The sequence below is a fragment of the Paenibacillus sp. FSL F4-0097 genome (assembly GCF_038593125.1).
Classification (GTDB): Bacteria; Bacillota; Bacilli; order Paenibacillales; family Paenibacillaceae; genus Paenibacillus_AQ; species Paenibacillus_AQ odorifer.
In genome coordinates, this window is sequence record NZ_CP151965.1 from 346,029 (window position 1) to 403,699 (window position 57,671).

Here is a 57,671-nt window from a genome sequence, read left to right on the forward strand (position 1 = left end):
TAGCTTTGAGAACGCTGCTGTGCATAATACTCTCCAACAATACTGCTTGGGTACGATTAGTAACGATAACTGTATTCTCCTGAGGAATAATCCCTTTGAAGCGTTCAATCGTATCGTTTAACATAATGTCGTTGCCACTAATGTTCAGCAGCTGCTTTGGGATTTCTTGTCTGGACAGGGGCCAAAACCGTGTTCCGCCCCCGCCGGCTAGGATCGTAGCATATTTATTCATGATGCATCACCAACCGGGCAATTGTGAAGGATATAATGCTCTCCGAGCCTTGATTCAGGTTGAGCCCCGCCGCATGAATACCGTCATAACAAGCACCAGTCTGCGGATCGATTAGGGGGATTCCCAAGGAATTATGCCCTAGATACCAGTTGTAGCATAATTCTGCCTGCGCAAGATAAGAGGGGTCCTCAAGAACAACAGCTGCTTCCCGGCAGGCCAGCAGCATCTCGCAGGCTTCAATGGGCTGTTCATCATAGGGTGCAGCCAGCCCATCGCGCAGCAGCCAGCCATGGCTGCCGATCGGTTTATAGTAGCCTTTGCTGGAGAAGGTGGTGGAAGCTAGGAAATCCAGGCTTTCCTTGGCGGTCTCCCGCAGGTTTTTATTCCCGGAGATTAGGTAGGCCCGAAGCAGAGCCCAGGGCAGCATGGAATTGCCATAAGTGATGCTGTCCTCGAACCAATTCCAGCCGTGCCCCTTATAGCGGGTATATTGATTATGCAGCCGAACCGCAATATTTTCGATAAGACTCTCAATGGTTGCCCTTGGCAGAAAGGCGGCTTCTTCGGTCGTGTTTTCAGTATGCGGGTATGGAAAAGCATAACCTAATGGGCCGGGTGCTTCGGTAAGATAACTTAAGCCGATGATGGCATAGGCTCCGGCCCGAGGTGAGCCCAAGGCTTCCAGATGCGGCAGTGCCTGATTGATCAAATACCGGCAGGTATTCATCAGGTTGTCAGGCAGGGAAGCTGCATGCGACAAGGCGAACCCTAGTGCCCACAAGGTACGTCCCTGGCAATCTTCAGAACCTTTATCCTCTATAAAGGAGCGGTTATAATCCATGAAATTGCGAAAATTGCCGTCCGCTGTCTGGGAATGATAGATAAAAGAGATATACGTATGAATGAGATCGAGTGCCACGGCATCCCGGGAATTCTCGTACATTAAGACCGCAGCAATCAGGGCGCGGGCATTATCATCGGTAGTGTAGCCCTTGGAACGGTCCGGAACCCCAAACTTGGTATGCTGAAAGATTCCTGTATCGTCCGTAATTCTGCGCAGATAGCCTGGTTTAGACTGTACTGTGGTGGAGGTTTCCATTAAATCACGCTCCGATCAGCTGACGCCGAGCTCTGGATATGGCTGTGGAACAAGGCGGCATAGATTTTGGCGATTTCGTTCCAGCGCATAGTGAGCCCGAGCTTCAACGTGCGGTCTTCCATTGTTTGCACCAGAGCAGGGCTGTTCAGCAAGCGCAAAATGCAGGCTTCCAAGGAAGCAGAATCATGAAAATCAGCCAGTAGACCGCGGCCTTCTGCCAGCATTTCCTGGGCGTAGCGGTAAGGGGTCGACACGATGACCCGGCCATAACCGACTCCGTAGGCCAGGGTGCCGCTGACGGCCTGATCCTTACCCAGATAAGGAGTCACATAGATATCTGACATGACCAAGGACTCTATTACTTCTTCTTGGGTCAGCAACTTATCGACGAATTGGACATTGTCCTGCAAGTCAAACATTTCTACGAGGTCCGTCAGTTTCTGGCGGTAAACTTCCCCGGATTCCAGCTTGACGACCGGATGGGTCTTGCCCCAGACAATGTAAAGTGCTTCGGGATGGCGTTTGACCACGCCGCGCATGGCTTCGATGCTGTATTCAATCCCTTTGCCGGGACTGAGGAAGCCGAAGGTGGAGAGGATCTTGCGGTCTGGATAACCGTATTGTGCTTTAAGGCTGGTGCGTGAGGCTGTGCTAACTTGAGGGACACCGTGATGGATGAATGTGATTTTGGAAACTGGGATCTCATAAATAGTAGATAAATCGGTAAGGGTTGATTCTGCCATCGTCACGACCTGCACGCTACGCTCGGCCAGACATCGGATGATCTGATGCTGCTTAGGGGAGGGCTTGGTCAACACTGTGTGAAAAACAACAACATACGGAATGTTCAAACGTTCGACAAAGGGGAGCAAGTATTCACCGCTTTCTCCGCCGTAGATGCCAAATTCATGTTGGATGACCAACAAATCGGTATCAGAATTGTTGAGGAAATCGGCCGTATCTATATAATCTGCGTAATTATGCTGGTCGATCTGCCGTATTACCTGCTGATCGTAAGCGTAGGTTTCATTGTTGTTTATGGCAATAATCCGGGGCGGGTTGAAGCCGGGAAGGTGGATAAGTTCATCTAGCAGATCCTGTGTGAACGTGGCGATACCGCACTCTCGCGGCAGACTGGTTCCCAAGAACACGATGTTGTGATTACGGACTGTATTTTTCATTCAAAGAGCCTCCCTAATGGTCTTGCGATTGGTCTGGATACAAAAAAAGAAAATAAAGAAGACTCTATTTTCTGAATAGGGAAAGGTATTTGGTTTTCTGAAATTAGAAATGTTGCAAATTATTTCCTAATCCCACTGTAACATGACCGTTTTATCTTGTCAATTCGATTGACGCCTTGGGGTTAGTGCGGATATATTATTGGAGGAGGTGTAGGAATGCCAGTCATACGCAGTAAACTGAGTGAGGTCATGGAGAGGCATGATCCGAAATTATCGATCCGCAAGCTTGCTAAAGAGATCAATTACCATTTTGATTCGGTACGCCGAATGTATAAGAATGAGATGGTGCAGTATCCAAGGGATCTGTTGCTAAAATTATGTGTATACTTTAATGTCCAGCCCGGCGAGCTGATTGCCATGGATGCGGAAGACAACGATTGGGTGATCGATCGTTCAAATGATTACGAGGAGGACGGCGATGACAAGGAACCCGGCACGGACAGCCACCTGTAAGCAGCTTCTGGATACATATCATGCCGGACGCGGTACAACTACTGTAAATAAACTGACGTTCACCGGTGTTGGGCACCGGGATGTCTATAATATAACCGCCCCGTTTATGTATAACGGGGAAGAGGTACTAATGGGAAGAGTTGAGGAACGGGACAGTGAGTTCTCTCAAGTCTTCTTTTTTACATGCCATGATGGGGTTTGGAGACCTCGTGCGCATACGCATACGTACAATTTACAGGACCCGTGCTGGACCCGGATCAGGGGGGAACTGATCGTGGGCGGGGTGGAAGTGATTGCGGCAGCGGATGATCCGCACCGGATTGTCTCCTGGGTGACCCAGTTCTACCGGGGGTATCACATCGATTCTTTGACCCACTTTTCTTCAGGTCCCGGCACGATGAAGGATATCCGGCTTATCGAGCTTGATAATGGCAGTGTAGGCGTATTTACCCGGCCACAGGGCGAGCGGGGTGGGCGAGGACAGATTGGGTTCACAGTGATTCCTTCGCTGGACGAACTAAATGAGCAGACCTTCATTGATGCCGAGGTGCTACAGGATCAATTCGTGCCCGAAGAGTGGGGTGGAGCCAATGAAGCTCATCTGTTGCGGGGTGGAATGGTGGGCGTATTGGGCCATATTGCTTGCTTCGATAGTGCCGGAAACAAACACTATTATGCCATGGCTTTTTCGCTGAATCCTGAGACTTATAAGGCAACTCCGGTCAAAATAATAGCAGTCCGCAGTGATTTTCCGGCGGGACCGGGCAAGCGCAAAGAACTGGAGGATGTCATCTTCAGTGGTGGCTTGAAACGTCTTGGAGGAGGCCGGGCGGTATTGTCTGTAGGGGTGAGTGATGCAGAAGCGTATCAGATTGAAATCGCTGACCCATTTGACGAATATGAATCCTAGCGTTCTTTCAGTTGGTTTGACTAGATTATATGGTCATGTTACACTTAGTGTGACAAGAATTTATGGTCAAAGAGAGCGGGAAACCCAATGAATAAGTTTATTCAATTCAACACACGTAAGACTGACACCAAGTCCAACATCAATCAGGCGCGTAAGCAAGGACGTATTCCGGCTGTATTATATGGTATTGGTAAAGAGACTCTGACGTTGGAAGTGAATGAAAAAGAACTTCTGGACATTCTCAAAAAGAATCCGCGCGCAATTCTGCAAGGTAAGGTATCGGAAGATCTAGAGGTTCCGGTCGTGGTTCAGAACATTCAGAAGGATACCCTGTCCGGCAAAATTCTGCATATTGATTTTCAACATGTAAATATGAAAAAGAGCATGGACAGCAAGGTGACTATTCATTTTGCAGGTGAAGCCGTAGGTATTAAAGCAGGCGGTACGCTTCAGGTTGAAATTTATGAAGTGGAAGTTCGCTGTATGCCTGAAGATCTTCCTACCTCCATGGAAGTGGATATTAGCGGATTGGATATTGGCGACCAATTGCTTGTCTCTGACCTGATCTTTAAGGACGGGATTGAAGTGTTGACCGAACCGTCAACCGTAATGATCCAGATCAAGACCGTGCATGAAGAAGAGGAAGAAGAAGCGGTAGTAACTCCAGCCTAAACCTATATTTTTATTAAAAAAGCAAGTTTCCAGGGAAGAGGAAACTTGCTTTTTTTGCGTTGAATCATACAGGAACTTCTCGTTGGTCCTTTGCCATAGGGGAACTACATAACGGGCAGGGCTTTGAGGTTAAATGATCCTCAGCTCCGCCCGCTTTCATGCGTGTCCAGCCAGGACAGGTATTGCTGGTACAATTCCATACCGGAACGACATGAGTTCTTGTCGCAGTTGTGCGACTGGTAGGTAAGGATCTTGTTGTCACTGTTCTGCTCACCGTAGTCGTTGCTGTGGAGGAAACGGCAGAGCGGAAGGCTGATAACATGAAGCGGGAGACCTCTGCTTTTTTGCCTCGATGCCTCGCAGGTGAACTGATAAATAGCTCTTCCCGGGCTCTAGTAACAGCTACGTAAGCCAGTCTTCGCTCCTCTTCCAGTGCAGCCAAGCTTGAACTACCACTATTTGCAGCGGCCAGCTTGCGGTCCTTGAGCCGGTCGCCCTCCAGTGCGGAGCTATGCGGAAGAATTCCTTCAGAGGCTCCAATCAAAAAGACCACAGGAAACTCTAAGCCCTTGGATTTGTGAATGGTCATAAGCGCGATCCGATTCCCTTGTTCTTTGGTGCTTGGCTGACGATTATGTTCATTACGTTCCGTAACATTATCTATGAAATCTAGAAAGGCAGGGATACTATCAAATCGCTCTGCAGACGATTCTAGTTCATCTAGCATTTCTTTTAACGTTTCGCGATGCAAGGTTGCTTGATGCCGCTCATTCGCTTCGATGAAATAATCATAGAATTGCGTGCGGATCTGGCGGATCGCTTGGACTGGGGTTAACTCGCGCATATTGCGAATTAGATCCAGCCGCTCTCTAAGCTTAGTGCCCTTGAAATCCTCCATGCCGGGCATGGACAACAGATGGATTAGTGGGCCTTGCTTTGGTTGTCTAGCTTCCATTTGCCGGATGTGATTCATACCCTTTTCACGGTTCATATATAGAGTAGGCAGGATGTTCTCCATAGCCGCAAAATTCCGCCGATTCACGGAGAGACGCATATGATCCACGACCGGGGAAATTAGCCAGTGTTCGTACAGTAATTGGCCTTCTCCATAATCAATATAGGGAATATCGCGTAAAAGAAGTAATTCCAGAACGGCCCGGTTGCTGCTGGACGCTCTATATAACATGGCGAAGTCGCTATATTCTCTTTTGCCGCTCGAAACCTCGTTTAAAATATGCTCAACCATCTGCTCAGCTTCCTCGTCTGCTGTCTGCGGACGCATATACCGGGGCTGACTCCCGCTGCCTTTGGCAGCTTGCAGGGTTTTGGAACGCCGGCGCGTATTGTGCCGGATAATACCGTTGCCGAGTCCGACTATAGCTGGACCAGAGCGGTAATTAATATCAAGTGTAATAACCCTTGCTCCCGGGTACAGCTTCTCGAATTCCAGAATGAATTCACTGCGTGCCCCGTTGAAGGAATAAATCGTCTGGTCATCGTCGCCAACTACCATCAGATTATGCTGCGGGTGAGCAATCATTTTGACTAACTCGTACTGCAAGGCATTGGTATCCTGAAACTCATCCACCATCACGTATAGATATCTCATCTGCAATTCCTGCAAAAGCGTTGGACGCTCCTTCAGCATCCGATAGGCGATTAAGAGGACATCATCGAAGTCGATTTTGAAATTGTCTAGTTTCCATTGTTCGTAGATTTCCAGAATGGATTTCATTTCTTTTTCAGCGGTGGTTCCTTCAGGCAAGCCTTCTACGGTACCCATGTTCATCTTGCAGGAAGAGAGCAGGGAGAGTAGCGTTTCCGGTGGATAGGCATCTTTAGGTAGCCCGAGCTCACGCATGATTTGTTTCAACAGGATGTGCTGGCGCCGCGTCTCACTGAAAATTTCTTGCTGCAATCCTTGTCTGCGCAAGAAAAATAAGAAAAAGGAATGAAAAGTACGGGCTTGCAGCCGCGCGACGTCCGCTGGGCCTACTCCCGGCAATAGGGCGATCCGTTCGCGCATTTCCGCCGCAGCTTTACTCGAAAAAGTCAGCAATAGCAGCTGACTTGGCGAGACGCCGCGCACGGACAACAAATAACCGGTTCTGCAGATCAGAACCGAGGTTTTGCCCGAGCCTGCGCCGGCCAGTGTTAGAAGCGGCCCTTTATGATGCCGTACCGCAGAAATCTGCGGACGGTTGAGCAGGATGCCGCCTTCTTCCAGCCTGCGGAAATAAGCGGAGTCCTCATCCTCCCGCTTCACCAGTTCTTGGCTTGTCTGCGCTGAGGCCACAGCCGCTTGCGGGATCCGCTCACCAGTAGCTCCCAGCGGGATAGTATGAAATAAAAGCTTATTCAATAGATTCACCTTCATTATTTCTGTATAGAGTAGTGATCTCAACAAACCTAGTTCTATGATGTTTGAGTTCATCTTAAAATGTGCCGAAAATTTAGCCAATCTACAATATACCATCCCAAGCTTTTTGCTGCACAGGAAAAGTGTTGGATATTGAGCCAGTAAAAATCTGGGGATTGGTGTGGGAGTGGGACACAACGGTGGTATAAATCCCGCAGATTAGCTGGATTGTGGCTGCGCGGGCGAAATGTACGGTATAAATCCCGCAGATTAGCTGGATTGTGGCTGCGCGGGCGAAATGTACGGTATAAATCCCGTAGATAGGTAGGATTGTGGCTGCGTGGGCGGAATGTACGGTATAAATCCCGTAGATAGGCTGGAATGTGGCTGCGCGGGCGAAATGTACGGTATAAATCCCGCAGATTAGCTGGATCGTGGCTGCGTGGACGGAATGTGCGGTATAAATCCCGCAGATTAGCTGGATCGTGGCTGCGCGGGCGAAATGTACAGTATAAATCCCGCAGATTAGCTGGATCGTGGCTGCGTGGGCGGAATGTACGGTATAAATCCCGTAGATTGGCTGGAATGTGGCTGCGTGGGCGGAATGTACGGTATAAATCCCGCAGATTAGCTGGATCGTGGCTGCGTGGGCGGAATGTACGGTATAAATCCCGCAGATTAGCTGGAATGTGGCTGCGTGGGCGGAATGTACGGTATAAATCCCGCAGATAGGCAGGAATGTGGCTACGTGGGCGGAATGTACGGTATAAATCCCGCAGATTAGCTGGAATGCGGCTGGGTTGGCGAAATGTACGGTATAAATCCCGTAGATTGGCAGGAATGTGGCAGTGTCGGCGAAATGAGAGGCAAAAATGCCCTAGAAAAGGATGAATCCGCCTCCGTAAGCGAAATGAGAGGCATATTCGCCCTACTAAAGGGCGCTGGGTGCAGGTCTGTTTCTATTTTTATAATATAAAAATTTCCGCCCCGCGCATCGCAGACTTGTCCAGCGCACATTTGCCACTCTCCTGAACAATTCTGTGATGCCCATTCCCTTTTCCTATCATGCTCATATCCTAAAGCAAAAACATGATATGGAGATGACCCTATGCCCTCGCCCAGTAAGGTCCGCATCAGACATGCCGTTACTATAGACGTACTGATTCCCGCGATTGAAAAAGATTTACAGACCCTTCCCCATGTGATTGACGCTGTTAGAAAGCATGTTAAGCATCCCATCGGCCGGATATTAATTGTTGCTCCCAAAAAGAAACGGATGATTGAGTTCTGTCGCACAAAAGGCTGTACCTTTATTGATGAGAATACGGTGCTGCCGATTACGAAAAAAGACATTCATTATCGCTCACGCACCTGGGAACGTTCCGGCTGGCTATTCCAACAGCTGCTGAAGCTGAATGGCGACAAGCTCTGCACGGCGGATTATTTTCTGGTTATTGATGCCGATACCGTTCTGATCACCCCCCACCGTTTTCGGGCGGACGGCAAGACACTCTTTTACAGCCGGAACTGGAGCCAACCACAGTATTTTGTAACCTATAGGAAACTCATGGGCCGCAAGGTGACCGCAAAATCGTCATTTGTGACCCATTATATGCTGTTTGAACGCAGTCAATTGGCTCAAATGAAAAGAGAGATAGAAGCAAAACACCAAATGCCTTGGTATCGAGCTATTTTACACAGTATGAACCGTTCCAAGCAATTTGCCTTTTCTGAATTCGAAACCTATGCCAATTACCTGTATTCGAAGAATCGCGAGGGAATGAAGATTCAAAAAGCGCGTAATAAAGGTCTCCATATGAATGCAGGACAGCTATCCAAGCAGAGAGTGAATCAGCTGGCTGAGAAGTATAGATCATTGTCTTTTCATAAACGAAAGGGGTATGTGAGAACACCAGGGGCTAAATCCAGCGCAGGGGGGCGATAGGATTGCAGATCGTACTCCTTTCAGGGGGATCGGGGAAGCGGTTGTGGCCGCTATCAAATGAGATCAGGTCAAAAGCTTTTTTAAGGCTGCTTCCAACAGAAGCTGGCGGTGTGGAGTCGATGATCGAGCGGGTATGCAGAGGGCTGGAAGAAGTAGGTTTGTTGGATTCAAGCTGCATTGTGACTCATCGCAGTCAGGTGGAGATTACACGCAAATCCGTTGGTGCTCAAGTCCCTTTATTAGCGGAGCCGCAGAAACGGGGGACTTTTACTGCAGTAGCTCTGGCGGCGAGTTATCTGCATTCTGTGAAGGGGATGGACTCAAAAGAGATCGTAGTGGTCATTCCGGTGGATTCGTATGTGGAGACTTCTTTTTTTAAACAGCTTCATAAATTTCCAAGGGTGCTTGCCGAATCACACGCGGACATTGCCTTAATTGGTGTTTTACCTGAATTTCCTTCTACACAGTTCGGTTATATTCTGCCGGGTGAAGGGTCTGGGGTAGGGGGGACGTCTTTTTTAAATGTTAAACAGTTTGCAGAGAAACCGAACGAATCGACAGCCGCCGAGTTCATTTCTCAGGGAGGACTGTGGAATTGCGGCGTGTTTTCCTGCTCATTAGGGTACTTGCTCTCAAGTATGGTGGAACGGGATCTTCCCGTAGATTACATGGAATTTATGGAGCATTATGATCAATTGCCAGAACGAAGCTTTGACTATGAGGTGCTAGAACACACGCGGCGAGCGGTAGTCATCCCCTATATTGGGGTGTGGGCGGATATTGGCAGCTGGGATGCACTTGTTCCCCATTTGCAAGGAAGAGTAATTGGCAGTGGGAGTATTTCTGAGGATTCAAAAGGTACCCATTTGATCAACGAACTCACTTGTCCTGTGCATATCATTGGCGCTCCTGGTTTAATCGTGGCGTCGGGGCCAGATGGCATTTTGGTTGCTGGGATAGAGCAGGCAAAACGAATTAAGCAGAAGCTGGAGGGCCATGCAGCGAAGCCGATGATTGAAGAAAAACGCTGGGGCACCTCACGCATTTTGGACTTCTCTCGCACGGCAGCCGGTATTGAGGTTACGACCTCAAAAATAACCATTTTGGCAGGTGAGCACACCAGCTACCATTTTCATCGGCATACTAAAGAAGTTTGGTCTTTTCTTTCTGGGAATGGAGAATGCCGGATGAATGGCCATCTTCATGCGGTTGCCGCCGGGGACACGGTCACGATTCCTGCTGGTACGAAGCATGGGCTGCGGGCCATTACAGCGCTCGAATTGATTATCATTGAACTGTTGGAATTTCCTGAGGTGGATGACTACGTACGAGTGTCTGCCGAATGGGAGGGGGAGGACAGCTTCCTTGATGATTTGGGATAAATGGAAAGGTAGTTCGCTTTAACCCGGAGGCTGCTATAGATATGGATAGATTGCGTGGCTGAAGTGAAATAGATGTATTCAGTGCAACTATTTCGTGGAGTAGCGAATGTCTTGCGATTTAGATGTAGTTTGTACAGTTAAAAATCGCGAATTTTTGCGTTTTGAATAGATTTGCTGAATATAAGTGTACAGAGTGCAATTAAATCCGAATTAGCGCCTAAAAGAGGGCATTTAACTGTACGAAGTACAACTAATTCTTGAGAGGGACGGGGATGCTATAGGCGTGCCACAACCTAAACCTAAACCTAAAGTGTAAATGAGAGACCCCTGCCTAACAAAAATAAACCCACAAATAGCACCGTGAGCAGAACTGCCCAGGGTGCTATTTGTGCATCCACTGCTTTATACAGGAATTACTCTTTAGAATTTCTATTCAAAAGATGCTCAATTCCTGCCGCGACTCCGTCTTCGTCATTACTGGTGGTAATGAATTCCGCCATTTCCTTAAGGATTGGCGCAGCGTTAGCCATAGCAATCCGGTAGCCGGCCTTCTCGAACATCGGCTGATCGTTATAACTGTCGCCCATGACAGCTACATCCGCTAGCGAGATACCATAATGGTCAGCAAGCATGGTTACACCGGAGCCTTTGTTGGCCTCTTCATGGTTAATCTCGATATTATTCACATGGGAGGCGGTGATAATTAAGCCCGGAATAGCCGCGAAGCGGGTGGAGGCTTCCTTGAGCAGCTCTCGGTTTAGAGAAAAAGCCAATGTTTTATAAATAACATTTTCCTCCTTGCTCCACACCTCTTCCATACTCTCCACATAGGTTACCGCTGCTTGTTGAAACTGTTGATCGATCATTGCTTTCAGCAGCCAGCTGACTTCTTCAGGAACTTCTTCATCGCTTAGTGCAGATAATTTCTCTAACCGTACACGTTTGTTCAGCTCTACATAAACGTTATCCTCAGTGTATACCTCGTAATACAAGTCCGGAATTTCGTTCATCCAGCGCAGAGCGGGAATGATGTCCGCTTTATTCAGCGGCGTGCTTGCCGCGAGGGTGCGATCAGATAATGTGACGACTGCACCATTTAGACTGACTACAGGACATTCCAGATCCGCTAGCCGAAGCTGACGTTCTGCATCCATAAAAGAGCGCCCTGTAGCAATGATAACAATGTGACCTAGTTTCTGAGCTTTTATAATAGCTTCGCGGTTTTTTGGACTGATGTTTCCTTCTTCGTTCAGTAATGTTCCATCCATATCTAAAGCAATCAGCATATTGTATGAGCTCCTTTTCCAGGTAAAGTGGTACTTTTTAAGGGGGATTGAAACGTTACTTGTATCTTATCATTAATATTCTGAAAACCAAAAACCATTTTCATGCAACTGTACAATAATGAACGTCCAACAGGAGATAAAAGGTTTTTACAGTATATTTTTAGAAAATAGTTCAGGCGTGGTACAATAGTTGTCAAACTAACCGACTAGCCGAATCTATCGTCAGCTTATGTTCGAGGAATGTGACCGACGGTATTTTTCCTGCGTAAGGACATCGGCAGCTGCTTATGTAAAGGGGACTATTTATGAGATCCAAAAACTTAGCCACCATGTCACTCGCCTTTATGGCATGTGGGTTTCTGATTACACTGTTTCTACCTGAAAACCTAGCCGTGATTCTACTGAGAGGTGGTTTCGAGGCCGGTTTGGTGGGGGGGATTGCCGACTGGTTCGCGGTAACGGCGCTGTTCCGCCATCCGATGGGGCTGCGTATTCCACATACCTCACTATTGCTCAAGAATCGCGATAAGATCATCCAATCACTAATCACCGCGATGGAGACTGAGCTTCTTAACAAGGAAAGCATTGAGAACAAGCTGCGTAAGTTTGGCTTTATATCAATGGGCTCCAAGCTGCTGACAAAGTTCTTTAGTAAAAAGAAGGCAAGAGTACAAATATTGGAGCAGCTTGGCGAATTCGTGTCTCGTCTTCCGGTAGAGAAGGCCGTACCGTTTCTGCAAAAGGCAGCCTCCGAATATGTTCGTGAAGCTGAGCTTGGCGTTGCGGCTGATAAAATAGTTACTAAGTTAATGAATGACGGTAAAGATGTAGCTGCTCTGGACTATGCGCTGGAAGGGGTATCTAATTGGAGCGGACGTCCTGAAACGAAAGCTATGCTGGGCAAGATCGCCAGCGAGAAATTGGCTGAAGTGAAGCTTGGCGGACTTAAAGGTATGGCTTTTCAGGCTTTTGTCGGGTTTATGGATGCAGATATGCTTGGTGAAATGCTGCAAGGTATGTTGCAGTCCGGTATCCGCGATTTTCGGGAAGAGGATAGCCCATACCGTGAAGAGGTTATCCGTGAGATTCGAGTGGCCCTGTTCCAGATTGTTAATGATGAGGCTAGACTGGCTTCATTAAAAGAATGGGCACTGAATGAGCTTGAAGGCGAAGCAGCAACCGCATTTCTGCATACGCAATTGGAGAACATTCGCAGCAAAGCAATTTCCCTATTGGAGGAAGATCGGGCGGCTGGCGGACGCAAGCTGTTCACGTTATATACCCTGCTTGTACGTCGTATTGGCAAGGAACAAGAATGGATCAGCAGCTGGGAGGAGCGGATTCGCGCTTCATTAATTGCCTTTGTAGAGGCTAACCACTACAGAATAGGTCTTTTGGTAAAAGAGAATCTGGACAGCATGGATGACGCTAGTCTAGTGAATATGCTGGAAGATAAAGTGGGTAAAGATCTGCAATGGATTCGTGTGAACGGAGCTTTATGCGGGTTTGTCGTAGGGCTTGTGCTTACAGTTATTCAATTGATTTGAATGAAACTTACCTATGTAATGTAAAATTCACAAAAAAAGCAGAGCAGCGATTCTCCCGTGTTGGAGGATCGCTGCTTTTTGTTGTTGCTTATGGCCTGTCTGCATCGTGGAGTAATAATCCTTCTCTGAGGCTTACGGACCCATATGACGTTATTTGTTAGTTTTTGGCCTTTGGAACATGTTTACGGACTCCACCGACGTTATTCCTATGGATGCGTTCATATTGGGCATTTTTCATGCCAATAGTGGTTATAGGGTCCTTTAGCATTGCAAATGTGGGATAAAGCTGCGTTTGGGGTCAGCTGTGTCCGATAGCTACCTTTTATACGCATATATGACCTAATTCAATCGGAGATTGGTGTTTGTTTAGCTCAAGCAAACACCAAAAAGAAGGGAACCCAGCAGCCAGTTGATGGCTTATGGGCCCCCCTACTTTTCTTGAGTCTACAATTGCATTCCGCCTGCAAGAGTTCTGTACGCCTGCTGTGGTGATGTAGAAGCTTGGTACAGCTGTTCTAAATGGTTCGCTGTACGCAACCAATTGAAGGCTTCAAGCGCATCTGTTCTCCCTTGTGATCCGATGGTAACTGCCAATTGTGGATTGCGGGCTATCCGCAGCAAATGTCGGGCAAAGGGTAAAGCCTCACGATATCGTTCTACCAGATAACCGTTATGGCCAGAGGCGACAATCTCTCGGATTCCCCCATTATTAGAAGCGATAACAGGTAGACCGGAGGCCATAGCTTCTACATTAACAAGCCCGAAGGATTCATGATTCTGGGAAGGGCATACAAAGCAGTCTGCTGCCTGATAAAGGGTGTGAATATTCTCATGAGCTACATTTCCTAGAAAAGTAACCGACACTCTCAGCCGCCGTGCAAGTAGCTTCAACTGCCGTATGTACGACGGTTTGCCCTTGCCTGCGATGACGAGATGAGCGGGGAGGTGTTTGTTTAAATGCGACATAGCACGTATTAATATAGGCACTCCTTTGCGGGGTATAACTCGACCAACGAACAAAACGGTAAAGGTCTGCGGAAGTCTGTAAAAACTACGAAGCTGTTGTTTTTCAGATGTCTGCACAGGGGTAAACCGATCAAGATCGGCTCCCAATAAGACAATGTGAATCCCTGTGGTCAGTTGAGGGAAGCGGCGATCCAATCTTCGCTGTAAGGAGTGGCTGTTGGCAATGATCAGATCTGCTTTTGCCAAGGCATTTGCCACTTTATCTGTACCCGGTGTGAAGGTAAGAGAGTGCAGGAACAGAAATACCGGGATATGAGGAAGCTGTTTCTTTACAGCAGACATAAGATGGGGGCGATTATCAACCTGAATGATATCAAAGGATTCTTTCTGAATGTATTCTAATACCGAAGTAAGATAATGGGCTGGGGTGCTTGCGGGCAACCGGATAATTCTGACCTGCTCCAATATAGTGGCAGCAGGTAGTCCAGGTAACTTCCGACTTACAATGGTTACCTTATGTCTCTCCGCGAGCCTTCTGGCAATGGCCCAAATGCAGATTTCTACTGAACCGTCTCCCGGAACTGGGAACTGCTCCGGTGCAATGATACAAATGTGCATGGTTCACGCCTCCTTTTATCCGCTAATGGATATCCTCTTCCACCATATGCAACACAGTAAACAGTAGATACATCCGAAAGCGGAGAGGGCGTTTCACTCATGCCATTTGTACAGTTGCAGCATAAAATACTAAGGCTTACTAAGGCCGTGATTATTTTCTGAGGGACAGGGGAGAGGACAGTTGGGAAAGAAGTTAAAGTCTGCATTGACCAGCAAATGGATTAAAACCAAGGTGCTCATGCGAAGCACTGAAATTTCACCGTTGATTCCCGAAACAGTAAAATTCAGTAAAGTCAATCTGAAAGCTATGCTGCTGAAATATGGAATGGTTTATGTCAAACCAGAATACGGTACCTATGGCAATGGTGTGATGAAGGTTGAACAGAGTAGAGAGACTTATGGAACAGAATACAAGTACCAAAGTGGAACAAGACTTAAGACTTTTAGAACCTTCGACGCCTTCCATTTATCCTTAAAGAAAGCGACGCGTGGACGTAGTTACCTGATCCAGAGAGGAATAGTATTGCTAAAGCACGGGAAACACCGCTTTGATATCCGTGTGATGGTCCAGCTCAGCCCGCAGGGCAAATGGGAAACTACCGGTCTGATTGGTCGGGTAGCTGAGAAAGGTAAGATTGTTACCAACTATCATAGCGGCGGCAAACTAACTGCTATGGAAAAGCTGCTGTCTCCTTATCTGAACGAAGCTCAGCAAGCGCAAATGCTTAGGATACTGAGAAAGCTAGGAGAAGATACCGGACGTTTCTACCATAAGAAATATCCTGGGTTTAGACAGATTGGTGTCGATGTAGGATTGGATAGATCCATGACGCCTTGGATTATTGAAGTGAATACTAGTCCGGACCCATATATTTTTAAACATCTTTCTGATAAAAGCATGTACCGCAAAGTAATGGCTTACCGCAGAGCGAATGAGAAGAAAAAAAATACTAAATGATCTGTTTCCTCGTATTAGCAATGACAACAGAAATCTTTTGTTCTAATTCTATGATTTTTTGCTTGTGCGTTGCGATTTGGCGGTAACCCGAGACGAGTGAGGACAGAGACTGAGTGGTTAATGTAAGGTTTTGCTTGCGAATCGCTGCTTTGAAGTCACTCCAATCTGCGGAAATCCGTTTATTCAATGAGGTGACTACGCTTTTGTTAGATTTAATTGAGACTTGTGGGCTATCAATGCCAGACAAGGTTTTGCGGGCATAGATTATCTTTCGGGTACGTGTCTGTTTGGCTGCATTCAACTGATTCTGTTTTTCGCTAATCTCTTTGCGAGCCAACTGAACCAGGACCTTCATAGCATCGCCTTGGGCTTGTAGTACGGTATTCAAAGTCTTATTTTTAAGACCCTTGGCGATCTTGATACGTTTATTAAGCGCATTGTATTGGTCGAATAAGGGCTGATAGTGCTGTTTACAGCTCTTAACGGTGACCTCCAGTTGAGCTACGGCTTCTAAATCAATCTCTTTAATTTGCTTACGTACCGCAATCAGTGTTTGCTCATTGTTATAGTGAAGGGTTCGGATCTGCTCCTCACGGTTATTGTATTGCATCTTTAAAGTAGATAATTCATTGTACAGATTAGTCATCTTCATCCTTGCAGGAGCCTCGGCAGTGGCAGCTGTTAGATCAAAAGCCGCTTGAATTGAGGGCGTTAATTCAGTCGTTGCTGCAGCAAAAGCTCTTGTTGATGTGCTTAACGATAGCAGGATCACCAGTAGTAGTAAGGGGAATGACTTTAGTGCGTTCATTGATTCGCTCCTCCTTTTGTCCGTATTCCTGAAGACAACAAAAAAGCACCCGTAGCAAAGGCAAAAGCCTTTATTACGGGTGCTTCCATCGTAATAGGTCACGAACGATATATTTATTGTTAAATATAAGTTGTTTATTTGCTTACGTCAATAATTTAAATTTAAATATTTCCAATTTAAAATAATGCGCTAGACATTTCTTTCCCCAGTTCTCTTATCGTATACTGACATAAGAAGGTATGAGAGCTTTAGCGCTAGCAACAAAGGAGGTCTGGCTTAAATGGGCAGCTCGGTAGAATTTAACGCAATTCTGGATCATGCATTTATGAGGTCTCCAGAAGGAATGGCCGTACTGTTTTCGAATAACGGCAATTTCAACTGGATAAAAGTCAATCCGGCTTTTTGCAATCTACTTGGCTTTACGGAAGCCGAGTTTCTTGCCGGGGCTCTTTTTACAGAATCGGAAAATAGAGAGGCACATTCAAAAGAGCTCTCCTATAGAGTGGTAATGGATGAGCTTCAGAAATCGCCAGCGGGCAGCTGGAAGAAGGAGCATTGTTTTTTAAACAAAGAAGGTCAACCCGTCTGCCTGTCTCTCATGTTCTCTGGGTTAGGAGCAGAAGAAGGACAAGCCCCTTCGTATATTATAGTATATGCCGAGGATATTACGGAACTAAAGATCGCAGCTCAGGAAACGGTGGATCATCTGGATCAGCAGCAGCAAATGGAAGAACAAATTCGTCAAAGTGAACGCAATTATAGATTAATGTCCGAGAATTCACTGGATTTAATCTCGCGTCATGCGGTCAAAGACAGTATTTTCTTATATTGTTCTTCGGCTAGTCGTACCCTGCTTGGTTATGAACCTGAAGAGATGGTTGGGACAAGCGCCTATAATTATCTCCATCCGGATGATCTAGTTATGATGCAAGGTTTAATGGAGCAGAGCCGCAGCTCTGGCGTTATTCCGGCTGTAGCTTACCGCTACCGCCATAAGAATGGCACCTATGTCTGGTTCGAGTCGAGCAGTCGTTATACCTATGATGATGAGGGGAATGTCATGGAGATTATAGCGATTGGACGTGAAATTACGGAGCGCAAGCAGTTCGAGTTCAAGCTTAAGGAGAGCGAGCAACGGTATAAATCTTTGTTCGAATATAATCCATCTGCCGTGTACTCTATGAATTTGCATGGAGATTATTTGACCGCCAATGCGAATTTGGAGAAGTTGACCGGGTATTCGCTGGATGAACTGATCGGAATGTACTTTGGCCCCATTGTCCATGAGAAGGACATAGAGAAGACGTTGTATCATTTTAACTTAGCCGCCCAAGGTTATCCTCAAAGCTATGATCTAACGCTTATTCATAAAGACGGACACTTTGTAGAGATTAATACTACCAATATTCCGATTATTGTAGATGATCAAGTAGTAGGTGTGTATGGGATTTCCCGTGATATTACAGAGCGCATCCGTTATACAGAACAAATTGAGAAGCTTAGCAATGAGTACACTCTTATTTTAAATGCAGTTTCGGAAGGCATCTTTGGACTCGACATGGAGGAGAAGGTGACGTTCATTAACCCTGCAGGTTTGCAAATGCTGGACTATGAACATGATGAAATTATGGGCCATCCTTATTTGGATCAAATTCAGCAGATAGCACTCGATGGGAGCCATTATCGGCCGCAGGAATCTCCACTAATGAAGGCTATTAAGTCAGGTGTATCTTATCAGAGTAATGATGCGGTCTTGTGGCGTAAGGACGGTTCTAGCTTTCTTGCGGAATATCAGGTAACCCCTCTGTTTGATAAGGGGGAGCCGAAGGGTGTTGTTGTAGTGTTCCGGGACATCACGGATGAGAAGGAAATCATTCGGGCGAAGGAATCTGCGGAAAAAGCAGACCAGGCTAAGTCTGAGTTCTTAGCTATTATGAGCCATGAAATCCGTACTCCGATGAACGGAATTGTAGGGATGACGGATCTCCTGGCGGAGACGGAGCTTGATGAAGAACAGCTTGGATATACTGACATTATTAAGGAGAGCAGCAGCTCGCTCCTATCTATTTTGAATGAAATACTGGATTACAGCAAAATTGAAGCCGGAAAAATGATGATTGTAAATGAGCCCGTGCAGCTTCAAGCCGTATTAGACAGCGTAATCGATCTATTTACAGCGAAGGCTTTGGAGAAAAATATTCAGTTATCATGCAGCATGGCACCTGGAGTGCCGCCACTGATTATGGGCGATGCCGGGCGGTTGCGTCAGGTATTGGTCAATCTGGTCAGCAATGCAATCAAGTTTACAGATCGGGGCAGTATCAGTATTTACGTAGAGCAGAAGCTGTCCGCAGATCAAAAGAAATTAACTTTGAAATTTAATGTTAGGGATACGGGAATCGGCATTCCTCTAGAGAAGCAGCATCGGCTGTTTCAGTCTTTTTATCAGCTGCATTCCTCGTTTAACCGCAAATATGGCGGGACCGGATTGGGGCTGGCGATTTGTAAAAAGCTCGTTGAGCTGATGGGCGGAGCCATTGCTGTAGAGAGCAGTGAAGGAGAGGGCTCTAATTTCTATTTCACGCTGCAGATCAATCCTGATAGTAAAGCTGAGATAGATGTGGAAGATACAGTGCAGACAGAAGAACGGGAGACAACAATGGAAGGGGCAGCAGCTGTAGAAGGAGAATTGGATGCCGGTACAAATGTGATTTTACTTCCGGAGGCGACTCCACATATTACTCCTAAGTCTAGCCCTTTAAGAGGGGATCTATCTGAATGAAGCATAGACAGCCTCGGATTAGCAACAAACTGCCTGCGGAGCCATATACACAGTGGGAGGTTGGGGTCGAATCCCCGTCCTCTGCGTGTGGCCCGGCTACGATGGCAGCGTTAACGGAGTATTGGAACACCCATTTCGGAGCGGACTTTATTCGGGGGAAAGGTCATTTTCCTTCCAAAGCCGCTCATATTAATTACATATACAGCCATCACGGCGGAAGACCTTGGGGGATGAGTGTGCGCTGTTTTACCAAAGAACTGAAGAACTATATCCATTCATCGACTTTACCTAAGGATCAGCAAAAGTTACTCATTACTACGTTTAATGATTTTGAAGTATATAAAACAGAAATTGATGCCGGCCGGCCTGTGGCTGTTAAATTTGATAAGTGGTTTCGTCTGCGGTGGAGAGGCAAGTTTACTTACGATTACCATTGGGTACTAGGTATAGGATATGAGGTATTTGATGACGGAGAGCGTTCTATCCTGATTGTCCACGATAATGGTGTGCGGTACAAGGACGGTAGAGTTACTCTAGGTAAAGAACGGCGTATTCCGTATTTTGCAAATAAAGACATTATTACGATGGTCGGGTTAGATATTGCAGATGCATCGAGGTAGAGGGGTTGTCCTGACAAAATAGCTTGAAAAATTTGAGTCCAAACGTTTGCACTACTTAGACGATCATACTATAATCCAGTTAATAACTGGAAAAGGGGATAGGTGCTTTGTCCGTACAAAGGGAAATGAAGGAACCCATTTATTATGGGGACCCTGCGGCTACTAGAGGGATTTCCGTGTTTGCTCAGGAGTTTGATCAGTTATTCAGCTATGATGGGGACGATCTTGGCCTAACGTACTCACCGGGTAGTTCAGCTTTTTGTTTGTGGGCGCCCACCGCTCAAGAAGCGGAGCTGGTACTTTATAATTCATGGCAGGGAGCAGCCGAGTGTAAGTATTCTATGATCCGTGATATCCGGGGCACGTGGAGAATTACAGTTGACGGTGATTTAGATGGCAAGTTCTATACCTACCGAGTACGTCTTGGAGAACAGTGGAATGAGGCGGTTGATCCTTATGCACGTGCTGTAGGAGTGAACGGTGATAGGGGAGCTATTTTAGATTTACGCAAAACAGATCCTGAGCGGTGGACGGAAGATAAACCACCCCTGGATGATCCTGTAGATGCCATCATTTATGAGCTTCATTTGCGTGACTTATCTATCCATCCAGCAAGTGGTATGACCCATAAAGGACAATATCTTGCTTTGGCGGAAGAAGGGACCCGCGGACCGGAGGGTATTCTCACTGGACTCGATCATATCACGAACCTCGGTGTAACCCATGTGCAGCTATTGCCTGTTTATGATTATTCTACAGAGAGTGTAGATGAGACGAGGCTGGATGAACCGCATTATAACTGGGGTTATGATCCGAAGAATTATAATGTGCCAGAAGGTTCCTATGCTACAGATCCTTATGTGCCTGGAGTGCGTATCCGTGAACTAAAAACAATGATTCAAGCACTTCACGATCGGGGCCTCCGCGTCATTATGGATGTGGTTTACAACCATGTGTACGATGGCTACCGCGTGAATTTTACCAAGCTGGTTCCCGGCTATTATTTGCGTTACAAGCAAGACGGAAGCCTGTCGGATGGCTCTGGCTGCGGGAATGACGTGGCTTCGGAACGATTGATGATGTCCAGCTTCATTGTGGAATCCGTAGTTTATTGGGCCAAAGAATACCATATCGATGGTTTTCGTTTTGATCTGATGGGCTTGATTGATCTCGACACGATGGAGGAAATCCGGCGTCGTCTGGATGGGATTGACCCGTCCATCATGACGATTGGTGAAGGTTGGATGATGGGGACAGAGTTGCCGATGGAGCGGCTTGCCCATCAGAAGAATGCGGCGCTTTTGCCGGGAATCGGACATTTTAATGATGATTTCCGGGATGCAATTAAAGGGAATATCTTTCTGCATGATCAACCGGGCTTCATCAGCGGAATGATGGGTCTGGAGCTTGCGATAAAGGCAGGAGTCGCGGGAGGCATTGCTTTTGCCCCAGGCATTGGACAATTTGCCGTGGAGCCTCAGCAAACCGTTAATTATGTGGAGTGTCATGATAATCATACGTTATGGGATAAAATATTACTGTCCACACAAGGGGAGACGGACAAACAGCGCCAATCTATGCATAGATTAGCTTCTGCGATAGTGTTCATGAGTCAGGGAATCCCCTTTGTCCATGCGGGTCAGGAATTTATGCGCACGAAAAACGGGGTGGAGAACAGCTATAAATCCTCGGTGAAGATCAACCAATTGGATTGGGAACTGTGCGCTGCTCATCAAGACGATGTGGTTTATCTGAAGCAGCTAATTGCCTTGCGAAAAGCGCATCCGGCTTTCCGTATGCGAACGGCAGATGACATTCGGAATTATCTAGTATTTGAAAAAGCACCGGTAAGTTCGGTAGCTTATACGCTGCGTGGCCATGCTGGAGGAGATGCGGCGAAGCATATCTATGTGCTTTTTAATGCTAATGTTGAACAGACGACTTTGGTTCTGCCACAGCTCGGGGCATGGAAAACGGTTTTTGGAGCCGATCTTGTGCAGAATCTGACGGGTAATAAGCTAAATGTAAGTGGGATTGGAATGGTAGTGCTGACGGTGAACTAGATGGTTTGTTATAGATAATTCGTCAAAAGCATACGGAGTATTGTGCTCAATGAGTACAGTGCGCTGTGTGCTTTTTTGCGCGGAACTTTCTTTTGAAAGGATGCTTTTATTTTACATAAAAAGGTGACATTACTCATTTTCGTTAAAGATCTAGAATGCTAATATTAAGGCATTTACTTTGGCGCTTTAGAGTGGCATAACAGCAGAAAGTGACAGAGAGTACTTTTCTTTGGTAGAGAGGATGAAAGAGATGGGGAAAGCAACCGGATTTTTAGAGTTTGAACGACAGACACCCTCCGAGTGTGAGGCATTGGAGCGAATTAAGAATTGGAATGAATTCTCGATTCCTATGGATGAAGAAAAGCTGCGCGAGCAAGGGGCACGTTGTATGGATTGCGGTACGCCATTCTGTCATGTAGGACGTCTGTTGTCTGGTATGGCTTCCGGCTGCCCTTTGCACAACTTGATTCCTGAATGGAACGATATGGTCTATCGTGGAAATTGGGAGATAGCGCTGAAACGTCTGCATAAGACAAACAACTTTCCTGAATTTACAGGCCGTGTCTGTCCCGCTCCTTGTGAAGGCTCTTGTACGGTAGGGATGAACGGCAAACCTGTCACCATTAAATCCATTGAGAAGTCAATTGTAGATAGAGGTTTTGCAGAAGGCTGGATTGTGCCTGAGCCGCCACTTCATCGCACGGGTAAGAAGGTTGCTGTAGTGGGTTCAGGTCCGGCAGGCCTTGCCTGTGCGGCACAGCTTAATAAGGCTGGACATACGGTGACTGTGTATGAACGGGCGGACCGGATTGGCGGTCTGCTTACCTATGGTATTCCCAACATGAAGCTGGATAAAAAGACTGTGCAGCGCCGGGTGGATCTGCTTGCGGCTGAGGGTATTACCTTCGTAACTCGAACAGAGATCGGCCGAGATCTCCCAGCTTCACAGCTCAAGGCAGAGCATGATGCTGTGGTACTGTGTGGTGGATCTACACAGGCACGTGATCTTCCGATAGAAGGACGTGATCTGCGTGGGATTCATCAAGCTATGGAGTTTTTAACGCTGAATACAAAGAGCCTACTGGATTCAGGGCTTGCAGATGGCGAGTATTTATCTGCAGCAGGTAAGGATGTAGTTGTAATCGGCGGTGGGGATACTGGAACAGACTGTGTGGCCACCTCAATCCGCCACGGCTGCCGCAGTGTAACTCAGCTCGAGATTATGCCACAGGCGCCGCTGACTCGTCAGCCTAACAATCCTTGGCCGGAATGGCCAAAGGTGCTTAAAGTGGACTATGGTCAGCAGGAGGCCGCTTCACTGTATAAAGAAGATCCACGCCGTTATCTGGTTTCGACGAAACGGTTTGTCGGCGATGAGGGCGGGCAAGTGCAGGAGCTGCGTACAGTGAGCATTGAATGGACTCGTAATGAACAGGGACGAATGGTACCGGTCGAAGTGCCGGGCAGTGAGGAGACCCTGCAAGCGCAGCTGGTATTGCTGGCTTTGGGATTCACAGGGCCTGAAGAAACTGTACTGGGCGAGCTTGGGGTGGAACGCGATGAGCGGGGGAACGCCAAAGCAGAGTTCGGAGCACAAGTAACCAATGTAGAAGGTGTGTTCACAGCAGGTGATATGCGGCGCGGGCAAAGCCTTGTAGTATGGGCTATTGACGAAGGGCGTCAGACTGCGCGCGAAGTAGACCGCTTTTTGATGGGATCCTCGAATTTGCCGTGAGTGTTAAGATATAGCGAGCAGGGCGTTCCTTTGGGAACGTCTGCTTTGCGTTGTGGTATGTTCAAGGTTAAGATTATTGTCTAAGCACATATTTACTTAAGTTAAGTTGAAAAGGAGAATACATGATGAAGTTAATGTTTATTTCCGACATTCACGGATCTTTATTTTGGCTGGAACGGGCTTTGGAAAAGGTAGAAGAAGAGCAGCCGGACAGTCTTATTATTCTAGGAGACTTCCTATATCATGGTCCAAGAAATCCGCTGCCGAAGGACTATAACCCACAAGAGGTTGCTAATAAGCTTAATGCATATAACAAAAACAAGCCGATAACCGCAGTGCGTGGAAACTGTGACGCCGAGGTAGATCAAATGCTGCTGGAATTCCCGATGATGGGCGATTATGTAATGCTTTTGCACGAAGGCAAACGGATTTACGCTACACATGGTCATGGCTTTAGCATTGAGCATTTGCCGGCGCTTTCCGAGAAGGATATTTTTATTCAGGGACATACCCATATACCAGTTGCCGATGTAAAGGAGGGAGTGTACGTGCTGAACCCCGGCTCCATATCGCTGCCTAAAGAGAATAATCCGAATTCCTATGCTGTTCTAGAGGGCGGGGAATTTATCGTTAAGGATTTTGAAGGCAATGTGGTAAAAAAGATTACCGTATAGTGAGAGGGATCGTTTAAAGGAACTCCTGAAGATTGAGAGATTGAACAAGGGAGACAATGCCAAAGGACAACATTACCAATCCGGATAGTTTGTTGAACATGAGCTGTTTCGAACGTCCTGACATTATGTTGTTTCTGAACAAAGCGGTGCTCCCTGTCAAACCCATCCACCATAATGCGGAACCCAGAAAGACGCCGCTAACTAGAAACGGCATATTGGAGCTGCTATGAGACAGAAGGACGCCAGATGCGCTGAATACGCCAAGGGAAAAAATAATTGTCATGGGATTAGACAACGTCAGCAACAGCGTTACCGTGTATGAATTCAGTGAGCTTTTTGGGGAATTGGGTTCTGTTAGCTTCGTTGTAACGGATGAAACTTAAATTTTTTAACTGTAAAATGGGGGCTGCGAAAAAAAATTCCTTCCAACATTATTAATGTCCCAGGGAATTGAGCACTAGAACATATTATTGTATGATGAGGAAGGAGTTTTAAGGGTAGGAATGGCTCCAAATATATTAGTAAAGGTAGTTAACACATGAATCCTAAAGATTTGAACTATACAATGCCACCGGAATGGGGCAAGCATGAACGTACTTTTATCTCCTGGCCGGTGCAGGAATCTATGTGTTTCCCGGACAACCACGAGTCAGTGTGTCAAGGTTATGCTGACATTATCACAGCCATCGCCGAGTTTGAACCGATCACGGTCATTGTGAACCCGGAGGACGTGGAGCGGGTAGAACATCGGGTCGGCGGACCGAATGTAACGCTGCTGCCTATTGCGCATAGCGATGCTTGGCTGCGTGATAATGGACCTACCTTTATTGTTAATAAAGAAGGACAAATGGCAGGTGTGAACTGGAAGTTTAATGCTTGGGGCGGTAAATATTCACCTTGGGATCTGGATGACGAAGTGGCTCCGCAGATTCTGGAGCATGCACAGATCACCCGTTTTGATGCACCGCTTGTGATGGAGGGTGGCTCGATTCATACGGATGGAGAAGGCACTTTGCTTACTACAGAAGAGTGTCTGCTTAACCTAAACCGCAACCCGGAGCTGAAGCGCGAAGAGATCGAAGAGTACGTGCGGAACTATACAGGTACAGAAGCTATTATCTGGCTGAGACGTGGCCTTAGCGGCGATGAAACCGATGGTCACGTTGATAATATTGCTTGTTTTGCTGCACCAGGCAAAGTTATTATCCAGGTCTGTGAGGACCCGCAGGATGAGAACTATGAGATTACGCAAGAAAATCTGCGTATTCTGGAGAACGCTACAGATGCCAAAGGGCGTAAGCTGGAGATTATCAAGATTCAGCAGCCACCACGGGTCGATCATGACGGCAGTCGTCTGACACTCAGTTATTTGAACTTTTATTTCGTGAACGGCGGAATTATCTTGCCTGTGTTTGGCGGCACCGCGACAGAAACGGATACACTTGCTGAGAAAGTGCTCGCTGATTTGTTCCCGGATCGCAAGATTCGTACAGTTAACGGAATGGCCGTTATCACCGAAGGCGGGAATGTACATTGCACTACGCAGCAAATGCCTGCACAGCAATAATTTGAAGGAAACTAAACGTCCAAAGGGACATTTATATACAAGGAGGACAGATTCTTGAGAAATGTAAAAGTAGCTGCGACACAAATGAGTTGTTCCAGCAATATTGAGGAGAATATCAGCAAAGCCGAGACATTGGTCAGAGAAGCGGCAGCACAGGGTGCGCAAATTATTTTGCTGCAGGAGCTGTTTGAGACTCCGTATTTCTGTCAAAAAGAGAAAGCTGATTATTACGCATATGCAACAGAGCTTGAGCATAACAAGGCGATTAATCATTTCAAAGCAGTAGCCAAGGAGCTGCAAGTGGTACTGCCAATTAGTTTTTATGAGAAAAAGAATTACGCGCGTTACAATTCACTTGCTGTAATCGATGCTGATGGAACGGTGCTTGGCAAATACCGCAAGAGTCATATTCCAGATGGCCCAGGTTATGAAGAGAAGTTCTACTTTAATCCGGGAGATACTGGCTTTAAGGTATGGAACACTCGTTATGCCAAGATTGGCGTAGGTATCTGCTGGGATCAATGGTATCCAGAAGCGGCTAGAGTAATGAGCCTGATGGGAGCAGAAATTCTGTTCTATCCAACGGCTATTGGTTCTGAACCGCAGGATGGATCGATCGATTCCAAGGATCATTGGCAGACCTGTATGCTTGGACATGCAGCTGCTAATCTTATTCCAGTCGTGGCTTCCAACCGTATTGGTGAAGAAATTGATGAGGATTCGAGCATTAATTTCTACGGTTCATCATTCATTGCAGGTCCTCAGGGCAATAAAATCGTTGAGGCTGGACGTGATGAGCAAACCGTGCTGGTAAGCGAATTCGATCTGGATGCTTTGGAAGTTGGACGGATCGAGTGGGGAATCTTCCGTGACCGCCGGCCGGATTTGTATAAATTGATCGGTTCTTATGATGGAGATATCACACTTTAATAGGTTTAAGGTTAAATCTAAAGGCATTGCTAGGGAGAATACAATCTCTGGCAGTGCCTTTTTGTGTTTGATGGTAATTTTTTGAGAGTGATGTACGTATAAAACTTATAAAATAATAATATTATGTTATATAACCTTACATAAAATAGAAAAGTTAATTGTCATGAATCCTTTAATCTGTTAAAATCTCTTTAAGTTATTTCCAAAAATAGGGGGTATGGAGATATGACAATAAAAAGTCGCGCTTTAATGTCAGTTTTTATCGCATTGGTGGTGGTTGGATTGGTAGGTTGTGGAGCAAATAACAGTAAAGCTGGTAACGAATCCCCGGCAGAGAAAATTAAGTTTGCCAGTGATGCCAGCTACGCTCCTATGGAGTACATGGACACGGATAAAATCAAAGGATTCGACATCGATTTTATTAAGGCAGTTATGGAAGAAGCGGGAATAGACTATGACGTAACGAACACAGGCTGGGAAACGATGCTTCAAAGTGTGAAGCAGGGAACGGAGTATCAAGCAGGGCTGTCTTCAGTATCCATTACGGATGAACGTAAAGAAACCTATGACTACTCCATCCCTTATTTCGAATCTACCAATATGATCATGGTTAAAGAAGGCAGCGACATCAAAAATGCACTTGATCTTAAAGATAAAGTAGTTGCAATACAAGGGGCCACAACTGCAGACGACCTGATGAGCGGAATAATGGGCGTCGACAACCCTAACTTGAAACGTTTTGACAGCAATGCGGTGGCATTGATGGAACTGAATGGCGGCGGAGCCGATGCGGTCGTAGCGGATATTGCCATTGTACGTGAATACATGAAAAACAATCCTAAGCAGAAGCTGGTGGGGATTGTAGACACGGAGAACTTCGGAGCGGAATATTACGGCATTCTTTACCCTAAGGGCAGTGAGTTAAAAGCGAAACTGGATCCGGCTATTAAGAAGGTATTGGAAAACGGAAAGTACACGGAAATCTACAAAACTTGGTTCGGCGAAGAACCTAACCTGGATAGCTTATTGAACGCAAAATAAGGAAAGAACCTAATAAGCATGCGTAATGATAGCTATTGCGCATGCTTATTTTTTTAAAGAGAGATGACATAAAGAAGAGAAGGGGAGAGTCCTATGGATTTTAGAATGGACATTATTATTCATTATTTGCCCGTCCTTTTAAAAGGGACATTGCTGACTATCGGTATTTCTGTAGTTTCTATTTTATTTGGTTCTATTTTGGGACTGGGGATCGGATTTGGCAAAATGGCTCCTAAATGGTATTTGCGCTGGCCTTTTCATTCATATATCAACTTTTTTCGGGGAACACCACTGTATGTGCAGATTCTGATTGTTCACTTTGGAGTGATTCCCCCGCTTTACGGCAAAACCAACGCCCTAATCACTGCGTTTGTCGCTCTGTCGCTTAATTCGGCTGCTTATTCGGCTGAGATTTTTCGGGCGGGCATTCAGTCGGTTGATCGTGGGCAACGGGAAGCCGCTATTTCACTGGGGATGACTAATCGGCAAGCGATGAGATTTATTATTTTACCGCAAGCGATCAAACGGATGGTTCCGGCTTTTGGTAACGAGTTTATTGTGCTTGTGAAAGACTCCTCTCTTCTGGCTTTGGTGGCTGCACCGGAAATAATGTATTGGACCAACACGATGAAAGGGCAATATTTGCGGATATGGGAGCCTTATTTGACAGCGGCACTTATTTATTTCATTCTTACCTATTCTCTTAGCAAGCTGCTGAATTACGTTGAACGGAGGCTGAAATAGGATGGAGCCTATGATTTCAGTACGGAACTTACATAAATCATTTGGAACAAATACGGTGCTGGCCGACATAAGTATCGATATTTTCAGTCAGGAGGTAGTGGTGGTTATTGGGCCGTCCGGATCGGGTAAATCCACCTTTTTGCGTTGCCTTAATTTACTGGAGCAGCCGCAGGGGGGCGAGATTGTAATTGAAGGCACTTCTTTGATGGCGGCGAGTACGAAGATTAACGATATCCGTACAGAGCTTGGGATGGTGTTTCAGCAGTTTAATTTATTTCCTCATATGAAGGTTATAGAGAACATTATGCTGGCACCGGTTCAGGTGCGTAAATGGTCTCCGGATAAAGCGCGGCAAAAAGCGCTGGAGCTGCTGCAAAAAGTAGGTCTAAGTGAAAAAGCAGAGATGTACCCAGCCTCATTGTCTGGGGGTCAGGCTCAGCGGGTAGCGATTGCGAGGGCGCTGGCTATGGAGCCCCAAATTATGCTCTTTGACGAACCAACCTCAGCGCTTGACCCGGAGATGGTGGGGGAAGTGCTGGCGGTGATGAAGGAGCTGGCCCGTGAGGGGATGACGATGGTCGTGGTGACGCATGAAATGGGCTTTGCGCGTGAGGTGGGAGATCGTGTGCTGTTTATGGAACAAGGTGAGATTGTAGAGGAAGGAAGTCCGGAGCAGCTGTTCGGAAATCCTGTGCAAGAACGGACACGCTCCTTTCTATCAAAGGTGCTGTAATTTTGTGGAAAGTAGAATCTTGTTATTTTATCAGGTATATTAGAAGAGTAACGGTTATTTCAGGGATTTATATGCAAAATCTGTCGGAACGTGGAGAGGAGGCTCTGGGGATATCTTTTGTTATCATAATCTTGCAGTGATAGAGGGAGAATACGATGAGCACATTTAAAAACTGGTTAAACACAACCAAAAGCGGACTAACAGATCAAGTGAAAAAATTCAAAAATAAAGATTTTATGAATGCTGTAGTTGCGGGCTGCGCTTTGGTGGCTGCGGCTGACGGTAAAATAGAAGAAGCAGAGAAAAATAAAATGGCCGGCTATATGAATATGAGTAATGAATTGAAGGTATTTGACATGAGAGATGTCATTGCTCAATTTAACTATTATGTAAGCAACTTCGAATTCTCGCCGGAAATAGGGAAACAAGAGGCTTTGAAGGCCATCGCAAAGTTTAGCGGCAAACCAGATGCAGGACGTTTAATCGTGGGCGTATGCTCGGCAATTGGATCGGCCGATGGCGATTTTGATGATTATGAAAAAGCAGTTGTGCGGAATATTTGTAGCGTCTTGGGATTAAACCCTAGCGAATTCAGTTTATAAATTAGGTGGAGTCATAGATGAAAGTTCGTTGAAACGTAATTTAATCTTTATCGTATCACTGATATAACACCTAAAAGCTAGACTAACAGATAATGATTTTTATCGGAAACGGAGGTACGTTGATTTGGCTGGAATTAATCTGGTAAAAGGTCAAAAGATTGATTTGACTAAAGGTAATGCGGGCTTGTCCAATGTAATTGTGGGCTTAGGCTGGGATCCGATTGAAGCCTCGCGGGGATTCTTTGGAGTCAAGAAACAGGCGAATGTCGACTGTGATGCCTCAGCACTGCTATTAAATGAGGAAGGTAAGCTAACTAAGAAGGGTAACCTGATCTGCTTCCACAACAAGCAAAGTCCTTGCAACTCGGTTATTCATTCCGGAGATAATCTGACGGGTGAAGGCGACGGAGATGACGAGCAAATCATGGTTAATTTGAAAGCCATTCCTGCCGATGTTCACAAGGTTCTGGTTGTCGTTAACATTTACGATGCAGTGAATCGCAAACAGGATTTTGGAATGATCAAATCAGCGTATATTCGGGTAATGAATGCTGCCGGGAATAATGAGTTGATTAAATTTAACTTATCAGACAACTACACAGGTTTTACGGCACTTATTTGTGGAGAGCTTTACCGCCAAGGTGGGGAATGGAAATTCGCTGCAATTGGTGAAGGCAGCCACGCCGCTCATATCAATCAACTTGCAGAACGCTACGTATAATCCAAATATAAGAAAAGAGGTATGTAATCATGGCAATTAATCTATCCAAAGGTCAAAAGATCGATTTAACGAAAACAAACCCAGGTCTATCCAAAATCACAGTAGGTCTTGGTTGGGACACTAATAAATATGACGGCGGAAAAGATTTCGATTTGGACGTATCCGTCTTTTTGACCAATGCTAGTGGTAAAGTTGATAAAGAAACAAACTTTATTTTCTTCAATAACAAGCAAAATGAAAATGCTTCTGTTGTTCATACCGGCGATAACCGTACAGGTGAAGGCGATGGTGATGATGAGCAGGTTCAAGTGGATCTTCAGAACATCCCTGCTGATGTAGACAAAGTAGCTTTTACTATTACAATTTATGATGCTGAAGCAAGAAGTCAAAACTTCGGACAAGTTTCCCGTTCTTATGTACGTATCGTAAACGATCTGAACAATGAAGAGCTGATTCGTTTCGACCTCGGTGAGGATTTCTCTATTGAAACTGGTGTTGTTGTAGGCGAACTGTATCGTAATGGTGCAGAGTGGAAGTTCAATGCCATCGGCAGCGGCTATAAAGACGGCTTGAGCGGTTTGACTCGCGACTACGGCCTGCAATAAATTTCGTTGTATATGCCAAAGATGAACCAAACGAATATAATGAAGGAAGGTTTTGTCAGTGACGATCAGTCTCTCTAAAGGACAACGGATTGATCTTACCAAGACTAATCCGGGTTTGACTAAGGTAGTAGTAGGATTGGGCTGGGATACTAATAAGTATAGCGGCGGCCAAGATTTTGACCTTGATGCTTCAGCCTTTCTACTGCATGAAGATGGTAAAGCCAAGGGCTCCGATGATTTTGTATTCTACAATAATCCCTCGGGTGGCGCAGGTTCTTTGACTCATACGGGGGATAACCGTACGGGTGAGGGGGACGGAGATGATGAGCAGATTGTTGTTGACTTCAGCAAAATCCCTGCTCATATTCAGCGCATCGGAATAACGGTAACGATCTATGATTACGAAACTCGGGCACAAAACTTTGGACAAGTCTCCAATGCCTTTGTACGTGTGGTAGATGCTTCTAATGATCGTGAAGTGCTTCGCTTTGATCTGGGTGAAGACTTCTCAACTGAAACAGCTGTTGTATTCTGTGAGTTCTACCGCAATGGTGCGGATTGGAAGTTCCAGGCGATTGGAAGTGGCTTTGCCGGCGGTCTAAGCGCTTTATGCAGAAACTATGGACTGGACGCGCAATAGCATCCAAGTGGGCGGGGTCATTACCGATCCTGCCCTTTTTCTAAATATTTAGAGCAGTACAGACTCCACTTTGTGGGGTTCTTTTTTACAAAATTATGGGTTGGTTTACTCCATTTATAAAGGTGGCGTAAGAATGAGTGTTAACGTAGTCAAAGGGCAAAAAGCTGATCTGACCAAAGGCAATGCTGGACTTCATTCTATAATCGTAGAAATCGGCTGGAATGCTCCGGCTGCTCTGGAGATTGATAGCTCTGCTTTCCTGCTTGGATCAGAGGGTAAGGTAAGTAAAGACGAGGATTTAATATTTTATAATAATCCAGCCACTTCTTATATTAGGTATAAGGATGTGCCAGGATTCAATGACCGCAAGCAATTCGAAGTTCAATTGGATAAGATTCCTTCCGATGTGATGAAGATTGCCTTTACACTTACCATCTATGATGGGGAGAAAAGGGGTCAAAGTTTTGGGCAAGTAAGTCAGGCCTATTTTCGGATTCTGAATCAAGTAACAGGTGCGGAACTGCTCCGATGTGATCTCGACAATCTTTTCTCCGTGGAAACGGCCATTGTGGTAGGGGAATTATATAGATATAACAGTGAATGGAAGTTCAGTGCCATTGCAGCGGGGTTTGCCGGAGGTTTGAAAGAGATATGCAGCAACTTTGGTATTGAAGCGAATGAGGAGCCTGCTCCTGCTGCTCCACAGCCGGAGGTTAAGCCGCAGATTCCACCACGAATCTTCGCAACGCCGCCTGCGCAGCCAGTGAAACGTGAAGAGAGCCCTCCACCCACACCTCCGCCTTCGCCAATAAATCTCAACTTGAAGAAAATCGAGCTGAAGAAAAAAGGCGATTCCATCAATTTGAAAAAATCAGCCAGTGGTGATCTAGGGGAAGTGTTGATTAATCTCAACTGGAACCAGAAACAGGGCGGACTCTTTAGTCGTAAAAATGGCGTAGATCTAGATCTTGCTTGTCTGTATGAACTGAAGAATGGCAGTAAAGGAGTGGTACAAGCGTTAGGCAATGCCTTTGGCTCCTTAAATCAACCTCCTTATGTCATGCTTGATGGGGATGATCGTACAGGCTCCGTAACTACTGGTGAGAATTTGCGTATAAATGGTATCAAAATTTCCGAGATTGAACGCATTCTAGTGTTTTCCTTTATTTATAAAGGGGTAACCAACTGGTCGGAGGCCGATGGGGTTGTCACCATCAAACAAGGCGGAGGACCTGATATCATTGTAAATTTGGACGAGCATAACAACCGAAAAGGGATGTGTGCCATTGCGTTATTCCGGAATGTAAGCAATGAAACATTTAGTGTTGAACGGCTGGTGCAATATTACAGTGGTCATCGTGAGATGGATGAAGCCTATGGATGGGGGCTGCGCTGGGTTGCGGGCAGCAAATAATCGATTTTACCGGAGGCGCAAAGTGTAATGGATTGGTTCGCAGATTTTTTTAGAAATATTAGTGAGAATTACGGGCATTTTTTCTCATGGAGTGATGTAGTAGGCACGCTCTCTGATCCTGTGAGCTGGGGGATTATCGGAAGCTTAATTCTACTAGAAGGTTTGCTCTCTGCAGATAATGCGCTTGTGCTTGCCGTTATGGTTAAGCATCTACCTAAGGAGCAGCAGAAAAAGGCACTTTTCTACGGTATCTTAGGGGCTTATTTGTTCAGATTCCTGGCCATTGGACTAGGGACATTTCTTATTAAGTTTACTTTGGTTAAGGTTCTTGGTGCACTGTATCTCTTTTATATCGCATATAAAGGTTTATTTAAGGGCAGTGGCGAAGAGCATACGGAGAATAAAGGCACTTCTTTTTGGAAGACGGTTCTCCTTGTTGAATTAATGGATATTGCTTTCAGTATTGACAGTGTCATTGCTGCATTTGGACTTAGCGATCAGGTTTGGGTTCTCTTTATGGGTGGTATATTAGGAGTTCTGATGATGCGCGGAGTGGCGCAGGTATTCTTGAAGCTTATTGATAAATTCCCTGAATTGGAACAGGCAGCGTTCCTGCTTATCGCCATTATTGCGGGTAAGATGCTAGCGGGTGCTTTTGGCTTTGAATTGCCGCATGTCGTATTCTTTACAATCCTTATAGCGGTATTCGTGGGTACGATCCTCTACAGTGCTAGACGTAAGAAAAAAGATGCCCACAAAAGTGCATGATTAAAAAAGTAATTGCACCATAGAGAAGTCGGAGCCGATCATGCAAGAATAGAAACGCCTGCTTCTTTCAGGTAATCGTATATGTTATAGCGTAGGCCTTCACTTATATTTGAGAGAGCCAATATGCCATCCCAAGGGATAGTATTGCCGGTTCTGACACTCTCTATGAGGAGAGGTCTACGCTTGTTTTGCTTGGCTTCGCAAAACTATAAGGGGGAACCGATTTGAGATACTTCGATTACCTGACGAAAGAACAAGAAAACTCTTTGTTTTACACTCCGCCTATCTCATTTGATCATACCACGAACAAGGAACTGCTAGCCTACGCTGTCGGCGCTGCCCTCTATATGCCGGCTACCCGTGCAAGTGTTGCAGAAGACATCATTAAGCTCAAGAATGCAGGTCTGGTGACGGTTATTATAGATCTGGAGGACGCAATCGGAGATGACCAGGTTGACAATGCAGAGGAGTCTATTATCCAGCATCTTATTTATCTAGCTGCTTACGCAGAAAATGAGCTGGATTCGGCAAACAGCCTCCCGCTTCTTTTTATACGAGTACGTAACCCGGACCAACTCCGGCAAATGATTTTCCGCTTGGGATCCTTGGTAACGATGTTAACAGGGTTTGTTTTTCCTAAGTTCTCTGTGGACAATGGAATTCAATATTTTGAAACGTTAGCTGAGTACAACAATACGCGTGGTTATAATGATCCTGTGCTTTACGGGATGCCAATCTTGGAAACTGCACCTATTATTTATCGGGAAAGTCGAGTGGACAGTCTGCTATCTATCCGTGATTTACTCCGTAATTACCGTGAACTTGTCCTAAACGTTAGAATTGGGGCAACGGATTTCTCCAGTCTGTTCGGACTGCGTCGCAGTCCTGATGTTAGTATTTATGATCTTACTCCTATTCGTGACTGTATCTCGGACATTATCAATGTGTTTGGGCGGGTTGAAGAGGGATATGTGATCTCAGGACCCGTCTGGGAGTATTTTGCGAATAAAGGCCATCGAGTTCTCCGGCCGCAGCTACGGCAGACGCCATTTGAGGATACTTACGGCAAAAACGGCCGTGATATGCGGAATAGCTATATTTCGAGCAGTGTAGACGGGCTAATTCGTGAGGTTATTTTAGATAAAGAGAATGGAATTGTAGGCAAGACGATTATCCATCCTTCTCACCTCAGACCTGTTCAGGCGATGTATACGGTTATGCATGAGGAATACGTTGATGCTTTAAGCATTGTAGAAAGTAATGATGGCAGTTTGGGCGTGTTTAAGAGTCAATATTTTAATAAAATGAATGAAATTAAGCCCCATCTCAATTGGGCAAGACGAACTTTACTACGATCTCAAATATACGGGGTGTTACATGAACAACAGCATTTTGTCGGATTATTACCCGAAAACGAATTTACGCACGTATAACATAGTCGAGAACCTGCAAGTGAATGTAACCGAAACCTTTAACCCCTTTCATATGCCTCTGGATTCTTTATTCTCTATGGCGGCGCGAATTAATAAAAAGCGGACTTTTCTGTTTGTCAGTAAGGTGCTTGGCAAGCATATCCCCGTCGATCCGTATACTTCACTTCTAAGCGGAGCAGCGTTGGCGCTGCTGTTATATCAGGAGATGAACGGTGATTCCGTGGACAGTGATCGTATGACAGAGTTATTGGATATGGCGGTTCATGGGCTGATTCATCCTGAATTTGCTAAGGAAGCCTATCAACATTTGCTAGCGGCCCAGCTGGTTTTGCCCAAGCCTGTGGTTTTTATTGGATTCGCAGAAACGGCAACTGCACTGGGTCACAGTGTGTACAACATCTTTGCTGAGCAGGCATCATATATTCATACTACGCGTGAGCATATTCCTGATTTGGAGTCTGTTGTAAGTTTTGTAGAAGAACATTCTCATGCGGTTGATCATCTATGTTATGCCTTGGATACCGAACTATTATCTGGGACAGAGCCTATTATATTGGTAGATGACGAGATTACGACTGGGAAAACCGCGATCAATACGATTCGGGATATTCAGTCAAAGTTCCCGCGGGAGGAATATGTGGTAGTCTCCCTTTTGGACTGGAGAAGCGGCAGCAATCTTCAACACTATAGTGATCTTGAGCAGGAGCTGGGGATTCGCATTAAGTCGTTATGTCTGCTGCAAGGGAATATTGAAGTGATAGGTTCACCAGTATTTAATAAGGATACAGAGCAGCTGGATAGAGAGGCTGCTTTAGAGTGTGAGGTTGTAACCACTTATGCTCCAGATGGAATGGAACGACTGGAGGTATCCTCTATCGATTCATATGGTGAGATTAACACAGCGCCGTATATGAAATATAGTGGACGTTTCGGAATTGTGTCGCAGGATAATCCGGGGCTTGATCAGGGTGTGAAGCGAATAGCTGAACAGCTGCGGCAATTGCGTAGAGGACCGAAAGCCTTGGTAATGGGCGTAGGGGAATTTATGTATCTTCCGATGAGAGTGGCGGCGGAAATGGGGGAAGGGATTGCTTATCAGTCTTCCACTAGAAGTCCAATCCACCCTGAGCGTCGACCGGATTATGGGGTGCATAGTGCTGCTGCCTATCCTTCAGCCGGCGACCCGGAGATCACAAACTTTATCTATAATGTAGCTCCTGATCAATACGATGATATATTTGTGCTGATTGAGCGTGATGTACCGCATGAACGTATGAAACCTATGCTTGATATACTGAAGAAACTGGCCCGCCATAAAGTGCATCTTATTGTACTGACCTCGGAAAGAAGAAGTGGAGGCCCTACCAATGAAGGGAACAGTAACTGAAGAAATTCTAAACAGAAGTATAGCCGAACCGGTTCCGCTAGGCAGCTATTCTCCATCAGATGTTATATTTTTGCTTAAGGATCTGAGTGATGTTTCACTGGAGCGGGCGACTGACGAAAGAGAGGCCGCCATTCAATCAGGTGTACATTACTCTGAGATGCTGCCCGTGGAATATCAGCCTACTGAGCAGTATATTGAGTTATTTCACGAGACGCTGGAGCAATCTGCGGAGAAGGTCGCTCTAGCAGTAGCGGTAGTCTCTGAGATGATTGTCGCTCAACGGGGACTTGATACGGTGTTAGTCTCTTTGGCAAGAGCGGGAACACCAATTGGTGTACTGATTAAGCGTTATATCCAAGAGCGATATGATGCTGATTTGCCGCATTATAGTATCTCTATCATTCGGGGCAAGGGGATTGATGAGAACGCAATCCTCTATATTCTGCAAAAGCACGGGCTTGACGCTGATTTGCAGTTTGTCGATGGATGGACGGGGAAAGGAGCTATTCGCCAGGTATTGATTGAAGCGTGCAACAGCCTGTATGAGAAATATGGCATTCGGCTAAATGATGACCTGGCCGTATTGGCTGATCCCGGGAATTGTTCAGGCACGTTCGGTACTAGAGAGGATTATCTTATTCCTAGTGCATGCCTCAATTCTACGGTGTCAGGGCTGATGAGCCGGACAGTGCTGCGCGATGATTTAATCGGTCCGGAAGAATTCCATGGGGCTAAATTCTACAAGGAATGGCTCGATACGGATGTATCTAATGTATTCATTGCGGCGATCTGCCCGTATTTCTCCTCCGTTGCGGAAGAAGCACAAGGGATTGCTGAACAGATGCAGCAATCCCCGCCAGAAATTACATGGCAGGGGCTGCGTGATATTCAGAGTATTCAAGAAGTGTTCGGCATAGATAACATCAATTTGGTCAAGCCCGGAGTCGGAGAAACAACCCGAGTGCTGCTGCGCAGAGTACCGTGGAAGATTCTTGTCGATACTATGGATAATCCAAATCTCCGTCATATTATTCTCTTAGCAGAGGATAGGGGGGTTCCAGTAGAAGTATTCCCTGGACTCACCTATTCCTGTTGCGGGATTATTAAACCGCTGAGAGGTGAGACGGAATGATCTATGCCAGTGATTTGGACCGAACGTTAATCTATTCCCTAAATGCAATCGGTGTCCCGGAGAATACTCCGGGCCTGGTTCCTGCGGAGGTTGTGGATGGCAAGACGGTTTCATACATTTCCCAAAAAGCATTGGCTGATCTGATGGAGCTTACTTCCCGTATTATCTTTATGCCCGTTACAACACGTACAATCGCGCAGTATAAGCGTATTAATCTGTTTCAAGACACGATTATTCCAGACTACGCGATTACTAGTAATGGCGGGAATATTCTGATTGGTGGCGAAGTGGATAAGAGCTGGAGAGCTTCTGTGGGCAGGCTTGTTCAAAATGAATCGGCTGCGGCAGAAGAAGTTAGAATGCACGTTAGGTCTGTAGTGCACGAGGAATGGATCATTAGTGAGCGGTATTGTGATGATTTATTCTATACCTTTGTGGTAGTGCGTGATTTATTACCTATGGATGAGATTACGAATCTGGCAGAGCGATTATACGATTTGGGCTGGCGGGTATCCTTACAAGGGCGCAAGCTATATGTCGTTCCTGCCGCTGTAAATAAAAGTGATGCGATTGTTTATGTACGCCGGACGGTTCGGTCAGAACCGATGGTAGCATCGGGAGATTCCTTGTTGGATAAGAGTTTACTAGAAAGTGCGGACTATGCGATTGCTCCTTGTCATGGAGAAATATTTGCAGAGCAGCAGAGTGGTCTTGTAAAATCAAGGTATCCCTTTACGAAGCAAGCGGGTGTTTTTGCTGGTGATGAAATTCTACAGTATGTAAACATGATCTATAATAACTTAACCGTATTGGGAGTTGGGCCACTATGAAAAAGGTAAACATTTATTTCAATCGCTGGTTTTCCGTCGCTTACCATTATATGAATCTCATCCGCAATAATGAGGATGGCGTTCCTGTACAAATCTTCGCCACGCACCCAGATATTCACCATATGTCACTTCAAGGGGCTGATGTTGCTGGGACTGAACCGGCACTGACTGGAATAGAATATGTTCAATTTTGTGTGGATTTCTGTCGCCGCAATGAGATCGATATCTTTATTCCACGGTTACATATGCTGGATATAGCTTTGCATGCTGCTATGTTTGATGCGATTGGTACCAAGGTTCTGGTCTGTAGAGATTTGGACTTGTTGGAGACCATCATGGATAAGGGTAAGTTCTACGAAAGTGTTAAGGAAACCGGGATTATGACAATTCCTGATTATCATGTGGTCAGTACAGCAGAGCAGTTCAAAGAGGCTTATCATGATCTTGTAGCCAAAGGGCATCGCGTATGCTTTAAACCTACGGAGACAGAGGGGGGCCTCGGCTTCCGTATCATTGATAACACACGTAGTCCTCTGCAGGAGCTGTTTGGTCATGTAACACCGCTGATATCCTTCGAAGAGGCTTATCGTATTCTGGGAAGTGAAGCTACATTCCCTGAACTTATGGTGATGGAATTGCTGGAAGGTTATGAATACAGTATAGATTGCTTGTCAGATGAGAACGGCAGACTGTTAGCGGCTGTGCCCCGTCGTAAAGCTGGCGGCCGTCTGCGGCTGATGGAGCATATTCCGGAGCTGGAGGAGATCGCTTCTCGGGTAGCAGAGGTATATAAAATACCTTTCAATTTCAATATTCAAATGAAGTATAGTGGTGGAATTCCTAAACTGCTGGAGATTAACCCCCGGATGTCTGGAGGTCTTCATATTTCTTGTCTGTCTGGAATTAACTTTCCATACCTGGCTGTCAAAAGTGCACTCGGCGGAGAGGTACAGCCTGCGGAGTTCGGCGATAATGTGCTTGCCAGCCATGTAGAGCAGCCGCTAATTATGAAAATAAACGGCGAATCCGTAATTTCGGATCCCGTGAATTGAGCGTTCGCAATCTCGCTCACAAGAGGTGAGAAAAATTAAATTTAAATCGAAAATATTGCTGTATGCCGGTATTGGCTATGTTGTCGCTGTATTAACGAGCTCTTTTCTGCCTGAGTTACTCTCCTTGCTGTTGCCTGTAGCAGGTGCTGCTGTAGGGGTTCTTGCAACGAGAAGTCCGAGAACCAACCTTCCGGCTGAGGTGCTGCCAGCAGGTCCAGAGACGGTACCTATTGCTCCAGCTCCCTCTGCAAATGCTCCGCAATTAAATAGTGCGGCAAATAATGCTGCACCATTTAATCCGGGCAATAGTGGTAGAACTGAGGCCGAACCGACGAAGATTGGACCGGAATTTGCTCCGGTAGTTGAGTATCTTAGCATTCTGGAAGATATGATTATCTCCGAAGGGCAGAAGGATACACTGGACAATGAAATTGTCGAGAAATCACTGGCGCTTTTTGCGAGACTTCAACGTGTAATTCCGCTGCTGCAGGAGCTCAATAATGGCGATATTAATCACACGGTCCGCAGATTGATTCTGAAGGATTTGAATGGTGTGATTAACCCATTTTTGCGCCTAAGTGGTGAAGCAAAGACGAAGAATCGGAGAACGCTGCTGAACGGTCTAAGAGATGTTGATTCCAAAATATCGGATATTGCTTCGACGATCGAACATAAAGACCTGATGGAACTTCAGACGAAGGCGGAACTGATTCATCAGCGGTATAGCAGTTCCGAATTATAGGAGGGAAACCCATGTCCACGCAGTTGATCCAATTAAAAAAAGAAGATGAACAAAAGGTAGTCGAAGAAGCGGCACAATTGATCGAGAAGGTATCCCAAACAGATACAGTCACGTTGGATTCTTTAATGGATGATATCGGGAAGCTTGGGGTGAAGACGCAGGAGAAAGCAGGCCAAACCCTCAAACTTCTGGATCGTCCGGTAAATGACCTGATGTCCGGTAAGCGTGTTGAAGTGCCTAACATGATTATGAAGCTGCGGAATGAGTGTGAAAATCTGCAACAGAGTAAGAATGTTAGCTTTTTCGGCAAAATGCTGCGGAAGAGTCCGATGAAGAACTATGTGTACAAATATCAGTCTGTCCGCACGAATATTGATGCGATTGTTACCGGTCTACGCGACGGCAGGGATACCCTCGAAGAGAGTATTGTAAATATGCGCCAGCTGAAACGTACCTCTATGGAGGAGATCTATAACCTGCAGACCAAAATTGCCTTCGGCAATAAGCTAAAAGAGCTGTTCGAGGTGGAGATTGCGAAGCCTGAGAATGAGTTCCGTAAAGCTTATCTGGAGCGTGGTCTACGTAAAGTGATGGTTCGTATTCAGTCCATGACAGAGATGATTCTATTGTACAATCAAGCGATCGCTGCTACAGATATCATCAATGACAATAATGATAAACTGATCGATTCCGTGAATAATGCGATTGATAAGACCTCTAATCTGATCACAGTGTCGGCAATGATTGCGATGTCGCTGGCCGATCAGGAGAATGTTATCAATGCTGTAGAAGCAACAAATAAGACGATTGAAGATCAGTTTAAAGAAAATGCACGCTTGCTGCGTACGACTACAGAAAAAACGACCGAGCTTCTATCCAAACCTTCCATGTCTATGGAAGCCGTGAATCAAGCGATCGGCGATCTGCTTAGCGCATTAGACACTTCGGAACAGTCAAACCGTCGTATTATCGAGAGCTGCCAGGATTATACATCCAAAATGACGACGATCAATACCCAATTGGGCAATCGTCTAGGTCTCAATGAAGCGGACAAGCCTGAGGCGCTGAAACAAGGTGTAGCAGAGAGCCAACTGAGCAGTTTCTTGAACTAATTAGTTAAAAAAAGACCGTAAAAATATAGCAGAGCAGTGAGCCTTCGTTTCTGGGGGCTCGCTGCTCTGCTTTTTTTGGTCTAATCAAATGAAGTTTGCTGTAGCCAAACATAAAGCCCTATCCACATACATAAGTTGTCACAAGACTACATGTGGAGGAAGTGGGGATAGGCTATGGTTTTAGGCTGTTTGATACTCGTGCTTATCATCGTCGCCAGCAGTGAAAAAGCAGAAGCCATTGCTAAAATGAATGAAGACAATTAGCAAGAGGTAGCTTCGCTTCCCCGTAAGTATTCAGGGATTTTTTGGCGTGAATTGGTTCAAGTAATTTCCAGCGGGTTATTGGGTATAATAACGCAAGGCTGTACGATTAGCCCATAATCAGCTGGAAATACCAAAATCCCTAAGGAGGTCACATGGAGAACGAGGCGCTGCTTCAGGTTGAACATTTAGCACTTAAGAAACAGAAGATATTCCGGCAAAGCGTAATGCGCTATATTGCCAGAGCCATGCTGGCCAGTATGTTTATCGGATTCGGTGTAATTGTAGCCTTTAAGACAGGCAACTATTTCTTTATGGAGCAATCCCCCTTTGCATATCCAATGGCTGCGATAACTTTCGGAGCGGCTATTATTCTAATTTCTTTTGGTGGTGGGGATTTATTCACCGGAGATACTTTTTATTACACATACACGGCACTAAGACGGAAAATGAAATGGTCTGAGGTTGTCCGCATGTGGATCATGAGTTATATCGGTAATATTCTTGGAGCTGCCGTTTTTGCCTTGCTGATTTTTTTGACAGGACTGTTCTATAGCTCAGATGTAAACGGATTTTTGTTATATGTAGTGGAGCATAAGATGGAAGCCCCGGCAGGTCAGCTTTTCTTTCGGGCCATTCTTTGTAACTGGCTCGTTTGTATGGCTTTTTTTATACCCATGAATATGAAAGGCGATGGGGCCAAAATGTTCGCAATGGTCTTATTCGTATTCTGTTTTTTCATCTCCGGCTATGAGCATAGTATTGCCAATATGTGTACCTTTGCGATTGCGCTTGTACTTGATCATCCCGGAACGGTATCGTGGTATGGAGTGTTCCATAACCTTGTCCCCGTTACGATCGGTAATTTAATTGGCGGTGGCGTACTGATGGGGGTAATGTATTATTATGTGAATAAACCTTTTTTGGATGACACTAAGCATTAACAGAAAAACAGAAAATAATAATCCTCCAAAACTTCGCTCTTTTACAGGGGTGGAGTTTTTTTGTGCAGAAAGTTATTTTTTAACATTGGGATTATTTGATTTTTAAGGATTGAAAAGGATTAGAGGGAGAGAGGTAGAATACATAATTATGCAATGCAAAATTGAAGATTCATACAGAATGGGGTAAGGGCTTTGGATGAGACAACAGGGATACTGACGGATGAGACCATTATTAAGGCTTCCAATCAGCATTGTATAGACCAAGGAATTGATTCTGAGCAACCGCCTGTCTTTGCAAAGGGATATTCTGCTGATGAATTGGGAGCGCAGCTTAGCGTATATAGTGAAGTGATTGAGGTTATCGAATTTTTTGTCAAAAAATTTCTGTCCTCAGTAAAGGGGAACCCGATCCTAATTACGATTTCGGATGATGCAGGTTATCTATTGGCGTTCCAGGGAGATGCGACGATTATTGATCTCGTAGGACAGGTAGGCATCAAAGAAGGCGTGCAGATGAACAAAGAGGTGGGTACCAATTCAATCGCTTTAGCCCTTGAATATCAGAGGCCATTCCAGCTGACAGGACGAGACCATTTCCATCATATTTTGCATCATTTAGTATGCTGTACGGCTCCATTTTATAAAGAAAATGGGCAGGAAATCTTAGGTACAATTTCATTTATGGCAGATATAGATGTAGCCCATCCCCATTTGCTGCCTCTGCTCTGTACGATGGCTGACTCGATTGAACGTGAGATTTTGTTGCGGAGAGGAAATTCTCAGCTGCAATTATTAAATCGGATTTTGCTAGAGACCAATTACTTAGGGGTAATCATAACAGATCAATTCGGAACAGTCGTGAATATAAATGAGAACGGTTTAGCCATGCTTCATTTGGGTGGTGAGCATCAAGAGTCTGTTGTTGGAACTAGTGTCTTTGAAATTAGGAATGTGGGCGCATACTTTCAACATGTCATCATACATCATGTCGCATGTGCCGGGTTAGAAGTGATTCAGGAGAAAAACGGGTTGTTCGAGCATTATATGTTAGATGTACTACCCGTTTACGATGCGAATGGTTACTTAGCGCGTGTGATTGGAAGTTTGCGCAACATCACGGAGATGAAAAGAACGGAAGAAGTGCTGCGCAATACAGAAAAGCTAGTGGTCGCAGGACAACTGGCCATGAGCATTGCACATGAGATCCGCAATCCCCTGACTACGGTGAAAGGGATGCTTCAACTGGCTAATAAAGATTCACGTCTGCTGCATTATGATCTCATTATGTCAGAAGTGGAAAGAATGAATCTCATTGTGAGCGAGTTTCTTATTCTGGGTAAGCCGCAGGCTGCGCATTATATGACTGAACAATGTAGTACGATCCTTCTGGAAGTATTGAATATCTTCGCGATTCAGGTGGAGATGAATAATATAGCGTTGAATACAAAGATCCATTATGATGCTGAGATCGAATGTGACCGCAATCAGATTAAGCAGATTTTCCTGAATATCCTAAGAAATTCAATGGAAGCTTTGCCTTTTGGCGGGAGCATTACAGTAACTCTTGATGTGAAGGATGAATTCCAGGTGATTACCTTTACCGATAATGGAGAGGGTATGAACAAGGAAGTTCTGGAGAAATTAGGGGAGCCCTTTCACACGACCAGAGGCGATGGGAATGGACTTGGCTTCATGATTGTCAAAAAAATCGTGACTGCCCACAGAGGATATGTGGCAATAGCTAGTGAAAAGGGAGTGGGCACAGCCGTTACAATTTATCTTCCAATGGCACATTCATACCACAAATGAAACAGCAATAATTCATAATTAAAAAGACTCTTCCGCCCGGTATAGGCGAAAGAGTCTTTTTGTATATCCATTTGCATCTAAGTGTGAGGAATCACCACTTTGAGCCACCCGATGAATTTCCACCGGATTTGCCGCCGCCACCGCCCCAAGAAGAACCGCCGGAGGATTTGCCGCCACTGCCGCCTCCGCCCCAGGAAGAGCCGCCGGAGGAACGTCCCCCACCGAATCCGCCTGAAGAAGGAGGACCAGAGGACATTCGTTTACGGGCTTGTGCACGCCGCTGTTGCTCTCTCATCATGGCTAGCTGGGCCAGCCGTTCTTCCTCTTCCTTTTGGCGAATGATTCGGTTCGCTTCATTCACAAAGGAAGTGATGTGAGCGTCATAAGCGCGGCCAATCGATTCCAGTTCCTCTAGGTTGTAAGGCCGGGATGACAGCCGTTGCTCCAACTGGCTATATTCCGGCAATAAGGACAACTCAAAGCGGATTCTGGAAGACAAGCCTCTGCTGTGCAGCATTCGCTGGGTCGTCTCTACCCGGCTTTGTCCTTCGGAGAAGAGACGTTGTACTTTATCAAGTCTTTCATTTAATGCATTTAGACTTTCAGAGACACCGTCATATTGCCGGCCAGCTTCATCCTGCAATGACAGCAAGCGCTCCAGCGCATCGTGGGCCTTGTCATATTCGCCCCGTTCATCACTGGTCCAGTTCTCAATTTGCGCCACTTCACCTGCGCCTTCCCGAAGACGTGTGCTCCACTCCGTCAGAATATTCTCTATAGTAGCTACATGCTGTTCTTCGAAATGTACACGTGCTTCTGTAATTCGTGCCTGCAGCTCGTCTCGCCGCTGTTTCAAATGGCTCCATGTGGTGCGGAATGTCTCTAGATCTCTACGGTTATTCTGCCGCAGCAGTGCTTGTTGCTCTGTCATAGCAATAGCTTCATCCAGAAGAAGGTCTAGACTGGCGCCGATTCTGCGCACCTCATCCATATCTCCTATACGCAGTGGCGCTTCAAGAGTCAACGATTCTGCGCGGGCCTGCTCCAGGTGATCATATGGCTTAACCTTCATATTGTGCAGTGAATTCTGTTCAATGATCCCGGTGATTTTGGCACGTGCCGCAGCTAATACCGTAGGGAATTTGTTTAGCTTATCATCATAGAGATCAACATCCTTCAGATCCTGTTCGATCTTTTCCTGACGTTCCTGTGCATCCTCGGTAACCTCTTGTGCAGCAATGGGATCAAAAAGCTCTAATTGGTCTGCCTTAGCTGTCTCCTCCGCAAGCTCCTTAAGTTCTTCTACAATTTCTTGAAGTTCATACCCGGTTTCTTTAACTGCACCTTGCAGTTGCTCTTCAAGCTCCGGCGTATCCTCTTTCAGCTCTGTAATACGCTGTTTGACATTGCGGTCAGCTTCGCTGATGACAGCAATGTGTTTCTCTTCCTCTTCAAGCGCTGCGCGGAAGGAAGCTTCGGTCAGCTGTAATTGTTTCACAGCTGTCTTGAGGGCAGCCAAGCGATAAAATGCCGGCTGAACGCCTTGACCTTCGCTTTGTAGTGCAGAGATTTCAACGAGCTTGGCAGACAGCCGCTTAGAAATACCCTCGACTAGCTCTCCCGTCTTGCCTTGAACGATCCCTTGAAAAGGATTTAGCGATTCCAGTGCCCGATTTGCCTGGACCATTAAATTAGATAACTGTTTCTGTTGCTCGCTAAGCTGCTTGCGACGACGCAGGCCCGTAACCACTACAAAGAGTACAAGGAGGATTAGAAGGGCTCCGATAAGAATCGCTGCAATCATAAACATGGAGCTGCTGGAGCGGTTTACACCATTCCCGGCGCCGACTGCGCTCCCGCTTCCTGCGGTTCCTCCAGTATTGCCGGCACGATCTCCAATAGAATGGATGGCATTTATCAAAGTCTTTGTCCCGCCAGCGAAGTCCCCTTTTTTGGCATAAGGAATGAAATAAGTGTCGAGCAGTTTTTGGATGGCTGAACTTCCCGAGGGCCCTCCCTGATTCTTAGACCAAGTATTTAACGAGCTTTGAAAGTCTGGATTTAAGAAATTTAGCTCAATGGACTGGTCACCAGCGGAGATCAGCAGTAGAAGATCCCGCGTGGACAGTTTCCACGAGTCGTAAACCTTGTCTGCATACTTATCAGCTGGAGTACCGTCTGTGGAATCTACAGTGAGTACGTGGATGGTCAGGAGTTCTCCAGTAGCGGTAGCAGAAATAGACGCGGCTTCTGCGGAACTGAACATTTCAGCGTTATCGGTAACGAATCCCTGCTGTGCAGGAATTCCAGCGGCATATGCACCGGGTATCCATAACAGGCTGAGCATTAAGAATAAAGCTATATACTTTTTCAAGCTGACACGCTCCGATCTGAAGGGCTTTTTATTCTATATATTATGCTGATAATTATACTATATCATTAACCATCAGGTGACCTGGAGATACTCCTATTATTATATAGCTATGTCGGCATACCAACAAAAAAAGCCATGCTCCCAATAAGGGAACACGGCGTATATTCAGAAGCATTATCTTGTCGGCAGACAGAGAATGTATTGCAGTCTGGATTTAATTTCTTTTTGCCATTTCAAATCTCCAACTTTAACGGCAAGATTGAGCAGATCCAGATAATCGTCAACCTGTAATGTTGTTCGGGTAGAGGTAACGTTCATGGGTGATCAGTCTCCTTTTAACTTAAATATAGTAAATTGAAATTATTAACGCTTATAATAATGATAATCATTATCATCGTTTGTCGTTATTGCTATTATCCACATTTTCTATGTAAAAAGCAATATAAAAATCAAGACTTCGTAACTTTTATCATTTACAAATAAAAGAGTCCATCGAAAGATGGGGATTTGCGTATAATGTGTGGTTTTAGGAAAGAATTAGCAGGAATCTTACCATATTTTGTCGAATACTTTTTAGAATAATGCTTTAAATTCTAAATTTTTGCAAAAAGGGGAATTGGGCAATGAAGCGGTGCACAATGTTGCTTCTGATTATTTTTCTGCTTTTGCTCGTACCTCCTACAGCCGCTCACGCCGAAAGAGAGGATATAAGGTACCAAGTAGAACTGGAATATCCACCGTATAAATATGTAGAAAATGGGTATTTGACCGGGTTTGATATTAATTTGAGCACGATGATTTTTGAGAAGCAGGATTATCTTATTCACTACAGTACTGGGCAATGGGATGAAGTTTACAGTCGGCTGATTCAAGGAGATATTGAGATAGCAGGTCTTATGGCAATTACGGAGTCGCGTAACCAAGAGGTGTTATTTTCAGATCCGGTTATTAAAAACTATATTTCCATCTATGCAAGGCGAGAGCTTGAGGATGAGATCGATTTAAAGACGTTGGGAAGTTATAAGATTGGGTTAGGGAATGGACAGTATTCTGCAACCGTGCTGAATAGCAAGGTGGGGATTACAAATTACATAGAGTATGCAACGACTCCTGAAGCTTTAAAGGCTCTTGAAAAAGGGGAAATCGACCTTCTATTTGAGAATCAGGAAGTGATCGATTATCTGATTGCTGAACAGAAATTGAAGGGGAGTATTATCAAAAAAATGAGCAATCTCTACCCTAGGGATGTTGCTTTTGCAATAAGTAAATCCGCTCCGGAGCTAGTAACTTATGTTAACGAGAGATTGGATCGCCTGCATCGTTCCGGTGCTTTTGAAGAGCTGTATCAGCACTATTTCTTCGTTCATTCAGATTATTATAAAGTTATGATGCGCAATAGATTTATTGTGGGAGCCATTATTCTGCTTGGTCTTCTAATCATTAGTGCGGTTTTGCTAAAAATGTATATTAATCACTTACGGCGTGCGGTTTATTCGGAACAGCAATTTTTTGAGGATGTAATAGAGCATAGCGGTATGGTGGTTTGGGCTGTGCAGGCGGATAAAAAGGTAGTTCGGTTTAACAATTACGCTGAGCGAATGACGGGCCTATGCGAGAATGAAGTAGTGGGCAAAAACATTGAGGATATCGAGGGTCTGGCAGGCAGTACGGCGGCTATTCGGAATCTGCTGGAAAGGGCAGTTCAGCTTGACTATGTTGATAATATTGAGCATAAACTTCCGGACAATTCGCCAGCAGCGCGGTATTTTTCATTTCGGACCACCTTGTTAAAAGGATTGGATAAGCAGGCAGCTGATATTTTTGTGCTTGTAGGAGTGGATATCGATGAGCGCAAACAAAATGAGCTAAGGCTTCAGCAAAGTTATGAGGAACTGGAAGCTACTTACGAAGAGCTGTCAGCGACAGAGGTCGAGCTACAGGAGCAATTTGCTAAGCTGCAGGTAGGTGAACGACGGTTCAGTCTCGCGACAGAGGGTTCTGGTGCTTACATGTGGGAGCTTGATTGGGAGACAGGACTGTATAATCTATCGGATCGCTGGTACAAGCTCATGGGCTATACGGAGGATGAAATTAATTCATTCGAAAATGGGGTGCTTAGTATTATTCATCCCGATGACCAGCCATCATCCCAAAAGGCAAGACATGATCATCTGGCAGGTTTAACACCTATCTACGAGACGGAATACCGCATGCGGACCAAAGATAATCAATTCGTCTGGTTTGAGGTAAGTGGTAAAGCTATCGTTGATCCAAAGGATGAAGTTGTGTTATTTATCGGTTCGCTGATTGATATTAGTAAGCGGAAGCAGGTAGAGCTAAAGCTGAGCAACAGTTATCAGGAGCTTGAGGCAACCTATGAACAGCTAACAGCCACACAGCAGGAGCTTGTAGAGCAATACGATATGCTGGTGGAGAATCAAAAACACATGCATCGTCTAGCTTATGTGGATGAGCTTAGTAATTTACCCAACCGTGTATGTCTACTGGAATCTATGGAGAAATATCTGCAATGTTCAGGAGGCAAGGCGGCGCTGTTGTTCGTAGATACCGATAATTTTAAATACATCAATGATACCTTAGGGCATAAATCCGGTGATGTTCTCATTCAGAAGGCTAGCAAAAGGCTGCAGTCGTTGGTGCGTGAAGGGGATATGCTCTCTCGGCTCGGTGGGGATGAATTCGTGATTTTTATTAAGGATATAGAAAACCACGAGGATGTGTTAGACCTGGCGGAGCGTATCATGAGAGCATTCAGGCAGTCCTTTTTAATCGGAGAGAGTTATTTGTACGTTTCCGTAAGCATCGGAATTTCCTTTTATCCGGAAGATGGGGAGACCACCGAGCAAATCTTAAAAAATGCGGATGTCGCTATGTACCGGGCAAAAGAGGATGGCAAGGGGACTTATGTGGTCTATGACAAATCCATGCATACTGCGTTTAATGAACGGATGAATATAGAGAAGCATTTGCGCAGTGCCATGAATAATAATGAGTTTGAGCTATATTATCAACCGCAGGTGGATATCCAGTCTGGATTAATCTCTGGTTTTGAGGCTTTAATTCGCTGGAATAGTCCAACGCTGGGCTTTGTATCTCCACTTTCTTTTATCAAAATCGCCGAGGATTCCAGGCTGATTATTTATATTGGAGAATGGGTGCTTAGGGAATCGTGCATCTTTATGAAGGGCATTCAAGATCGTATGGGCATTCCTTACAAGATATCAGTTAACATTTCCATTATTCAACTATTGCAGGATGATTTCGTCGAGATGGTGCAGGAAAGTCTGGCTGAAAGCGGGCTAAAGCCTAGTTGTCTTGAACTGGAAATTACCGAGTCTATTTTTATGGAATCGTTTGAGAGTATCGTGAATAAGCTTCAATTCCTCAAATCCCAAGGCATTCGTATTGCGCTGGATGATTTCGGAACGGGGTACTCATCTCTTAGTTATTTGCAGCAATTGCCTATTTCTACGCTTAAAATGGATAAAACCTTTATCGATTCGCTTTCGGAAAAAGCTTACAGCCAGTCTTTTGTGCAGACCATTATACAGCTGGGACACAATATGGGGCTGGAGGTCGTTGCGGAGGGAGTGGAAGAGATCAGCCAGCTGGATTTCCTCAGAAAATCGGGCTGCGATAAGGTACAGGGGTATCTGGTTAGCAGACCTGTTCCGAAGCAGGAAGTGGTGGAGCTTTTGGAACCGCAGAAGCGTTACGGAATATAGCAGTTGATACACAGCCCTCATCTACAAGGTGGGGGTTTTTGGTGTGTAATGCTTCTGAGATTAAGTCTTTGCAAAAAAACAAGCTCCGACAGATAAACAGTGTCTGTGGAGCTTGTCACTAGCTGATGACAATTTTATTCTTCCCGGTGTTTTTAGCTTCGTAAAGTGCATTATCAGCCTGCTGAAAAGTGGAATTTTTGGAGTCTGCGCCTGTGTAATCATGCATCCCGATACTGACGGTTATGCTTTTACCTTCCATTTCGGCAAAAGGGGTATCGGCTACTTTGGCTAGAATTTGTTGCATGATTTCATAGGATCGCTCAAAGGTTTTGGTAGTCAAAATGACAATGAATTCCTCGCCACCGTACCGCGCGGCGAAATCATCAGGACCGATATACTCGAGCAGAATCGCTGCGACTTTTTGTAATACGATATCTCCAACGGAGTGTCCATAGCAATCATTTACTTTTTTGAAATTATCGATATCCATAACGGCAAGCTGCATGGAGAATGGATTACTCTGCTGGTGCTCAATTAGCCAACCTAAATATTCGTGAAAAGTCTTGTGATTATACAGATCAGTCAGGGGGTCTATCTTAGATAGACGATCCATAATTATATTCTGAATGCGTAATTCCTGTTCTGACTTAACGGAGTTCTGCAGGGATTGCATCAAATCACGTCCACGAACGATTACTGCAAAACCTGCCAAAGCAGTGCCTGCAAAAATAAGAGCGATAATGATAGTTTGGGTGATCGGTAAGTACTGGTGAATGGGTGTCCTGGTGAATAAAATGATCGTGTACAGTAGAGAAATAGCAGAAGTGGCTATCATATAACTGCTCTTCAGATAGATCATCGAGACTAGTAGCGGGAACAGCATAATTAATGATTTAACATGCAACTCATCGCTGAGATTGACGATAATCAAAACCGCAAATAGATGGCTTGCAACCGTAATGGCGAGTTGGGCCCACAGAGGCCTCCATCTATAGATTACTTCTAGAATAATGATCAAACTCACTATGATGGAATCAGAAATCAACGAGTGCTCAATATAATCGTTCCTGGTTGGGGTTTCCGGACGCTGGCTCCATAAGGATAGAGAAACAATGAACTGAATACTTAAATATACAATCAGGATGATCCAGAATGAATTGAGAAGCACACGATTCCAATAGGTCTGACGAGGAGTTTGAGGTGTGGCGCGCATAATGTGATCCTCTTTTCCAGTGGCAATATGCTTATATATTCGACAATAAGCTCAGGGTTCCTCTTGATGGCTTTCTTGGAAGCGGGAGATCAACAAGCATCTTTATAAGGGGAAGTTGCCTTGCCCGGGGAATGATTGAACGAAAAGGAATACTATAGAAAGTATTTCCTTTAATTAACTCTGCTGATATAATGTTAGAATACATAACATCAATCGAGTGGAGTGGAAGTAAAGATGCAGATTCGTCGAAACCAGATTTTCGTAGTCGTCCTGTTGCTTCTTGTCAGTGTGTACAGCTTATTGATTGACATGCTCTGGATTCATAAGCTGGTAATTGTTCTGCTTATGGGTTCTCTAGGATGGGTCTCGCTAAGTACATCCCGCTACGGTTATCGCAAAGAAGCGCTGCTGAAGGAGTCACAGAATAAAGTGGAGCTTCTTGGCAATGAGATTGTAGTTACCTCGGATCGGCTGCATGGTGCACTTGAAGAAATCAGCCGCCATACAGAGCAGCTGCAGCAGACAGCCGATTATTCACACGCGTATGAAACGGATTTAAGGATTCGCAGCAACGAAGCTAAAGCCAATATTGAAGGGGCCTATCAGACGATGGGCGGTGTAGCTTCAGTTACAGCACATATCGAAGAATTGACGGAAAAACTAGGCTCGAATATGCAATATGCCCGGCAAGGAATGACAGCAATGGTAGATTCCCTGATCATTGCAGATGGGGTGATGAAGGATCTGCAAACACAGAGTGGGGACATGTTAGCTAAGTTTACTACCCTGAGTAATCATATTGCGATGGTAGAGGAGATCAATACATTGATTAACTCCATTGTGAATGAGACCTCATTGCTCGCGCTGAATGCTTCTATTGAAGCGGCCCGGGCCGGTGAACAGGGCCGCGGATTTGCAGTAGTGGCCAGCCGGATTCGGCAGCTGGCTGATCAAAGCAAGAGCTCGGTAGACCGCTCCTCAGGCATCTTGCTTGACATTAATAATGGAGTACAGCAGGTGCTGGAATCCGTTACGAAAGAGCAAGTCTCAGTGGAGCGTGGGGTGAACGAGGTCGGCACGGTGAAGCTTCGACTCGATGATATCGCGTCGAGAGTAGATGAAGTAGGCAGCGCCGTGACGGAAACAATCGATGCTGCCGCGAAGCAGGGCAAGCTGATTGTAGAAGTGACAACGGAGCTGAGCGGTGCGGTGGCGATCGTGAATGAGACGATTGCCAATGTAGACCTTACGCTGGAGCAGGTGACACGGCAGCGGGATCAAATTGGGCAGCTGAACGAAGTCAGCGCCAATCTGTTAGCGGAGTCGCAATCCTTGCAGCAATCGGTTACTAGCATTGCGGGCAGAGCGGAAATTGAGATGAGCCAATATGCAGCCCGGCTTCAGGAAATGCAGAGTCTCTTGGAGACGATTTCCGCCAAGGAAGAACTTTACGCTCCAGATACTGAAGTTCATCAAGGTGTTTTGAACGCTTACATTAAGAAAATTCCAGATGTACAAGCCATTTGGTCTAATCGGACGGATGGAACCTTTATCTACTCCGAGCCAGCGGCTGGCTTGTTGAATGCTAAGCGGCGTGATTGGTGGAATGGGGCCATGAATGAAGGTGAATATGTCTCTAAACCTTACGTATCTGCGATTACGAAACGTTCTTGTATTACATTATCTAGAGCAATCCGGAATCGTCAGGGAGATGTAGTAGGCGTGGTGGGTATTGATTTAGCGGTGTAATAAAGCAACAGCAGCAAGCCCTTCTGTAGCAGAGGCTTGCTGTTTTTTTTATTCCGATGCTAACACAACTTAGCTTTAGGTAGCGCTGACCTGCAATTGCTTCCACGTTGCCTGCCAGTTTTTTTGTGCAATTCGTTTTTCATAAATAGGGAGTAAGCTTGGATTATTGTTGAAATGAGGGGTAGCCCGCAACACTACATTAATAACATCCGCAATCCCATGCGGAGCGGTTAGGATAACCTTACCGTATTCATCTAAGGAAAGCCCAAGCGCTGTAGCTGTTTCCGGAAACTTGGAGATGGCATCTACAGATGACGTATAGGGTGCAAGGTTGTTAATGGTATGCATTCTTGCTTCATTCTTAACGGACCATGGCACATGGGGATTTAAATCTCTTAGTTTTGCCTCCCATTGCTTTTCCACTTCCTCATGAAGATTGCTGCCGTCATAATAAATAACATCAATATCTGGCAAAGGGGTCCGTTCTTCAAATCCATGTAAGGTATCCCAGATTTTTGAACGTACAAACCCCGCACAAACCCACCAGTCAGGTAACTGTAGCGATCTGGCATTTTCTAAAATATCCATCATCCAGGGATCATTATGTACAAGCTGAATGATATCTGCCTCGTGTTCTATCTTGCGCAAACTGCCACCTCCTAATATTCATGCTTCCAATCTGTTAATATCATACAACAAGAGTTTCAATAGAGGTATAAAGGGACAGGCTGAATGGACAGAGGCATGAACTATCTTTATAATGAATCGACATCGAGACCTTTGGAGGCGGTGACCGTGCAATATACGTTTACTATATTACTGCAATTGTTGGAAAGAGCTGCGTTATTGCTGATGTGTCTATTTGTATTGACTCGTCTGCCGCGGTTTAAAGAGGTTTTTCAAAAAGGGAGTTACGCTCCGCAAGAGCTTGCTATTGCAACGATGATCTTCAGCTTATTTGCCATTTTCGGCACTTATAGCGGAATTAATGTGGAAGGTTCGCTTGTGAATGTACGAATTATCGCCATCGTATCTGGCGGGATTTTGTTCGGGCCATGGGTTGGACTTATAACAGGCATCATCTCAGGGGTTCACCGTTTTCTGATTGATATCGGAGGGGTAACCTCTCTTCCTTGTCTGATTACGAGTATCACCGCGGGCATAGTGTCTGGGATAATCTATCGCCGCACCTCTGGTGAGCGTCGCTGGATAGCAGGCATTTTGGCGGGAATGGCCTGTGAGGCACTGACGATGCTGCTCATTCTAGCGATGGCTCAACCGATGGCGCTGGGTGTGGATATCGTGTCCAAGATTGCTTTTCCGATGATTATGAGCCAGATTAGTGTCGGCCTGATTGTTGTGTTAGTGCAGAGCGTGGAAGGTGAGAAGGAACGGATCGCGGCTAAGCAGTCCAAGCTGGCGCTTGATATTGCCAATAAGACCTTGCCGTATTTTCGCAATATTAATCAGGAGTCACTGCGAACCATCTGCCAGATTATCAAAGAGGATATCGGTGCAGACGCTGTAGCCATTACCGATACTCGGTTTATTCGTGCCTATGTTGGTGTGGGTGAGGAGGATTATGAGACAACTAACGATATTATCAGTGAGGAAACTAAAGTAACGTTGTCCAGTGGTGAAATTACCATCCGTAACGATGATAGTGATTACGTGAATCCGCAGATCAAGTCGCTGATCATCATTCCTTTAAAGGAAAAGGGTGAGGTGACGGGAGCACTCAAAATCTATTACACCAAAGCCCACAAGATTACCTACTCACTTCAAGCTATGGCCGTGGGTCTGTCGCAAATGATCTCTACCTTGATGGAAGTGTCGCGGGTGGAAGGCATTAAGGAAATGGCGAACAAAGCGGAGCTGAAGGCACTGCAGACCAGCATTAACCCGCATTTTTTATTCAATGCACTGAATGCGATTGCGTCCTCGATTCGAATTAATCCGGATAAGGCGCGTGAGCTGATTGTGAATCTGTCCGGTTATATGAGATACAATCTGGAGCTTACCGATGAATTCATTGATATCAAACGAGAGCTACAGCAGGTCCAGCAATACGTAGAGATCGAAAAGGCGCGTTTTGGAAGCCGGCTTAACGTGCTTTATGATATTGATGAGGTTCAGGTTCGGATTCCGAGTCTGATCATTCAGCCGCTTGTAGAAAATGCGATTATACATGGCATACTGAAGGTAAGAGGGACAGGAACAGTAACGATTTCTGTAAAAGACCACGGGGATACCGTACGGGTGGGCATTCGCGATACCGGAGCTGGCATCAGCGAGGAAACGATAGAGAAAGTCTATACTGGCGATATGCCGGAGAATAAAATCGGGCTGTTTAATGTACACCAACGGGTAAAGCTGATCTATGGGACTGGACTTACCATTCAGAGATTGGATAAAGGGACGAACATCTTTTTTGATGTTAAAAAGGAGGACCAATGAGAGCGATCATCGTAGAGGATGAAGAGCTGGCAAGACAGGAGCTGGCTTATTTAATAGAGACGCACAGCGGGATCGATATAACGGCACAGTTTGAAGATGGGCTGGACGCACTTAAATTTTTGCAGAGTGATACGGTAGATGTGATTTTTCTGGATATTAATATTCCCTCTATCGATGGGGTGCTGTTGGCACAGAATATCAGTAGATTCTCGGTAAAACCCTACATAGTGTTCATCACTGCGTATAAGGAGCATGCCGCTGAGGCGTTTGAGATTGAAGCTTTTGACTATATTCTTAAGCCGTATAGCGAGGTTCGCATTAAAGCCATGCTGCACAAGCTGGAAAATGCGTTTGCCAACCGTGGACGACAGGGGGAAGAGGAGCGTAATCCGGTCAGTGACAAGGTTAATCTGTGGAAAAATGAAAAGATTATCGTAGTGAATGCCGACGATATTTATTACGCCTCCGCGCAGGAAAAAAGTACAAGTGTGATGACTAAAGGTGAGGAATACAGCATGGCACTTAGTATTAGCGATTTCTTTCAGCGGCTGCCGCAGGATCGTTTTTTTCGCTGCCATCGTTCCTATATTGTTAACCTGTCCAAGATCAAGGAAATCATCCCGTGGTTCAACAATACGTATTTGCTGCGCCTGCATGATTTAGATTTTGAAGTGCCGGTAAGTCGTAGTAAGGTAAAAGAATTCAGGCAGATTATGCGCTTATAAATGCAATTCATTCTTCATTTCCGTCATCTCATGCCGGATTTCTCTCAACATCGGCTGGTTTAGCTACAATAAAGAGGCGATAGAAGCTCTTGTAGCAGACAACGAGAGAGAAAGAAGGAAAAGACCATGACTACGACAATGGACAGCAAAAGCACCAAACGGTGGCTAATCGTATTAGGTACAGTAATTATGCAAATGGGCCTAGGTACCATCTATACATGGAGTTTATTTAATGCGCATCTGGTAACAAAATTTGGCTGGGAGCTTAACTCCGTTTCGATTACTTTTTCTATAACGAGCTTTGCACTCGCTTTCGCGACCTTGTTCGCAGGGAAGCTGCAGGATCGTTTCGGGCTTCGCCGTTTGACTGCTACTGCTGGGATTGTGCTCGGACTAGGATTGATCCTTAGCTCGCAGGCCAATTCACTCTTCATGTTCTATTTATTGGTTGGGGTGATCGTTGGTTTTGCGGATGGGACAGCTTATATCACTTCATTATCTAATTTAATTAAATGGTTTCCGAATAATAAAGGTTTAATCTCCGGCGTGTCCGTTGGTGCTTATGGAACAGGGAGTTTGATCTTTAAATA

The 57,671-nt window shown here is 45.5% G+C and carries 50 protein-coding genes (2 of these 50 cut by a window edge); 38 read left to right on the plus strand and 12 right to left on the minus strand.

Translation table 11 applies throughout. The annotated features are described in order from the left end of the window. The 3 genes in view from MHH86_RS01540 to MHH86_RS01550 are tightly spaced (each overlapping or abutting the next) and all read right to left on the minus strand, a layout consistent with a single transcriptional unit that may run on beyond the window. Positions 1 to 232: the beginning of a mannose-1-phosphate guanylyltransferase gene (locus MHH86_RS01540; RefSeq protein WP_036687341.1), read on the minus strand. The gene continues 848 nt to the left of window position 1, outside the view; 232 of the gene's 1,080 nt are visible here — the first part of the coding sequence; the start codon lies at positions 230 to 232; its stop codon lies off the left edge, out of view. After that, complete coding sequence (locus MHH86_RS01545) at positions 225 to 1,331, minus strand: glycosyl transferase (RefSeq protein ID WP_051491501.1); 1,107 nt, start codon at positions 1,329 to 1,331, stop codon at positions 225 to 227. The genes MHH86_RS01540 and MHH86_RS01545 overlap by 8 nt, the downstream gene beginning before the upstream one ends. Next, positions 1,331 to 2,512 carry a glycosyltransferase family 4 protein gene (locus MHH86_RS01550; RefSeq protein ID WP_036687342.1) on the minus strand — a complete coding sequence of 394 codons (1,182 nt, stop codon included), beginning with the start codon at positions 2,510 to 2,512 and terminating at the stop codon, positions 1,331 to 1,333. Before MHH86_RS01550 ends, MHH86_RS01545 begins: the two co-directional genes overlap by 1 nt. Positions 2,513 to 2,728: 216 nt before the next feature. Between MHH86_RS01550 and MHH86_RS01555 the strand changes: the two genes are divergently transcribed. The 3 genes from MHH86_RS01555 to MHH86_RS01565 all read left to right on the plus strand — a co-directional run bounded on the left by MHH86_RS01555 (position 2,729) and on the right by MHH86_RS01565 (position 4,607). After that, positions 2,729 to 3,025 (plus strand): helix-turn-helix transcriptional regulator, encoded by a 297-nt coding sequence (locus MHH86_RS01555; RefSeq protein WP_051491502.1) that lies wholly within the window; start codon positions 2,729 to 2,731, stop codon positions 3,023 to 3,025. Next, the gene (locus MHH86_RS01560; protein ID WP_036687344.1) at positions 2,991 to 3,935 is read left to right on the plus strand and encodes a DUF1861 family protein; all 945 of its coding nucleotides are present in this window, start codon (positions 2,991 to 2,993) and stop codon (positions 3,933 to 3,935) included. Before MHH86_RS01555 ends, MHH86_RS01560 begins: the two co-directional genes overlap by 35 nt. Positions 3,936 to 4,022: 87 nt before the next feature. Continuing rightward, the gene (locus tag MHH86_RS01565; protein ID WP_052096720.1) at positions 4,023 to 4,607 is read left to right on the plus strand and encodes a 50S ribosomal protein L25; all 585 of its coding nucleotides are present in this window, start codon (positions 4,023 to 4,025) and stop codon (positions 4,605 to 4,607) included. A gap of 64 nt (positions 4,608 to 4,671) precedes the next feature. On the opposite strand, the gene MHH86_RS01570 is transcribed toward MHH86_RS01565, so the two are convergent. After that, positions 4,672 to 6,969 carry a UvrD-helicase domain-containing protein gene (locus MHH86_RS01570; RefSeq protein ID WP_036687345.1) on the minus strand — a complete coding sequence of 766 codons (2,298 nt, stop codon included), beginning with the start codon at positions 6,967 to 6,969 and terminating at the stop codon, positions 4,672 to 4,674. A 378-nt stretch (positions 6,970 to 7,347) separates the two neighbouring features. Here MHH86_RS01570 and MHH86_RS01575 point away from each other — a divergent pair, with 378 nt between their 5' ends. From MHH86_RS01575 to MHH86_RS01585, 3 genes are all read left to right on the plus strand, one after another. Next, the gene (locus MHH86_RS01575; RefSeq protein ID WP_143768012.1) at positions 7,348 to 7,698 is read left to right on the plus strand and encodes a hypothetical protein; all 351 of its coding nucleotides are present in this window, start codon (positions 7,348 to 7,350) and stop codon (positions 7,696 to 7,698) included. Positions 7,699 to 8,074: 376 nt separating this feature from the next. After that, on the plus strand, positions 8,075 to 8,911 hold the full coding sequence (locus MHH86_RS01580; RefSeq protein ID WP_076101176.1) for a DUF6492 family protein: 837 nt from the start codon (positions 8,075 to 8,077) through the stop codon (positions 8,909 to 8,911). Between the two features lie 2 nt (positions 8,912 to 8,913). Then, positions 8,914 to 10,293, plus strand: coding sequence for a sugar phosphate nucleotidyltransferase (locus tag MHH86_RS01585; protein ID WP_342479606.1), 1,380 nt, complete (start codon positions 8,914 to 8,916; stop codon positions 10,291 to 10,293). Positions 10,294 to 10,706: 413 nt separating this feature from the next. Here MHH86_RS01585 and MHH86_RS01590 read toward each other — a convergent pair whose 3' ends face one another. After that, positions 10,707 to 11,579 (minus strand): Cof-type HAD-IIB family hydrolase, encoded by an 873-nt coding sequence (locus tag MHH86_RS01590; protein WP_076147822.1) that lies wholly within the window; start codon positions 11,577 to 11,579, stop codon positions 10,707 to 10,709. Positions 11,580 to 11,884: 305 nt separating this feature from the next. Here MHH86_RS01590 and MHH86_RS01595 point away from each other — a divergent pair, with 305 nt between their 5' ends. Further along, complete coding sequence (locus MHH86_RS01595) at positions 11,885 to 13,126, plus strand: DUF445 domain-containing protein (protein ID WP_341070352.1); 1,242 nt, start codon at positions 11,885 to 11,887, stop codon at positions 13,124 to 13,126. A gap of 444 nt (positions 13,127 to 13,570) precedes the next feature. On the opposite strand, the gene MHH86_RS01600 is transcribed toward MHH86_RS01595, so the two are convergent. Further along, positions 13,571 to 14,710 (minus strand): glycosyltransferase family 4 protein, encoded by a 1,140-nt coding sequence (locus tag MHH86_RS01600; RefSeq protein WP_076274116.1) that lies wholly within the window; start codon positions 14,708 to 14,710, stop codon positions 13,571 to 13,573. Between the two features lie 181 nt (positions 14,711 to 14,891). On the opposite strand from MHH86_RS01600, the gene MHH86_RS01605 reads away from it, so the two are divergent. Further along, positions 14,892 to 15,668 carry a YheC/YheD family protein gene (locus tag MHH86_RS01605; RefSeq protein ID WP_036687402.1) on the plus strand — a complete coding sequence of 259 codons (777 nt, stop codon included), beginning with the start codon at positions 14,892 to 14,894 and terminating at the stop codon, positions 15,666 to 15,668. Here the strand turns inward: MHH86_RS01605 and MHH86_RS01610 are convergent. Next, a complete protein-coding gene (locus tag MHH86_RS01610) occupies positions 15,661 to 16,476 on the minus strand; it encodes a hypothetical protein (protein WP_339211164.1) in 816 nt (271 codons plus the stop codon). The genes MHH86_RS01605 and MHH86_RS01610 overlap by 8 nt on opposite strands. 280 nt (positions 16,477 to 16,756) lie before the next feature. Between MHH86_RS01610 and MHH86_RS01615 the strand changes: the two genes are divergently transcribed. The 5 genes from MHH86_RS01615 to yfcE all read left to right on the plus strand — a co-directional run bounded on the left by MHH86_RS01615 (position 16,757) and on the right by yfcE (position 24,350). Continuing rightward, a complete protein-coding gene (locus tag MHH86_RS01615; RefSeq protein WP_339211166.1) occupies positions 16,757 to 19,258 on the plus strand; it encodes a PAS domain S-box protein in 2,502 nt (833 codons plus the stop codon). Beyond that, a complete protein-coding gene (locus MHH86_RS01620; RefSeq protein ID WP_339211168.1) occupies positions 19,255 to 19,878 on the plus strand; it encodes a C39 family peptidase in 624 nt (207 codons plus the stop codon). Before MHH86_RS01615 ends, MHH86_RS01620 begins: the two co-directional genes overlap by 4 nt. A 107-nt stretch (positions 19,879 to 19,985) precedes the next feature. Beyond that, on the plus strand, positions 19,986 to 21,941 hold the full coding sequence (pulA, locus tag MHH86_RS01625; protein WP_339211170.1) for a type I pullulanase: 1,956 nt from the start codon (positions 19,986 to 19,988) through the stop codon (positions 21,939 to 21,941). A gap of 250 nt (positions 21,942 to 22,191) precedes the next feature. Next, positions 22,192 to 23,676, plus strand: a complete 1,485-nt coding sequence (locus tag MHH86_RS01630; RefSeq protein ID WP_342479607.1) for a glutamate synthase subunit beta — start codon at positions 22,192 to 22,194, stop codon at positions 23,674 to 23,676. Between the two features lie 125 nt (positions 23,677 to 23,801). Continuing rightward, positions 23,802 to 24,350, plus strand: coding sequence for a phosphodiesterase (gene yfcE / locus MHH86_RS01635; protein WP_076141403.1), 549 nt, complete (start codon positions 23,802 to 23,804; stop codon positions 24,348 to 24,350). A gap of 13 nt (positions 24,351 to 24,363) precedes the next feature. On the opposite strand, the gene MHH86_RS01640 is transcribed toward yfcE, so the two are convergent. Beyond that, a complete protein-coding gene (locus tag MHH86_RS01640; RefSeq protein WP_081386805.1) occupies positions 24,364 to 24,678 on the minus strand; it encodes a LysE family transporter in 315 nt (104 codons plus the stop codon). Positions 24,679 to 24,888: 210 nt separating this feature from the next. Between MHH86_RS01640 and MHH86_RS01645 the strand changes: the two genes are divergently transcribed. The 20 genes from MHH86_RS01645 (at position 24,889) to MHH86_RS01740 (ending at position 44,817) form a co-directional block, all read left to right on the plus strand. Beyond that, positions 24,889 to 25,917 carry an agmatine deiminase family protein gene (locus tag MHH86_RS01645; RefSeq protein WP_076141401.1) on the plus strand — a complete coding sequence of 343 codons (1,029 nt, stop codon included), beginning with the start codon at positions 24,889 to 24,891 and terminating at the stop codon, positions 25,915 to 25,917. Between the two features lie 54 nt (positions 25,918 to 25,971). Further along, positions 25,972 to 26,847: an N-carbamoylputrescine amidase gene (gene aguB / locus MHH86_RS01650; RefSeq protein ID WP_076107380.1), complete on the plus strand. Its 876-nt coding sequence runs from the start codon at positions 25,972 to 25,974 to the stop codon at positions 26,845 to 26,847. 225 nt (positions 26,848 to 27,072) lie between these two features. Continuing rightward, a complete protein-coding gene (locus MHH86_RS01655; protein ID WP_036687413.1) occupies positions 27,073 to 27,888 on the plus strand; it encodes a transporter substrate-binding domain-containing protein in 816 nt (271 codons plus the stop codon). A gap of 93 nt (positions 27,889 to 27,981) precedes the next feature. Beyond that, positions 27,982 to 28,632, plus strand: coding sequence for an amino acid ABC transporter permease (locus MHH86_RS01660; RefSeq protein WP_036687415.1), 651 nt, complete (start codon positions 27,982 to 27,984; stop codon positions 28,630 to 28,632). 10 nt (positions 28,633 to 28,642) lie between these two features. After that, entirely contained in the window at positions 28,643 to 29,365 is a 723-nt protein-coding gene (locus MHH86_RS01665; RefSeq protein ID WP_036687449.1) for an amino acid ABC transporter ATP-binding protein, read from the plus strand. Positions 29,366 to 29,520: 155 nt separating this feature from the next. Continuing rightward, complete coding sequence (locus MHH86_RS01670; protein WP_036687417.1) at positions 29,521 to 29,967, plus strand: tellurite resistance TerB family protein; 447 nt, start codon at positions 29,521 to 29,523, stop codon at positions 29,965 to 29,967. 124 nt (positions 29,968 to 30,091) lie between these two features. Continuing rightward, complete coding sequence (locus MHH86_RS01675) at positions 30,092 to 30,688, plus strand: TerD family protein (protein ID WP_036687418.1); 597 nt, start codon at positions 30,092 to 30,094, stop codon at positions 30,686 to 30,688. 29 nt (positions 30,689 to 30,717) lie between these two features. Continuing rightward, complete coding sequence (locus MHH86_RS01680) at positions 30,718 to 31,293, plus strand: TerD family protein (RefSeq protein WP_036687420.1); 576 nt, start codon at positions 30,718 to 30,720, stop codon at positions 31,291 to 31,293. A gap of 58 nt (positions 31,294 to 31,351) precedes the next feature. Beyond that, the gene (locus MHH86_RS01685; RefSeq protein WP_036687422.1) at positions 31,352 to 31,933 is read left to right on the plus strand and encodes a TerD family protein; all 582 of its coding nucleotides are present in this window, start codon (positions 31,352 to 31,354) and stop codon (positions 31,931 to 31,933) included. A 133-nt stretch (positions 31,934 to 32,066) separates the two neighbouring features. Then, positions 32,067 to 33,347 (plus strand): TerD family protein, encoded by a 1,281-nt coding sequence (locus MHH86_RS01690; RefSeq protein WP_036687424.1) that lies wholly within the window; start codon positions 32,067 to 32,069, stop codon positions 33,345 to 33,347. A 27-nt stretch (positions 33,348 to 33,374) separates the two neighbouring features. Further along, a complete protein-coding gene (locus MHH86_RS01695; RefSeq protein ID WP_036687425.1) occupies positions 33,375 to 34,115 on the plus strand; it encodes a TerC family protein in 741 nt (246 codons plus the stop codon). 224 nt (positions 34,116 to 34,339) lie between these two features. Further along, complete coding sequence (locus MHH86_RS01700; RefSeq protein ID WP_235219550.1) at positions 34,340 to 35,548, plus strand: HpcH/HpaI aldolase/citrate lyase family protein; 1,209 nt, start codon at positions 34,340 to 34,342, stop codon at positions 35,546 to 35,548. Between the two features lie 76 nt (positions 35,549 to 35,624). Further along, entirely contained in the window at positions 35,625 to 36,935 is a 1,311-nt protein-coding gene (locus MHH86_RS01705) for a phosphoribosyltransferase family protein (protein ID WP_038574026.1), read from the plus strand. Then, positions 36,916 to 38,067, plus strand: a complete 1,152-nt coding sequence (locus tag MHH86_RS01710; RefSeq protein ID WP_038568308.1) for a cysteine protease StiP family protein — start codon at positions 36,916 to 36,918, stop codon at positions 38,065 to 38,067. The genes MHH86_RS01705 and MHH86_RS01710 overlap by 20 nt, the downstream gene beginning before the upstream one ends. Next, complete coding sequence (locus tag MHH86_RS01715; RefSeq protein ID WP_038568311.1) at positions 38,064 to 38,897, plus strand: HAD family hydrolase; 834 nt, start codon at positions 38,064 to 38,066, stop codon at positions 38,895 to 38,897. Before MHH86_RS01710 ends, MHH86_RS01715 begins: the two co-directional genes overlap by 4 nt. Next, positions 38,894 to 39,949, plus strand: coding sequence for an ATP-grasp domain-containing protein (locus MHH86_RS01720; protein ID WP_036687430.1), 1,056 nt, complete (start codon positions 38,894 to 38,896; stop codon positions 39,947 to 39,949). The genes MHH86_RS01715 and MHH86_RS01720 overlap by 4 nt, the downstream gene beginning before the upstream one ends. Positions 39,950 to 39,983: 34 nt before the next feature. Further along, the gene (locus MHH86_RS01725; RefSeq protein ID WP_036687454.1) at positions 39,984 to 40,691 is read left to right on the plus strand and encodes a hypothetical protein; all 708 of its coding nucleotides are present in this window, start codon (positions 39,984 to 39,986) and stop codon (positions 40,689 to 40,691) included. An 11-nt stretch (positions 40,692 to 40,702) separates the two neighbouring features. Further along, the gene (locus tag MHH86_RS01730) at positions 40,703 to 41,803 is read left to right on the plus strand and encodes a toxic anion resistance protein (protein ID WP_038568314.1); all 1,101 of its coding nucleotides are present in this window, start codon (positions 40,703 to 40,705) and stop codon (positions 41,801 to 41,803) included. Positions 41,804 to 42,219: 416 nt separating this feature from the next. Next, the gene (locus tag MHH86_RS01735; protein ID WP_038568317.1) at positions 42,220 to 43,008 is read left to right on the plus strand and encodes a formate/nitrite transporter family protein; all 789 of its coding nucleotides are present in this window, start codon (positions 42,220 to 42,222) and stop codon (positions 43,006 to 43,008) included. A gap of 192 nt (positions 43,009 to 43,200) precedes the next feature. Beyond that, positions 43,201 to 44,817, plus strand: a complete 1,617-nt coding sequence (locus MHH86_RS01740) for an ATP-binding protein (protein WP_076141400.1) — start codon at positions 43,201 to 43,203, stop codon at positions 44,815 to 44,817. Between the two features lie 91 nt (positions 44,818 to 44,908). Here the strand turns inward: MHH86_RS01740 and MHH86_RS01745 are convergent, their stop codons facing one another. Next, positions 44,909 to 47,191, minus strand: a complete 2,283-nt coding sequence (locus MHH86_RS01745) for a TPM domain-containing protein (RefSeq protein WP_076316594.1) — start codon at positions 47,189 to 47,191, stop codon at positions 44,909 to 44,911. A gap of 174 nt (positions 47,192 to 47,365) precedes the next feature. Further along, the gene (locus MHH86_RS01750) at positions 47,366 to 47,509 is read right to left on the minus strand and encodes a hypothetical protein (protein WP_167348483.1); all 144 of its coding nucleotides are present in this window, start codon (positions 47,507 to 47,509) and stop codon (positions 47,366 to 47,368) included. Positions 47,510 to 47,814: 305 nt separating this feature from the next. Between MHH86_RS01750 and MHH86_RS01755 the strand changes: the two genes are divergently transcribed. Beyond that, a complete protein-coding gene (locus tag MHH86_RS01755) occupies positions 47,815 to 50,937 on the plus strand; it encodes an EAL domain-containing protein (RefSeq protein ID WP_076141399.1) in 3,123 nt (1,040 codons plus the stop codon). Positions 50,938 to 51,055: 118 nt separating this feature from the next. Here MHH86_RS01755 and MHH86_RS01760 read toward each other — a convergent pair whose 3' ends face one another. Continuing rightward, positions 51,056 to 52,150 carry a GGDEF domain-containing protein gene (locus MHH86_RS01760; RefSeq protein ID WP_076316595.1) on the minus strand — a complete coding sequence of 365 codons (1,095 nt, stop codon included), beginning with the start codon at positions 52,148 to 52,150 and terminating at the stop codon, positions 51,056 to 51,058. A gap of 234 nt (positions 52,151 to 52,384) precedes the next feature. Here MHH86_RS01760 and MHH86_RS01765 point away from each other — a divergent pair, with 234 nt between their 5' ends. Beyond that, positions 52,385 to 53,899 carry a methyl-accepting chemotaxis protein gene (locus MHH86_RS01765; RefSeq protein WP_076316596.1) on the plus strand — a complete coding sequence of 505 codons (1,515 nt, stop codon included), beginning with the start codon at positions 52,385 to 52,387 and terminating at the stop codon, positions 53,897 to 53,899. A gap of 75 nt (positions 53,900 to 53,974) precedes the next feature. Here MHH86_RS01765 and MHH86_RS01770 read toward each other — a convergent pair whose 3' ends face one another. Beyond that, positions 53,975 to 54,490, minus strand: a complete 516-nt coding sequence (locus MHH86_RS01770) for a nucleotidyltransferase family protein (RefSeq protein ID WP_051491511.1) — start codon at positions 54,488 to 54,490, stop codon at positions 53,975 to 53,977. A gap of 261 nt (positions 54,491 to 54,751) precedes the next feature. Here MHH86_RS01770 and MHH86_RS01775 point away from each other — a divergent pair, with 261 nt between their 5' ends. The 3 genes from MHH86_RS01775 to MHH86_RS01785 all read left to right on the plus strand — a co-directional run. Then, the gene (locus tag MHH86_RS01775) at positions 54,752 to 56,356 is read left to right on the plus strand and encodes a sensor histidine kinase (RefSeq protein WP_269473521.1); all 1,605 of its coding nucleotides are present in this window, start codon (positions 54,752 to 54,754) and stop codon (positions 56,354 to 56,356) included. Then, entirely contained in the window at positions 56,353 to 57,081 is a 729-nt protein-coding gene (locus MHH86_RS01780; RefSeq protein WP_036687441.1) for a LytTR family DNA-binding domain-containing protein, read from the plus strand. The genes MHH86_RS01775 and MHH86_RS01780 overlap by 4 nt, the downstream gene beginning before the upstream one ends. A 126-nt stretch (positions 57,082 to 57,207) precedes the next feature. Then, positions 57,208 to 57,671 carry the beginning of an OFA family MFS transporter gene (locus tag MHH86_RS01785; RefSeq protein ID WP_143760543.1) on the plus strand. 793 nt of this gene lie beyond the right edge of the window, so 464 of the gene's 1,257 nt are visible here — the first part of the coding sequence; the start codon lies at positions 57,208 to 57,210; the stop codon falls past the right edge of the window.

Coding starts and splice junctions, on each gene's coding strand:
- MHH86_RS01620 (WP_339211168.1), top strand. CDS start 19,255: ATGAAGCATAGACAGCCTCGGATTAGCAACAAACTGCCTGCGGAGCCA.
- MHH86_RS01580 (WP_076101176.1), top strand. CDS start 8,075: ATGCCCTCGCCCAGTAAGGTCCGCATCAGACATGCCGTTACTATAGAC.
- MHH86_RS01590 (WP_076147822.1), bottom strand. CDS start 11,579: ATGCTGATTGCTTTAGATATGGATGGAACATTACTGAACGAAGAAGGA.
- MHH86_RS01565 (WP_052096720.1), top strand. CDS start 4,023: ATGAATAAGTTTATTCAATTCAACACACGTAAGACTGACACCAAGTCC.
- MHH86_RS01600 (WP_076274116.1), bottom strand. CDS start 14,710: ATGCACATTTGTATCATTGCACCGGAGCAGTTCCCAGTTCCGGGAGAC.
- MHH86_RS01630 (WP_342479607.1), top strand. CDS start 22,192: ATGGGGAAAGCAACCGGATTTTTAGAGTTTGAACGACAGACACCCTCC.
- MHH86_RS01765 (WP_076316596.1), top strand. CDS start 52,385: ATGCAGATTCGTCGAAACCAGATTTTCGTAGTCGTCCTGTTGCTTCTT.
- MHH86_RS01550 (WP_036687342.1), bottom strand. CDS start 2,512: ATGAAAAATACAGTCCGTAATCACAACATCGTGTTCTTGGGAACCAGT.
- MHH86_RS01615 (WP_339211166.1), top strand. CDS start 16,757: ATGGGCAGCTCGGTAGAATTTAACGCAATTCTGGATCATGCATTTATG.
- MHH86_RS01690 (WP_036687424.1), top strand. CDS start 32,067: ATGAGTGTTAACGTAGTCAAAGGGCAAAAAGCTGATCTGACCAAAGGC.
- MHH86_RS01645 (WP_076141401.1), top strand. CDS start 24,889: ATGAATCCTAAAGATTTGAACTATACAATGCCACCGGAATGGGGCAAG.
- MHH86_RS01660 (WP_036687415.1), top strand. CDS start 27,982: ATGGATTTTAGAATGGACATTATTATTCATTATTTGCCCGTCCTTTTA.
- MHH86_RS01710 (WP_038568308.1), top strand. CDS start 36,916: ATGAAGGGAACAGTAACTGAAGAAATTCTAAACAGAAGTATAGCCGAA.
- MHH86_RS01665 (WP_036687449.1), top strand. CDS start 28,643: ATGATTTCAGTACGGAACTTACATAAATCATTTGGAACAAATACGGTG.
- MHH86_RS01545 (WP_051491501.1), bottom strand. CDS start 1,331: ATGGAAACCTCCACCACAGTACAGTCTAAACCAGGCTATCTGCGCAGA.
- MHH86_RS01555 (WP_051491502.1), top strand. CDS start 2,729: ATGCCAGTCATACGCAGTAAACTGAGTGAGGTCATGGAGAGGCATGAT.
- MHH86_RS01730 (WP_038568314.1), top strand. CDS start 40,703: ATGTCCACGCAGTTGATCCAATTAAAAAAAGAAGATGAACAAAAGGTA.
- MHH86_RS01760 (WP_076316595.1), bottom strand. CDS start 52,150: ATGCGCGCCACACCTCAAACTCCTCGTCAGACCTATTGGAATCGTGTG.
- MHH86_RS01720 (WP_036687430.1), top strand. CDS start 38,894: ATGAAAAAGGTAAACATTTATTTCAATCGCTGGTTTTCCGTCGCTTAC.
- MHH86_RS01755 (WP_076141399.1), top strand. CDS start 47,815: ATGAAGCGGTGCACAATGTTGCTTCTGATTATTTTTCTGCTTTTGCTC.
- MHH86_RS01575 (WP_143768012.1), top strand. CDS start 7,348: ATGTGGCTGCGCGGGCGAAATGTACGGTATAAATCCCGCAGATTAGCT.
- MHH86_RS01750 (WP_167348483.1), bottom strand. CDS start 47,509: ATGAACGTTACCTCTACCCGAACAACATTACAGGTTGACGATTATCTG.
- MHH86_RS01770 (WP_051491511.1), bottom strand. CDS start 54,490: ATGATGGATATTTTAGAAAATGCCAGATCGCTACAGTTACCTGACTGG.
- MHH86_RS01610 (WP_339211164.1), bottom strand. CDS start 16,476: ATGAACGCACTAAAGTCATTCCCCTTACTACTACTGGTGATCCTGCTA.
- MHH86_RS01560 (WP_036687344.1), top strand. CDS start 2,991: ATGACAAGGAACCCGGCACGGACAGCCACCTGTAAGCAGCTTCTGGAT.
- MHH86_RS01595 (WP_341070352.1), top strand. CDS start 11,885: ATGAGATCCAAAAACTTAGCCACCATGTCACTCGCCTTTATGGCATGT.
- yfcE (WP_076141403.1), top strand. CDS start 23,802: ATGAAGTTAATGTTTATTTCCGACATTCACGGATCTTTATTTTGGCTG.
- MHH86_RS01655 (WP_036687413.1), top strand. CDS start 27,073: ATGACAATAAAAAGTCGCGCTTTAATGTCAGTTTTTATCGCATTGGTG.
- MHH86_RS01695 (WP_036687425.1), top strand. CDS start 33,375: ATGGATTGGTTCGCAGATTTTTTTAGAAATATTAGTGAGAATTACGGG.
- MHH86_RS01715 (WP_038568311.1), top strand. CDS start 38,064: ATGATCTATGCCAGTGATTTGGACCGAACGTTAATCTATTCCCTAAAT.
- MHH86_RS01705 (WP_038574026.1), top strand. CDS start 35,625: ATGGCGGCGCGAATTAATAAAAAGCGGACTTTTCTGTTTGTCAGTAAG.
- MHH86_RS01780 (WP_036687441.1), top strand. CDS start 56,353: ATGAGAGCGATCATCGTAGAGGATGAAGAGCTGGCAAGACAGGAGCTG.
- MHH86_RS01775 (WP_269473521.1), top strand. CDS start 54,752: ATGTGTCTATTTGTATTGACTCGTCTGCCGCGGTTTAAAGAGGTTTTT.
- MHH86_RS01680 (WP_036687420.1), top strand. CDS start 30,718: ATGGCAATTAATCTATCCAAAGGTCAAAAGATCGATTTAACGAAAACA.
- MHH86_RS01735 (WP_038568317.1), top strand. CDS start 42,220: ATGGAGAACGAGGCGCTGCTTCAGGTTGAACATTTAGCACTTAAGAAA.
- MHH86_RS01670 (WP_036687417.1), top strand. CDS start 29,521: ATGAGCACATTTAAAAACTGGTTAAACACAACCAAAAGCGGACTAACA.